This is a genomic window from Microbulbifer magnicolonia (assembly GCF_035117725.1).
In the GTDB taxonomy this organism is placed as follows: domain Bacteria; phylum Pseudomonadota; class Gammaproteobacteria; order Pseudomonadales; family Cellvibrionaceae; genus Microbulbifer; species Microbulbifer magnicolonia.
Genome location: NZ_JAYEFD010000001.1, coordinates 1,033,644 through 1,091,314, shown reverse-complemented (window position 1 = coordinate 1,091,314; position 57,671 = coordinate 1,033,644). Strand labels below are relative to the sequence as shown.

Here is a 57,671-nt window from a genome sequence, read left to right as displayed (position 1 = left end):
TAATCTCGGAAATCTCAAGATGAATGATTCCGCCAACTACCGTGTGGAAAGGGATCTGCTGGGCGAACGGCGGGTACCCGCGGGTGTTTATTACGGCGTACAAACACTGCGCGCTTTGGAGAATTTCCGCATCAGCGGAATTGTCCTGAATCACTTTCCGAACCTGGTGGTCACTCTGGCGATGGTGAAAAAGGCCTGCGCACTGGCCAATGGGGATCTTCTCAAGTTGGACCCGCTGCAGGTTAAAGCCATTGTCGCCGCCTGTGATGAAATCATGGCCGGCAAACTGCACGACCAGTTCTGCGTCGATATGTTGCAGGGAGGGGCCGGTACCTCCACCAATATGAATGCCAACGAGGTTATCGCCAATCGCGCCCTTGAACTGCTTGGCCGAAAACGCGGCGAGTACAAATTCCTGCATCCCAATATCCACGTCAATATGTCCCAATCTACCAACGACGTATACCCGACGGCTCTGCGCCTGGCGATGATCTTCGAATTGCGGGCGCTCGGCGGGGCCACGCAACAACTGCAGGTCGCCCTGGCAGGCAAGGGCAGGGAGTTCCGCTCGATACTGAAAATGGGCCGGACGCAGCTGCAGGATGCCGTGCCCATGTCGCTGGGGCAGGAATTTAATGCCTTTGCCACTACTGTCGGAGAGGAACTGCCGCGGTTGAGGGACATGGCCGCGCTATTGAGTGAGATCAACCTCGGCGGTACGGCGATAGGTACCGGGCTGAATGCCGAGTGCGAGTACCGCTATCTTGCGGTGGCTCACTTGCGCGAGATTGCCGGGGAACCGCTGTCAGAGGCGGCCGACCTGGTGGAGGCCACATCCGATATGGGGGCTTTCGTGTTTCTTTCGGGCCTGCTGAAGCGCACAGCCATCAAGTTGTCGAAGATCTGCAACGACTTGCGCCTGCTGTCCTCTGGCCCGCAGTGCGGCCTCAACGAGATCAACCTGCCGCAGAATCAGCCGGGTTCCTCCATTATGCCCGGCAAGGTCAACCCGGTGATTCCAGAGGTGGTCAATCAGGTGGCTTTCAGCGTGATCGGCAACGACATCGCGGTGACCATGGCTGCTGAGGCCGGCCAGCTGCAGCTGAACGCCATGGAGCCACTCATCGGCTACAAGCTACTCGAATCCATCCGTCACCTGGCGGCGGCGATGGACACCCTGCGGTCCGACTGTGTGGTCGAGATTACGGCGAACGCAGATGTGTGTGGCGATAATCTGGAGCGCAGCGTCGGACTGGTGACGGCGCTCAATCCCTATCTGGGCTACGGCAAGACCTCGGCCATAGCCCGGCGGGCACTGCAGACCGGGCGCAGCGTGAAGGAGCTGGTGTTGGAAGAAAAGCTGATGACTGCGGACCAGCTGGAATCCCTGCCCGATCCGGAAACCGTGCTGGGACCGCAGATTCGCGAGTGAGGTCGCACTCGAGACTATAGTGTTGTCGCAACGGCTCGATAGATCTTGCGCTCTCCCCTGGCTCGCCCCTAAAATGTGATCACAAATTTATAAGGCGCGATTTTGGGCGCCGATAGAGTGATCGCCGCACATGGCGAGCATCGGAGACAGGAGAGGTCAGCCCTTATCGGGGTGGCGCGCCGCATCCCGCGGTGGCGCGGATCTCAGCTAGATAGCCAGGAGTGAAAGATGAACAAGAGCGAACTGCAACAACACGACCGCGAGCACCTGCTGCATCCCTTTACCGATTTCTGTGACCTGGGCAAGCAGGGCACCCGGGTGATCACCAGTGCCGAGGGTGCCTACATCACCGATATCGACGGTCACAAAATGCTCGACGGCATGTCCGGTCTTTGGTGCTGCAACCTGGGTTACAGCCGCAAGGAAATCAGCGACGCCATCTACAAGCAGCTGAACACGCTGCCGTTCTACAACAGCTTTTTCCAGTGCACGACCATCCCCTCCATCGAGCTGGCGGACGCCCTGGCGGAGGTGACACCGGCGCACATGAACAATGTGTTCTTTACCGGTTCCGGTTCCGAGGCGAACGATACCAACCTGCGCCTGATCCGCCGCTACTGGGATCTGAATGAGCGGCCCGAGAAGCGCATCGTCATCTCGCGCAAGAATGGCTATCACGGCTCCACCATCGCCGGCGCCAGCCTCGGCGGCATGAGCGGCATGCACAAGCAGTTTCAGGCGCTGGACTATATCGAGCACATCCAGCAGCCCTACTGGTTCGGCGAGGGCGGTGACATGTCTCCCGAGGAGTTCGGTGTCTACGCCGCGCGCTGTCTGGACGAAAAGATCCAGGAGCTGGGCCCGGAGAAGGTGGCGGCGTTTATCGCCGAGCCGATCCAGGGCGCCGGTGGCGTGATCATTCCGCCGGAGACCTACTGGCCGGAAGTGAAAAAGGTACTGGACCAGTACGAAGATATCCTGCTGGTGATGGACGAGGTGATCTTCGGATTCGGCCGCACCGGCGAGTGGTTCGGCGCCGATTATTACGGCATGCAGCCGGACCTGATGACCTTCGCCAAGGCGGTGACCAACGGCTACTTCCCGCTCGGCGGCACCATGATCAGTGACCGGGTGGCGGATGTCGTCAAGGCCAGGGGGGGCGAATTCACCCACGGTTACACCTACTCCGCGCACCCGGCGGCCTGTATGGCCGGTCTGGCGACCATCAATATCCTGCGCAACGAGAAGATCATCGAAAACGTGCGCGACAACACCGCCCCCTACCTGGCCAAGCGCTGGGCGGAGCTGGCGGAGCACCCGATCGTCGGCGAGGCGCGCAGCCTGGGCCTCGTGGGCGCGCTGGAACTGGTGAAGGATAAGGGCAGCCGCGCGCGCTTCGACGACAAGTGCTCGGCCGGCGGTATCTGCCGCGACATGAGCATCCGGAACGGCCTGGTGATGCGCGCCACCGGTGACACCATGATCATCGCACCGCCGCTGATCATCACCAATGCGCAGGTGGACGAGCTGGTGGAAAAAGCCCGTCGCGCGCTGGACGACACCGCCAAGGCATTGGCGTAATATCACCGGTGTCCGATCCAAGCTTTTGCAGGAGCGGCCCACGGCCGCGATCGGCGGTCAGGGGCAACCCAGTGACCTGATTGAGGCCATTGGCCGCTCCTGCAAGTTGATAAAAAATTACCAGGCAATATATGTCTCTAGAAAATGAATTTATTCCAGCACCGGAACTGCTGGAAGAGTCGCGGAAGTTCCTGGACGAACACCCCGATCTCAAGTGGATCGAAGGTTTTATGTTCGATATCAACGGGGTTCCCCGCGGCAAATGGCTTCCGGCCGAGGCGGCGGAAAAGCTGCTCAGGGGCAGCCTGCAGATGCCGCGCAGCGCCGTGAGCCTCGATATCTGGGGGCGGGATATTGAAGACAGTCCCCTGGTATTTGCCAGTGGCGACAGTGACGGTATCTGCATGCCGGTATCGCCGATTTGCCTGGCCCCCTGGCACCGGGAGCTGACGGGTCAGCTGCACATGCAGTTGTACGAGGCCGACGGTTCGCCGCTCTATGCCGATCCCCGCACGCAGCTGCAGAACGTTGTGGCGCGGCTCAAGGATCTCGGCTACACGGCGGTTTGCGCCACGGAGCTGGAGTTCTATCTGTTGCGCGAAGAGGTGGATCACCTGGCGCGGCCGGTTCCGGTGAGCGACAACGATTCCGAGTTGGTGCCGTCCACCGATGTATACGATTTGTCCGAACTGGACGCCCAGCGGCACTTCTTTGCCGATGTGCGCGCCGCCTGTGAAGCACAGGGCATACCGGCGGATTCGGTGCTGTCCGAGTGCGCGCCGGGGCAGTTCGAGATCAACCTCCTGCACAGTGCCGACCCGGTCAAGGTTGCCGACCAGACCCTGCTGTTCAAACGACTGCTCAAGGGCGTGGCCCGCAGCCATGGCCTGCGTGTCAGCACCATGGCCAAGCCCTTCGGCAACCAGTCCGGCAACGGCATGCACGTGCATCTGAGCCTGATCGACGACAGCGGCAGGAACGTCTTCGACGACGGCACGGAAGAGGGTTCCGAACTGTTGCGCTACGCCGCTGCCGGCATGCTGGCCACCGCCAACGACGCGATGGCGTTCTTTGCACCGCACAGCAATTCCTACCGCCGCTTCCAGGAGAGTTCGCACGCGCCGCTCAACCTGTGCTGGGGTTACGACAACCGCACCACCACGCTGCGGGTGCCCGCCAGCGATCCGGAGGCGCGTCGCATAGAGCACCGCATCGCCGGGGCGGACGTGAATCCCTACCTGGTGCTGGCGGCAATACTTGCCGGTGTATGCCACGGTATCGAAAACAAGCTGGAGCCATCGGCGCCGGTGGAGGGTGACGCCTACCAGGTGGACAGCGAGCAGCTGACCAATACCTGGGGCGCCGCGCTCAAGCGTTTCGAACAGAGCCCGCTGTGGCAAAAGTATCTGGATCCGCGCTTTGTCGATCTGTTCCTGCTGCTGAAGCGCCAGGAACTGGCGGAGATCGGCGCGCGAGTTACCGACGTGGAATACCAGAGCTATCTGCATCGGGTGTGAGTCGCATGTCCGGGTGCAGCGGCGTCTCCTGCTTTTGTACAACTGGACGACTTTGGCGACGGGATGAGATGGCTTGAGCGATCCTTTGCTATACCTATTGCTAAGCGCACAACGCGCTTGAAACTCTCCTCCTGAAAGTGTGTTCGAGAAAACTGGCCCGCCTTTTGGCGGGCATTTTTTTTATCTGTCGCCGATATGTCGGAAATTCTTTCCCCAATTCCGCTCCCTAATTGGTACGCCTTGCTGCATCTCGAAAAAGCCAACCTATACTGGAGAGTAACCGCTACTGCGGCGAAGGAGCTTTTCAGCGTTACAAGGAGTTTCCCCATGAGATTGAAGTCCCTCCTCATCCCCATGGCAGTGGCGGGCTACGCCGTCTTCGCCGCTCAGCCAGCTCTGGCTGGCCCCTCTGGTTATCCGGTGCAGCAGCCATCTCCCGGAATCTACACTGCCGGAACGGTCCTGGTGCGGATTGGTGCTTCCTATGTTGAGCCGGACGACGACGTTTTTGTCGGTAGTCAGACATTCGTGACGGACGATCCGGACACCGATCCCGTGGAGGAGGTGCCGGTTGACGTCTTCACCAGTATTGACCTGGACGACGATACCACCTGGTATATCAGCGGTGTCTGGCTGCCGATCGAGCACTTCGGGCTGGAACTCTACTTCAATGCCGACGCCAATCTGGACGCGACACTCAATTCAACCGCCCGCACCACCGGTGGTCAGTTTATCGGCGACTTCTCCGAGGGTATCGGCGACTTCGATACCTTCACCACCAGCGTTTTCGTCAACTGGTACCCGCTGAACCCGACTTGCCTGATACAGCCTTACGTCGGTGTGGGCTTCAGTTATGTGGATATCGAGCAGGATTTTCTGCGGCCGGTATTCCGCGATGAGGTCGGCGATAATTTTGGACTGCTGGATTTCGGCAGTGATTTCACCTGGACAGCCCAGATCGGCGTTGACTTTAACTTCGGTCGCGACAACGGCTGGCAGGTCAATGTCTCGGCCATGTATGTAGATGCCCAGCCGGACATCTTCATCGGTTATGACACAGAGACGCTGGTCCCCGGATTTGTCGATGAAGTAATCCTGCCGGTGCGCGTGCGCGACGAAATGGACCTGGATCCCTGGATGTTCAATCTGGGCGTGGGTTACCGGTTCAGCTTTTAATCCAATATCTTCGTAACTCGAGGCAGGTGGGTGGCTGCGACTGCTCACCTGCCTCTTGCATTCCGGTTGTCGCCGCGCCGAGTGGCGTGCGGTGCCAAAGGTGGACAGATTCCGCCTGGCAGTCACTTCTGCGCCAGTGTATTCTTCGCTTTCACCGGCTGGTACTAGAACAATGCACATGGGGAAGTTATGACCGCCTTGGGGAATTTTGCCGACGGTCCACCGGTCGCGAGTACGCGGCCACTGAAAATTTGCCTGCTGGGCTATCGCAGTCACCCTTACTGCGGAGGGCAGGGGGTCTACCTTCACTACCTGAGCAAAGCGCTGGTGGAAGCCGGCCACTCGGTGGATGTCATTTCCGGACAGCCCTATCCAGAGCTGGATCCCCGGGTAACGCTGATCAAGATGCCGGGGCTGAACCTGTTCGAAGAGGAGAATCCGACGCGTGCGCTGAAATTGCGCCACCTGCTGTCCTGGACGGACTTCTTCGAGTGGTGGGCGAAACTTACCGGTGGTTTTGCCGAACCCTATACCTTTGGTCGCCGCGTGGCGAAGTACCTACGCAAGCGCGGCCGTCATTACGACATAGTGCACGACAACCAGTCCCTGTGTTACGGCCTGCTCGCAATCGAAAGGAGCGGCCTGCCGGTCGTCGCCACCATCCATCATCCCATTACCCGCGATCGCCAGCTGGCCCTGGATGCGGCACCGGACTGGCGCTTCCGGCTGCTAGTGCGCCGCTGGTACAGTTTCCTGCGCATGCAGATGAAGGTGGCGCGGAGACTGCGGCATGTCGTCACGGTTTCGCGCCAGTCAGAGTCAGACATCGCCGAGCAGTTCGGGGTGGACCGCCAGCAGATCCAACTGATCTACAACGGCATAGATACAGATATTTTCAGACCCCAGCCCGATATCGAGCGCAGGCCTCTGCGCATCATGACCACCGCCTCGGCCGACCAGCCGCTGAAGGGGCTGCGATTCCTGCTGCACGCGATGGCCGATTTGCGCGGACAGTTCCCGGATCTCGAGTTGCTGGTTGTCGGGCGCCTGCAACAGGGGGGCGCCACCGAGCAACTCCTGGGCGAACTGCAGCTACAGGATTGCGTGCAATTTGTGTCCGGCATCTCCAATCAGCAGCTGGTCGACTACTACGCGAGTGCCGGCGTCGTCGTGTGTCCGTCCCTTTACGAGGGGTTCGGATTGCCGGCCGGCGAAGCCATGGCCTGTGGCGTGCCGGTGATTTCCAGCGATGGCGGCGCGCTGCCGGAAGTGGTCGGCGATGCCGGCATTATCGTTCCTGCCGGCGACAGCCAGGCCCTGGCACGGGCGCTGCGCGATCTCCTCGTCGACGACAAGCAGCGTGCGGAACTGGGCGAGCGGGGCAGGGAGCGCATCGCGCGACAATTTTCCTGGCAGTTGGCCGCGGCGCACTTGGTGGATTACTACCGCGAAGTGATCGGTGCGCCCAAGCGCAACCCTGTGCCGCGGCTTGCAGTGCCGGCACCCGACGCCAGCGGCGCGGAGGCGGCCTGATGATCACGGTCGACCCGCAAAAATTGCAGCTCCGGCCGGGGCAGCGCGTGCTGGACCTGGGATGCGGTGAGGGGCGTCACGCCATTCACCTGCTGGTTTCCGAGCCGGTGGATGTTGTCGCTATCGATTTGAACATTGCCGATGTGCGCACCGCCTGCGAGCGCGCCCAGCCGTTTGTCGATCAGCAACAGTCGCCGGGGCGCCTACTGCTCGGCGTGGCAAATGGCAAGCAACTGCCGTTTGCCAGTGACACCTTTGATGTAGTGATCTGTTCGGAGGTGCTGGAGCATATCGAGGACTACCCGGCGGTGCTGGCGGAAATCGACCGGGTGCTGAAACCCGGCGGCACCTTTGCCGCGAGCGTGCCGGCGTTTTTACCTGAATGGATCTGCTGGCGACTCAGCGACGCGTACCATCAGGTGGAGGGCGGCCATATCCGGATTTTCCGTCAGCGTGAACTCCGGCAGAGCATTGAAAGGCTTGGTCATCGATGTTTTGCCCGGCACAAGGCGCACGCGCTCCATGCACCCTATTGGTGGTTAAAGTGCCTGCTGTGGCACAAGCCCGACTCGCGCCTGCTCGCTGCCTACCATCGCATGTTGGTGTGGGATCTGATGCAGAAGCCGTTGTTGACACGGGTTCTGGAAAAGCTGCTGAATCCGGTTCTGGGGAAAAGCCTGGTGCTCTATTTTGTTAAACCCGTGCAGGTGGACGGGCGCTTGGCAGAGGCAGTCGCTTCTGAGCCGGTTCCGGAAGCGGTGGAGGTGCGCCCTTGAGCGAGTTGGCCATTTCCTCTCCGTCCGCAGTTGCGCTTTTTCCGCGCGGCTTCGTGCGCGACAGCGCGGATTATATTCTCTCCCAGCAGTTGGCCGACGGTGCCATCCCCTGGTTTACCGGCGGTTACGCAGATCCTTGGGATCATGTGGAAGCGGCGATGGGGCTCAGCATCGCGGGCGAGTTTGCCGCGGCGGAAAGGGCTTATCGCTGGCTGGCGGCCAACCAGTTAGCCGACGGTAGCTGGTGGGCGGCGTACAAGGATGGGGAGGTGCACAACCGGGAGCGGCGCGAGAGCAATTTCGTTGCCTATATCGCCACGGGTATCTGGCATCACTTCCTGATCTCCGCCGATGAAGGTTTCCTGCGCCGTTACTGGTCGACCGTCGAGCGGGCGGTGGAGTTCGTGCTGGGTTTGCAGACGGAGCACGGCGAAATTCACTGGGCGGTCGACAGTGATGGCCAGCCGAAAGAGGATGCACTGATTACCGGCTGTTCGTCGATCTACAAGAGCCTGGAGTGCGCCATCAATATCGCCCACACGCTCGGGCATTCCCGGCCGCATTGGATGGCGGGCAGGGCAGCGCTGGGCACTGCGCTGCGCGAGAAACCGCAGCGTTTCGATCGCACCTGGGAGAGCAAAGCCCGCTTTTCCATGGACTGGTTTTACCCGGTGCTGACCGGAGTGTTTGCCGGCGCAGCGGCGCGATCGCGGCTGCAGAAGAAGTGGGATGAATTTGTTGTCGCTGGACTCGGCTGCCGCTGCGTCAATGACGAGCCCTGGGTTACGGTGGCAGAATCCTGTGAGCTGACCATGGCACTGGTGGCGGCCGGCGAGCACAGCCGCGCGGCGAAACTGTACCGCGGATTGCACCGCTGGCAGGATGCGGATGGCGGTTACTGGACGGGTTACGTGTACCGCGATCAAGCGATCTGGCCCGAGGAGAAAACCACCTGGACGGTTGGGGCCATGCTGCTGGCGGCGGACGCACTCGCCGGGCTGACGCCGGCGAGCAAGCTATTCACCGCAGTGAGACTGTTGTCAGACGCGGCGGAGAACGCCGAGCGTATCGACCGTCTCCACCAGCTCGAATTGAGCGGAAGCCAGGGCTAGTTTATAGATATCGTATGGCGCCTGGCCGCCGTCGGCAGGATCCGGGAAAATATCGTGAATGGCCAGATAGCCACCGGGCACAATGTGGCGGGACCAGCTGCGGTAGTCGGTCAAGGCCGCTTCGAGTGAGTGGCCGCCGTCGATAAACACCAGCCCCAGGGGCGTATTCCAGCAGCGTGCTGCCACTGCTGAGGGTGCTACAACAGGTACCACCCACTCCTCCAGCTGGGCAGCGCGAATATTCGCGCGGAAATCGCGGAAGCTGTCCATCAGCTCGGCATTTTCGTCGAAGAGCTCCGGGTCGTGGTACTCCTCACCGGGTTGATGTTCTTCCGAGCCGCGGTGATGATCGACGGCGAACAAAACGTTGTCTGTCAGTTTACAGGCCGAGGCGAGATAGACGGTGGACTTGCCGCAATAGCTGCCAATTTCGAGGCAGGGGCCGAGGCCGCCGGCCTCGGCGGCTAAATGGTAGAGCGCTTCTCCTTCATGGGCTGCGAGAAATCCCTTGATGGCGCGAACGTCGATAGGCAGTTTGATAGACATGGGTTACCGCTCGTTGTATTTCTTTGGCCAAACACTAAACCGCCGCTTTTACAAAAGCAATTGCGAATTGCTTTGTCGGGCGTATGGCGATTGGAACGGATTCTAGAAAATGCGCAGGGATCACCGGCCCTATTGGTTGAAGCATTGGCAGTTGCGCTTGCGCAGGTGGCGTGCGCGCACGTTTTTATTGCCGCAGTTTGATGCGGTAGGCGTCGATCCGGAAATCATGGATCCGGGCTCGGTGTTTGTATTTGGCAGGAACATCTGTCTGGGCAATTACCCGCATCTGATCTCGACACCGGATAAATGTATTCGCTTCACCACCCTCGGCCACAAGGGCGGAGATGCCTTTATCAAGATCGGTGATTATGTGCTGATTTCGCCCGGTGTGCGGATATCCGCGGCAGAGTCCATTGCCATCGGCGATGCTTGCATGATCGCCGCCAATGTCTATATATCGGACTCCGACTGGCACGGCCTCTATAACCGCACGCGCCCGTTCCGCTGTACCGCACCGGTACGGCTGGGCAACAATGTCTGGGTCGGGGATAGCGCCATTATCGGCAAGGGCGTAAGCATCGGTGATAATTCCGTCATTGGTGCCGGCAGCGTGGTGACAAAAGATGTGCCCGCGAATACCGTGGTGGCCGGGAATCCCGCCCGCGAAATCAAGCAGCTAAACCCTCGTCGGCGAATGATTACGCGCGAGGCCCTGTTCGCCGACGCCTTTCGCCAGGCGCACAATATGGATGAGCTGGATAAGATGTTGCTGGATGGCAATTCACTGCGGGGTTGGTTGCGCTCGCTGCTGTTTCCACGCCGGGCGATTGAAGATTTCAGCGGTAACTGACTTTTTGCGGTAGCAGTAAGAAAATAACGAAATGAAAAAACACAAAAGTATCGTTTTGATAGGCATGCCGGGTGCTGGCAAGAGTACCTTGGGGGTGTTGCTGGCCAAGGAGCTGGCACTGGATTTTGTCGATACTGACGTGCTGATCCAGTTGCGCGAAGGCAAGACACTGCAGGAAATCATGAACGAGAGCGATTATCTGAACCTGCGCCGCATCGAGGGGGAGGTAATCGCCGATGCCGATTTGCCCAATCACGTTATCGCCACCGGCGGTAGTGCGGTGTACAGCGAAGAGGGGATGGCAAACCTGCGGCGTTTCGGTCCGGTGGTCTTCCTGAACTGCTCGGCGGATGAGTTGCGCCGGCGCATTCACAACTACGAGAGCCGCGGCATCGCCAAGGCGCCGGGGCAGTCTTTCGAGGAATTGTTTGCCGAGCGCCAGGCGCTGTACCGCAAGTATGCGGATATCACGGTGGGCTGCGACGGCAGGGATTTGCAGCAGGTTCTGGATCAGGTGATAGAAGAGCTAAACCCGGTGAATTAAAAGTCCACCGGGAGGGCTTGTGTCTAAAGGTCGAGCTTTTAAGCGGGTTCATTGGCGGCCCTGCTATCGATAGTCGTTCGTTCAACAGCCTCATCGGCAAATGTCTCTCGAACGGCTCCCGATAGCAGGGCCTTCGTACCTGGCTCATATACTTATTTCGAGTCCAGAAGTTAGAGCGGCAGCTGCGTGGTGTACTTGACCTGCTTCAGCGCAAAGGTGGAGTTGACCGAGGCCACATTCGGCAGATGCACCAGTGAGCGCTTCAGCAGCTGCTCGTAGTGCTCGACGCTGTCTACTACTACCCGCAACACATAGTCTTTGTCGCCACTGGTGGAGTAGCACTCGACCACTTCCTGGACGTCCTGCACCGCCGACTCGAAGTTGTTGAGGGAATCCTCGTCATGGTTGTGTATAGTGACGTAGCAGTATACTGTGACTCCCAGGTCGAGTTTGCGAGGGTCGAGCAGGGTGACGCGCCCACGGATAATGCCCTCCGCTTCCAGGCGTTTGATCCGGCGCCAGCAGGGGGTGTGGGACAGACCCACTTTGTCTCCGAGTTCCGCCATGGAATAATCGGCGTTCTCCTGCAGCGCTCGCAGAATCTTGCGGTCAAAATCATCCAGGTCTGTCGAACGCTTCATATAAACTCCTATCCTACAAAAAAATATCTGTTCGAGATGTTTATCATAATTTTACGCGTAAATGCGTAAATAAAGCAATGCTATATTGCGCTTTACGCACTAGTATGGCCTGACCAGTCCGTCTTGGACCCGAAGCTTTTTTGTGAAATGCCGCCAGCTCGCTGTGCCGGATCCGGCATTTCCTGAGCCGCCGGCGGCAGATGCCCGTTAGGCCGAAAGAATAATGACCAATAACTCGGATTCAGTTTTGAACTGATCAGACAACCGGAAGTAGGCGTATGAGTGAGAAAGTTAACAGTCCGCGGGACGCGGCCCAATTCCAGGAAAAAGACCAGGAAAAGGGTCAGGCAAAGCGGATCTCCCTGGATGATCGCTTCACCACCGTCAAAGGCCGCGTGTTGCTTTCCGGGATCCAGGCCCTGGTGCGCCTGCCCATCGACCAGATGCGCATGGACCGGTCCCGCGGCCTCGATACTGCCACCTTTATCTCCGGTTATCGCGGCTCGCCGCTCGGCGGTTACGATCAGCAACTGGCCCGCGCGAAGAAGCTGTTGGATCAGCACAATATTCGCTTCCAGCCGGGTGTAAATGAGGAACTGGCCGCGACTGCCGTCTGGGGGTCGCAGCAGGTGGGTCTGTTTGAGGGTGCCGAAGTCGACGGCGTCTGCGGTATCTGGTACGGCAAGACCCCGGGTGTGGACCGCTCCTGCGACGCCTTCCGCCATGCCAATGCGGCCGGCTCTTCCCCCAAAGGCGGGGCCCTGATCGTGGCCGGCGACGACCACGGTTGCAAGTCATCCTCCTATCCCGGCCAGTCCGAATTTGCCTTCGTCGATATGCATATCCCGGTGCTGAACCCCGCTACCGTGCAGGAAGTGCTGGATTACGGTCACTACGGTTTCGAACTTTCCCGGTTCAGCGGCTGCTGGGTGGCGATGATTACCCTGGCGGAGAATATGGACAGCTCCGCCACCGTCGAAGTGGATCCCGGGCGGGTGCAGTTTGTCTATCCGGAGATAGAGCGCCCCGAGGGCGGTCTGAATATCCGCAAGCAGGACAACCCGCTGGAGCAGGAAGAGCGCCTGTGGCGCTACAAGCGCCCGGCGGCGCTCGCCTTCGCGCGCGCCAACAACCTGAACAAGGTAGTGCTGGAAAATCCCAGCGCGACCCTCGGCATCGTCACCACCGGCAAGGCGCACCTCGACCTGATGCAGGCGTTCGAGGATATGGGCATCGACGAGCAGACGGCGAAAGAGCTCGGCATCCGCATCCTGAAGGTGGGTATGACCTATCCGCTGGATGTGCCCGGTATCCAGGAATTCGCCCGCGGCCTGGAGACGCTGCTGGTCCTGGAGGAAAAGCGCAGCCTGATGGAAGTGCAGCTGAAAGAAGAGCTGTACAACGTGCATCAGAAGGACCCCCACTTCCCGCGGATTCTCGGCAAGGTGGACGAGCACGATCGCCCGTTGATGCCGATGTACGGCGAGCTGTCACCGGCTATCGTCACCCAGGTCCTGGGCAGGGTGCTGGGCGATACAAAACTGGGTGAGCGGGCCAGGCACCGTCTGATGCGCCTCAATGCACTGGCGGAGCGCATCTCGCAGCAGGCGGGTTCCAGCGTATCGCGCCTGCCGATGTTCTGCGCCGGCTGCCCGCACAACCGATCCACCAAGGTGCCGGAGGGCAGCCGTGCGCTGGCCGGTATCGGCTGCCACTATATGGCGCAGTGGTTGGACCGCGAGACCTACACCTTTACCCAGATGGGCGCCGAGGGCGTGAACTGGGTCGGGCAGGCGCCCTTTACCCGTGAGAAGCACGTATTCGTCAACCTGGGCGACGGCACCTACTTCCATTCCGGTGTTCTCGCCATTCGCGCATCCGTTGCCGCGAAGGTGAACATCACCTACAAGATCCTGTTCAACGATGCCGTCGCCATGACCGGCGGCCAGCCCCACGACGGTGAACTGGCGCCGGACATGATCTGCCGCCAGGTGCTGGCGGAGGGCGTGAAGAAAGTCGTACTGGTGATGGACAACCCGGACAAGTACCGGGGCGCATTGACCTTCCCCAGCGAGGTGGAAATCCGCCACCGCGATCACCTGAGCGCAGTGATGAAGGAGTTGCGCGAGACCGAGGGCTGCACTGTCATCATCTACGACCAGACCTGCGCCACCGAACTGCGCCGCAAGCGCAAGCGCGGCCTGCTGCCGAAAGCGGAGGGCCGCCCGTTTATCAACGAGCGGGTGTGCGAAGGCTGTGGCGACTGCGTGCAGCAGTCCAGCTGTATCGCGGTGGAAAAAGTCGAGACCGCATTTGGCGACAAGCGCCGCATCAACCAGACCGGCTGTAACCAGGACATGTCCTGCGTCAACGGTTTCTGCCCATCCTTCGTCACGGTCAAGGGCGGCAAGCTGGCCAAGCGCGCCGGGGTCGGGGACGTGTTGCGCACCGAGGCGGACAAGCTGCCGGCGCCGCAACTGCCGTCGCTGAGCGAGCCCTACAACCTGCTGGTCACCGGCGTCGGTGGCACCGGCGTGGTCACCATCGGCGCGCTGCTGGCCATGGCCGCGCATATCGAGGGCCGGGCCAGCAGTACGCTGGACCAGACTGGTCTCGCGCAAAAGGGCGGGGCGGTCTACTCCCACGTGCGCTTCGCCGCAGAGCCGGAGGCACTGCAGGCGGTGCGCATCTCCGACGGTCGCGCCGACGGCCTGATGGCCTGCGACCTGATCGCCGCGGGCAACCTCCAGGCCTGCCTGGCGAAACTGGATGAAACCCACAGCCGCGCAGTGGTCAACACCCACCTGAGCCCGACCGCCGCCTCCGTACTGGGGCGCGAAGATGTGCACTCGCCGCAGGCGGTGCTGGACACCCTGAGCGGCGCGGTGAAGGAGCTGGAAGCGGTAGAGGCGCACAAGCTGACCAGCGCCGCCCTGGGCGATACCCTGGCCGCAAATATTTTTATGCTGGGTTTCGCCTGGCAGAAGGGCCTGATACCGCTGGGACAGGATGCGCTGCTGCAGGCCATCGAACTGAACGGCGTCGCCGTGGAGGGCAACCTGCAGGGCTTCGCCGCCGGCCGCCTGGCTGCCGCGGACCGCGCCGCGCTGGATGCACTGCTGGCGCAGGACAAGCAGGAAGTCGCACCGCCGCGCGGGCTGGAAGATATTGTCGCGCACCGGATAGAGCACCTGACCGGCTACCAGAATGCGGCGCTGGCACAGCGCTACCGCGCGCTGGTCGACAAGGTGAAGGCGGCGGAAATCCTCAAGGTACCGGGCAGCGAGGCGCTGGCGGAAGTGGTCGCCCGTTATTACGCGAAGTTGCTCGCCTATAAGGACGAGTACGAAGTGGCCCGCCTGTATACCGACGGCCGCTTTATCCAGGCGCTGCAGGAAAACTTCTCCGGCGACTTCGAACTGGAATTCAATATGGCGCCGCCTTTGATCGCGCCGTTCGACAAGGCGCTCGGCCGGCCGCGCAAGCTCAAGTTTGGAGGCTGGATGTACAAGGCCTTCGGCCTGCTGGCAAAACTGAAAGGCCTGCGCGGCACGCCGCTGGATATTTTCGGCTACACCGCAGAGCGCAAGATGGAGCGCGCCCTGATCGGCGAGTACGAACAACTGGTCGACAGGGTGATTGGCGAGCTGAATGCAGAGAACCACGCTGCCGCCATCGAGCTGCTCAGCTATCCGGATATGATTCGCGGCTACGGCCTTGTAAAGGATGCGAGTCTGGAGCGGGCGCAGAAACAGCGCGACGCGGCGCTGCTGCGTTTCGAAAACCCGGCTGCTGACCTGAATGGCGCAACGCCGGTGGAGGTCTTCGATCCGGCCAAGGCGCAGCAGGTGGGCTGAGCCTCCTCCATCATGTAGGGGCGGCCCATGGCCGCGATCGATCTAGCGGTAAATACCAGACATCGATCGCGGCCATGGGCCGCTCCTACAGATCCTCCTTATTTTGTGATCGCGAATTTACCAGGACATCTGTGCGCGAAATGCCAGCTGCTTGGTCTCGTCCCCGGTAAATTCGTCGTCGCCCAGCACCACGTTGACCATAAATCGCACCTTGGCCCTGTGATAGTAATTCACGCCGAGGATCACACTGTCGGCTTCCAGACTGCGAATGTCCTTGTTCTCGATAGTGTCGTAGCGCGCCGTCAGTTCCCAGGCGCCCCAGCCACTGCGGGGTTTGGCGGATTTGAATACGCCCTTTTTCATGTCGTAAGGCTTGTGTTCGCCGGTGATCATCCAGCTGCCCATGATGTACCAGCTCTGCACATCCTGGTCGCCGATAAAGCAGCCGAAATCCGGATCGCATGTGAATGTTGGTGGGGCGTCAAAGAAATCTTCGAAGACTTCTTCCGAAATAAAGTAGTCTCCGTCATTGTCACCGCGCAGATACTCTGCCTGCAGATACAGGGGGCCGTAGGTGCCGGCGAATTCGAGCCCGACAGCCCGCACCGATCCCCCCTGGCCGCCCACGAAGAACTCCGGTTCGTCAAAGTCACCAAATAAAAATTCCCGGTCACCCGGGGTCAATGCGATCAGCTGGGTGGGTCCGCGGCGGCCGGCATAATCGGCTGTGGATTCGAGCGGATTGGAGTTGCGGTTGGCGTCTTCATAGCTGAGTGAGATGCCAAAGTGCAGGGTGCTGATGTCGTCGTCGATCGGCGCCCAGGTGAAGCGCCCGGCGGCACCCACGCCCTCATTGCGGGGCGTGTCGGCATTGCGCAGGTTATAGGCCATGGCGCCGAGGGTGTAGCAGTCCCAGTGGTTTTGCCAGCCCAGCCCCTGCTGGAACTGACGGCCGTCATAGAAGCCCGTCGCGCTGGAGAAGGGGCGCTCCATCATGGTGATCTCATTGGAACTGGTGAGTTCTTCCATGGAGCGGTAGGGTTTGAACTGACCGATCCTGACGTAGCCGGCATAGAATTCGTGCTCGATATACACATCGCGGAATCCGGCGAGGGTATTGCCGGCGGCGAAATCCTGTTCAAGCTTGTACGTCCAGCTGTAGGCCTGGCCCGAGAGGGTAATGCGCGCGCGGCGGAATTCGGTGGTGCTGACGGGGTCTTCGATATCCGGATCGAAGAGGTAGGTGTCGAAATGGATGCGGCCACCAAGTTCGGCGGAAAAATTTCCGTCATCCGAAGTGATTTCCAGTCCGCCTTTGGTTTCTGCCTGGTCGGCGAATACCGGGTTGATTAATGCTGCGCCCGCCAGGGCGAAAATAGAGCCGTAGCGGTTCATTGGGTACCTCCCTGTACTTTACCTCTGCATCGATGTGACTGAACGATGCCTTTCGAGTTTAGCAAGTGCAGGTGACGCGGCCGCTAACAAGCAGTGATTTCAATTAAAAATTAATAACGGGCTGCGGAGGGAGGCGCCACAGTGATCGTTACAGGCGTTGCAGCTGATAACCCTCCTTCTTTAACAGTTCGATGACGCTTTCGTTACCGATCAGGTGCCCGGCGCCAACGATCACAAACAGTGATTTATAGGCGGGTGCGCTGTCTGCGATCTTGTCTGCCATGGCGCGATTGCGCCGGAAGAACAGTGTTTCATAGAGTGGGGCGAATTCCGGGTACTCTGCCAGGTTGTCCGCGATGATGAGCCGGTAAAGTGTATCTATGTCGCCGGCCTTCCAGGCGCTGGTTATGCGTGGCACAAAGGTTTCAATATCCTTTAATTGCGCCAGCGTCTGCTGCAGAAGCAGCCCCGGATTCTCCAGTTCGTTGAGCAGTTGCAACTGCTGTAGTACCCCCTCGAGCTCCACGATGGGTTTGCCCTGCCGCTTGGCTTTTTTCAGGAAGTGTCGATCGATGCCGAGACCCGGATCCAGGCCCTGGGCCCGCATTTCCACCATGCTCATGGTAATCATGGCGATGGCGGGACGCTGGCGAATAAACAATGATTCCGGCAGTTGGCGTTGCTCGAGCCAGGACTGCAGCTGCTTGAAAACCGCTGGTGAGAGGTCGTCGCGAAGACTGCGGTCACCCGGATACAGAGACTCCATCATGATCCGCTGTTGCAGCGCCATATCGCCCTCGGCGGCAAGGATATCTGCCTCTACCACCAGTGCATCGCTTGCGGCGTAGGCGCGTTCGATAGATGCACGCAAGGGATAGAAGTCCGGAGTGGCCAGGTGCACCGAACCGAGGAGGTAGACGGTTTGCCCCGCCTTGTCCGCTCTCCAGAATATCCCGCGGTCGGTTTCCGCCGCGCTGGTAATGCCGGCGATCACCAGCAAGAAGACGCAAAGTGTCCGCAAGAGGTTGGGATTTGCCATCACTATTTCCTGTGTCGGGCTTCTAGTCAGGATACTAGCACGCCCCAGTAGCCGCCAGATGCCGCCATTCTGCGACCTCCTGTTAGATTCAGGTGCTGCCGGCTCCGCAGTGGCGGGCACTGCCGGTGCGCCTCGTTTCATCGGCGCAAATGACAGGAAAGGCCGGTGCCTTACCTCGGGTGGCGACGAAGATTTTTGGGGGCCGGGGGCCAGCGCTCGAGGGCGAACTTGGGGCGTCGGCGAAATAGAATTCTGTGCGGAATGTACTGTGCATCTGTGCGCCGGCGCTTCACAATAGGTTGTTTTTACTTGGTTCTCGGTGGCAGTTGTGAGAATTGTACAGATTTTGTCCGACTTGGAGTCTGGTGTCGCGGCCAAGGCTGCACTGGACTTTGCCCATGAACTGGTCCGGCTCGGGCATGAGTCCATCGTGATATCCAGCGGTGGCGAACTGGTGTCGCGACTCACGCTTCGCGGCAGCCGGCATATCCAGATGCCGCTGCACAAAGAATCCCTCTGGTCTCTGCGTCACGTTGGGCGGCTGCGCCGCCTGTTGGCAGAGTTACAGGCGGATGTGGTGCATGTGAGTTCGCGGATGCCGGCCAGGATTACCCTGCGCGCGTGGCGCGGCATGCCCGAAGACCGCAGGCCGCGGCTCGTCACCGCTGTGGATGGAATTCATTCGCGAAGTATTTTCAATGCGGCTATGGCCTCCGGTGAGCGGGTGGTGGCCACCTCACAGCGGGTGGCGGATTGCCTGCAGGAAAATCTCCGTAAGGAATTGCGCGTGCCGCCGCGGGTGATTTACCGCGGCGTGAACACCAGGGAATTCGATCGCGATGCGCCGATATCCGGGCAGTGGCAGTTGCGTCTGCTCAACAGTTACCCGCAGCTGGAGGGCAAGCACTGGTTGCTGATACCGGCCTCCCTCTCACCGGAAAATGGTCAGCATACCTTCCTGCAGATACTGGCGGCTGTGGCCCGGCGGCAGGAGGACGTCTTCGGGCTTGTGGTCGGATCCGCGGAACCGGGGCGGGAAAAATATGCGCGCGCGCTGGAACGGCAGGCCCTGGAACTGGGTTTGAGCGACAAGGTGCTGTTTCTCGGCGAGCGCCGTGATATGCGTGAACTCTACGCCAGCGCGCAGATCACCTACCACCTGTCCGGGCGGGCCGACACCTGCGGCATGATCGCGACCGAGGCGCTGGCAATGAACTGTCCTGTCATCGCTTATGGGGATGGCGGCTCTGCCGAGATTCTGCAGCGCTGCTTCCCGCAGGGGTTAGTCGAACGCGACAACCTGGATGCGCTGGTGGAGACCAGCCTGAAACTGCTCGAATGCCCGCAGACGATCCATTTCAGCGGTTTCAGCCATGAAGACACGGCTGCGCAGACACTGGCCCTGTACCGGGAGCTGTGCGGCTCCGGCTGAATAATGCCGTCAGTCGACTAGCTTTGAATAGACCTGCCAGGTGGCCTGCGCCATGTGCGCCAGGGTGAGCTCATTTGACGCCCGTTCAAAGGCCCGCGCGAAGTCTCGTCGCAATTTCTTCTTGTCCTGCAGGGCGCCGCGCAGCGTCGCTACCAGATGCGGGACCTCCAGGTTATCCAGCAGGTATGCCGCTGGAATATATTCCTCGGCGTTGCCGACGCGGCCGGCGATTACCGGGCAGCCATGCAGCAGCGCCTCCGCAAGAAGGTAGGGCTGACTTTCATTGTGCAAAGGGATCAGCAGGAGATCCGCGGCGCGCATACATGAGCCGATCTTGTCGCAATTGCCGGTAAACCGCGCGCGATCGCCGAGAGACAAATTGTTAGCAAGCTGTACCAGCCTCGCCTTGTCCGGCCCGTCCCCCAGAATAGTCATCTGCACCTGGGGCAATTCCAGCAAAGCCTCCAGTAACGGCACCACGCTATTCAGCTTTAAGAGGCGGACCGCTACCAGTATGCAGGCAGCGGATACCGAGTCGATGTCCACGGGAGCGGACTCCTGAGTGGAGATGTCGGCGCCGTTGGGGATGATATTCCAGGTGAGGCGGGAGTTCGCGACGACGGTGCGGCTGACCGCGATGCGTGCGGCAAAGGCGCTGGCCAGCTTGTCCCGAGGGTGGCGGACATTGTGGCGGGTTATGACCTGCTGCGCTTCGGTATATTTCTGCACTGCGGCCAGTAGCTGTGCGGACTTGCTGCCGTGCCCGTGGGCTATCTGGTATTCGCCCGCGCGGATGTGGTTCGCGAGTCGCCATACAAGCGTTGGGTGATGCCGGCTGCGATCGGTGTTCAGCGGAACAAAATGCACACGTTCATCGAGTGTGTTCTGGTAGCGCGGGTGCGCAATTACCGAGACTTTCGCCTCCGTATTGTGCGCCTGCCAGCGGGACAGGTCCGCTACATGTTTTTCCATGTCGCCGTGTTCGCGACTGGCAATCAAGTGGCAGATACTGCGAATGCCGGTATGGCAATTGTATTGCGGATTGCGCGAGACAGCCGCAGCCTGCGCTGCGGATTGCGGTCTTCCCTGCGGCGTTGTGTCATTGCCACCTTGAAACGCCGAACGGTTAGCGTCCATAGATCCCCCGTATTCTTATTGGAGGTATTCTGTGGGGCGCCTGTTACAGGAATTTGATTGGCATGTGACTATTTTGCGACACCATTTGTTTAGAAAATGCTCAACTGGCAGGGACAAAAGCCCAGCCGCCTATATGTTCGATCCCGAATGGTTTCGCTCTCGAATAGAAAGTAAGCGCATGGTCGGTTGGCGGGATCCGCTGGAGCCTAGAAATTGAAGTGCCCGTTCAGTGAGGCAAAATCGAAGCCCGGATTCGGTGTGTTGGTATAGGCATTGGAGAAGTGGCTGTAGCGCAGCGAGAGGGTGTAGCCGCTGCGAAATCGATAGCCTCCGGCAAAATGCAGGGCGAAATTGGGTTTTGTGGTGAGCTGGATCTCGCCAAAGCGCTTATTGGTCAGGTAAGCGGCGCCGACGCCAAACTCGCCAAAAATACCCTGCGCATCCTTATGCGGATACCAGCGCAGCACCGGTTTCAATTCAAAAATGTTCTGGCGCTGCTGCTCGCCGCGATAATCCATCCGCATGTGCGAATAACTGCCCTGGGCCCACCACTGCCAGCGACCGGGGCCGCCCTCGAACTCCGAAAAGAGGTAGGCGTAGTTGAGGCCGATCATATCCGCATCGGCAATGGACTTTTGCTGGATCAGTGCATCCCCGAGGCCCTTGCCGGCACTGACGATAAACTCCTGCTCTGCGCGGGCGCCGGGCGTGACAAAAATGCTACAGAGAAGCAGTGCCGAGGACACAATGCTGGCGGTGGCAACAAAACTGCGCATGGCTTATCGCTGAATCCGGAGTTGAAACAGTGGATAAGCCTAGCGGGATATCTGCTGATGACAAGCGTGTTTTGGGCGACGCACTTGTGGAACCAGCCCGCAGTTCTCAAAAAAGTCCGCTGCGGGGCACTGTTACGGTGTGCCCGACTGCAGCAGCGGGAGATTGGTGAGAACGGCGGGCTAGCGCCACTGGCGCCTCAGCTGACGCAGCGCATCCGAGTGCAGCTGGCGCGCGCGCTCCTGGCTGAGACCGAGCTGCTCACCGATCACGCGGAAGGAGCAGTCGCGATCCGACAGCAGGCCGTAGCGCAGGTTCAGCACCGTTCGCTGTCGCGCCGGCAGGCGCGCCACTGCCTCCCGCAGCCGCTGGGCGAGTTCCTGATTCGTGACCAGTTCGTCGGTGTTGTAGAGCTCGTCGGCCGGCGCGTAATCCAGCCGTGTGCTGCTCTGATCATCGGCGACCGGGTCGTCCAGCGAACCGGTGGGGCCGGGCAGTTTGAGCAGGCTCTGGATGCGCTCCAGATCGAGGCCCGTGTACTTGGCCAGGTTCTCGTCGGAAGCCGGCAAACCGTCCGCGCGGACATCGCCGATGGCCCGGTAGATGGCCCGCAGGTCGTCCTGCACATTGGCGGGCTGGCGCACCAGATCCTCGTTGCGGCGCAGCGCCAGCTGGATTTCCTGCTGTATCCACCAGTAGGCGTAGGTGGAGAAGCGGTAGCCCATCTGCGGTTTGAAGCGCTCTATGGCCTTCATCAAGCCGACATTGCCTTCCTGAATCAGGTCGATGAATGGCACCGAGGGATTGCGGAAGCGTTTGGCAATGGCAATCACCAGGCGCAGGTTGCACTGGATCAGTTTCTTGCGCTGGGCCTGAAAGCGCCGCAACAGGCTCTGCATGGAGCTGCGGTCGCGCCGCGACAGTTTCTCCGAAGCCAGCAGCGCCTCGGCGCGGGCAATGATCAGGCCGTGGTCGTAGGCCCCGGTACTGCCGCGCTGTTCCACGCCCTCGCTGCGCAACTCCACCAGCTCCACGCCGCGCTTCTGCAGCAGGGCGATCAGCTTGTCCTCCAGGTCTCGCAACAGGCAGGTAGTGGTGTTTTCCTCTTCGGGAGTCAGCAGTTCCAGCCGATACAGATGCTTGAGGTAGCTCTGCATGGGCGTGGTGCTGCTGTCCGCCATCGATTCTTCCGCTGCCGGGATTTCATCCGGGGCGGATTCCGCGTCGCTGGCGGCGGCGCGCTCGACGGCATCTTCAGCGGCGGATTCGCCGGAGAGGGGTTCGTCTGTGTCCTTCAGCCATGCTTCATCCCTTGAGTAAAAATTTTCTCGGGACAAGTGAGTAAACCTTCTGTTGGCTGTATGACCCGCCGGCACTCCGCCCTTTCGGGCGGCGATCGCCTGGCGTCTGGTTCCTTCTTGAATATAGATGAATGTGGAAAAGCGCGCCGCCCTATGTCTGACTGAAGAGTTTTTGTTGTTCTCTCCTCTTCCCTGCCGATCATGGCACCCTTCTTCAAGGCGTGCGTCAGGGTGCGCGTCAGGCCCGGATGTCATAGGTGAAATCGATATTCTCGGCCATGCGCAGGGCGCCCATTGCGGCGCTGAATGGGTTCAGGCCCAGCCGTCGGTGACTCAGCGTGAAATTGTCCCGCGCCCGCAGCTCGCGTCCACCGGTGGCGACGTGGGCGGGAAGCTTGAGTTGGACCCTGTGTCCGGGCAGGGCACCGCCACTGTAGATTGCCAGTGAATATCGGGCGCCGCTGAATCGACCGCAATACGGTTGGTTTCCGCTTCGACGGCGGCTCCTGCTGAAGTTGAGGGCAGAGGCTATTTGACGCGCTTGACGCGCATGGTACGGCCACCATCGGTCGGCTTCATCAGAAAGGAGCCGAACAGCGCGCGCTCGACGATTACCGCATCGCCGCTCTTCCAGTTGAAGCGCCCGCTGTCGTTCTGCCGCCACACCTGGCCGTTTTCCAGGGTGATCAGCAGCTTGTCGTGGGCGATCTCCCGGATCTCGGCAATCGTGCCCTCGATGGACTCGGGGGCCTCCTCGGCGATGCGCTGCTGTTCCTGGCCAAAATTCTGCTCGGCGCGCTGCTCCAGGGAATTGCTCAGCGCGTCGTAGCAGGCCAGGCGCTCGGCATCCGCCGCGATACTCGCGCAGCCCTTCAGCTGCTTGCTTACGGAGTCTGCGCTGGCGCTCGCCGCGAGCAGCACAAGTGCGGGAAAAATCAGTATACTTCGCATATTGTCAGGTTCTTTGGTTAAGCCAGGTTGTCCGGGCAATTCTGCCCGAGAGGTCGGAAATCGACAAACGAAAACGTGCGGCTCCTCACGTTTTTGCCGGGAGCGGCGTGGAACAATAGCCTGCGCCAATAATCATAAATCCACACTATCCAGGGGTCGGAAAATGAAGAAACTCATTATTCCCGCTATCGCAATTGCCGCTATCGGTGGCTACTTCTATTACCAGAATTTGGAACCCGCGACCGCCGAGGCAGCCATCGCCGCAGAGGTCGAGTCCGCGGTGGAAAAAGCCGGTGAGGCGATGGAGGAAGCCGCAGACAAGGCCGTTGTCGCCAGCAATGAAATGATGGAAGTCGAGGGCGATGTGTTTGCCGATGCCCCGGAGCACATGATGGAGGCCGCCGACGAGGCGGCGGAGTCCATGGAAACCGTGGCTGAAGAAGCCGGGGACATGGCTGAAGAGGTGATGGACGAAATGGCGGAAGAGGAGGTCGATCACGCGGAAGAGTAGCCCGCTGGTCACTCAGCTCCTGTAGCGAAAATACCCGGGCAGCGCCCGGGTATTTTTTTGCCTGAAAGCCGGGACATTACTTCCCGTCAAGCGCCCTGCGCATTGAACTGCTTGCCGCTCAAAGTGCGGCTGTCATCGCCCATCAGGTACAGGTAAGTAGGCATGATTGCCTCCGGCGCGGTGACCGTTTTCGGGTCCTCGGCCGGGTAGGCGGCGGCGCGCATACTGGTGCGGGTAGCGCCGGGATTAATGCTGTTGACGCGGATATTGGAGACGCCGTCCAGCTCGTCCGCCAGTACCTGCATCAACCCTTCGATGGCGAATTTGGACACCGAGTAGGCGCCCCAGTAGGCCCGCCCCTTGAGACCCACGCCGGAGCCGGTAAAGATGATCGAGCCGGCTTCCGATTTTTCCAGCAGCGGCAGCAGTGTCTTGGTGAGGCCGAATGCGGCGTTGACGTTTACCTGCATCACCTGCTGCCAGGTGCCGAAGTGGTAGTTGGCGATGGGAGTGCGCTGGCCGAGCAGGCTGGCATTGTGCAGCAGGCCGTCGAGTCGGCCGAATTCCTGTTCCACGGCTTCGGCGAAGTGCTCGAAAGTTTCGATGCGTGCCTCATTCAGGTCCATGGGGAAAATTGCCGGCTGCGGGCCGCCGGCCGCCTCAATTTCGTCGTAGACCATTTCCAGTTTCGGCGTGGTGCGGCCGAGCAGTATGACGGTGGCACCGTGGGCGGCAAAGGTCTTGGCCGCGGTCCTGCCGATACCGCCGCCAGCGCCGGTGACCAGAATGATCTTGTCCTTGAGCAGGTCCTGGGGCGCTTTGTAATCGCCGATAAATTCAGACATGGCTTTTCCTGATTTCGTATCGTCGGGCGGGAACTTCGCAGTGTGCGCGTCCCGTCAGTTTGCGCTTCTCGATGCTGCGCTGCGCAATCAGAGGTAGCGCTGTTGCAGCAGCGGCCAGATTTCGTCCGCGGAATGCACCAGGTGGTCAGCCCCCCAATCGGCCGGATCATCACCGTCATCGATATAGCCATAGCTGCAGGCGATGGTCGGCATGCCCGCGTCGCGGCCGGCGATGATGTCCCGCTCGTGGTCGCCCACGTAAATCGCCTCCGCGGGTGCACAACCGATCTGGCTGCAGGCCAGCAGTACGGGCTCCGGGTCCGGTTTGCGGTTGGTGACGTGATCGGGGCAGATTACCGCGGCCGGTGCGGGCAGGTGACTGAATGCCCGCAGCAGCGGAGTCGTGTAGGCTACCGGCTTATTGGTGACGATACCCCAGGCAATTTCGTTTTCCGCGAGGTTCTCCAGTAACGCTTGGATACCGGGAAAGAGTACGGTTTTTTCCGCAAGGTGCGCCAGGTACAAGTCCAGTAACCGTTGCCGCAGCCCGTCAAAGGCCGGGTGCCCTTCGTCCTTGCCAAAGCCGAGCGTGACCAGTGCGCGCGCGCCGTTGGAAACCACCGAGCGAATGGTATCGTCGGGCAGTGGTGGCAACTGCTCCTGGTGGCGCAGCTGGTTCAGCACCACAATAAAATCCGGAGCGGTATCGAACAGGGTGCCGTCCAGGTCAAATAAAACTGCTTTCATTCTGATTCCGGTCGCTATTCCGGTTTGCTGGCATATACCAGGTAGTTCACGTCCACGTCCCGGGGGTTCAGCTTGTAGCTTCGGGTCAGCGGGTTATAGGTCATGCCGGTGATATCGCGGATTTCCAGCTCCGCTTCGCGCAGCCAGGCCCCCATTTCCGAGGGGCGGATAAACTTGGCGTATTCATGGGTGCCCTTGGGCAGCAGTCGCAGTACATACTCGGCGCCGACCACCGCCAACAGCCAGCCCTTGGCCGTGCGGTTGATGGTTGAGAAAAACAGCTGGCCGCCGGGCTTGACCAGGTCTGCGCAGGCGCGAATCACCGAGGCCGGGTCGGGTACATGCTCTAGCATCTCCAGACAGGTGACGATGTCGAAGCTGGCCGGCTGCTCGCGGGCGAGCTCCTCCACCGGTATGCGGCGGTAATCCACTTTGACGCCACTTTCGAGCGCGTGCAGTTTGGCGACGTTCAGGGGCGCCTCGCCCATGTCGATGCCGGTCACCTCGGCGCCGCGCTGCGCCATGGCTTCGGTCAGAATGCCGCCGCCACAGCCCACATCGAGCAACTTCTTGCCGGCAACCGGCGCGCGCTGATCGATATAGTTGGCGCGCAGCGGATTGATTTCGTGCAGCGGCTTGAACTCGCCCTCGCGGTCCCACCAGCGGCTGGCGAGTTGTTCAAACTTGGCGATTTCCGCCGGATCTACGTTGGTCATCTGGGTTCCTTGGTTCCCTGTAAGGCGATTCCGGGCGGCGCTGCTGCCGGTGGCCCTTTGCGGGACACGCCGTGAATACATCCCTGTAGGCTTGTTGGCGAGGTCCCTCTCGCCAACAGTCCCGCAAAGGGCCACCGGCAGCAGCGCCTTCGCGTCAAATTTCGGTATTCTTTTCGAGTCCCGAGTCCCGAGTCCCGAGTCCCGAGTCCCGATCAGGCAAGGCCGGCGATTCTAGCACGCCACATCTGTGCCCGCTGAATCACCTCCGCCTCGTTCAGTGTCTGCAACTGACGATTTCTCAACAGCTGCTTGCCCGCCACCCATACATCGCTGACATTGTGCCCGCTGCCGGTGTAAATCAGTTGCGAGATGGGGTCGTGCAGCGGCTGCTGCTCGAGCCCGCTGAGATCCACCGCAGCCAGGTCGGCACTCTTGCCCGCTTCGAGGCTGCCGACAACATCCTCCAGTCCCAGCGCGCGGGCGCCGTTGATGGTGGCCATGGCCAGCGCCTGGTGCGCCGGCAGGGCAGTCGCGTCGCCACTCACGGCCTTGGCCAGCAGGGCGGCGGTACTGGCTTCCGCGAACAGGTCGAGGCTGTTGTTACTGGCGGCGCCGTCGGTACCGAGCGCGACGTTGACCCCGGCATTCAGCAGCTTCGCGGCGGGGCAGAAGCCGGAGGCGAGCTTTAGATTGGATTTGGGGCAGTGGGCCACATGGGCACCGCTCTGCAGCAGCATCTCGATATCCAGGTCGTTAACGGCCGTCATGTGCACGCACAGGGTTTGCGGTCCGAGCAGATCCAGGCGCTGCAGTCGCGCGATCGGCCGCTCGCCGGTTTCCGTCAGGGCGCGCTCCACTTCACCCGCGGTTTCGTGCAGGTGCATCTGCACCGGAATCTGCGCTTCGGCGGCGTAGACGGCGACCTTCTCCAGGGTGCTGTCGCCGACCGTGTAAGGCGCGTGGGGGGCGAAGACCACGTCGATGCGCTCGTGGGCGCGATAGTCGTCGCGCAGGGCCAGGCCTTTTTGCAGCGCGTCCTCCCCATCGCGGCTCCAGGGGGTGGGGAAGTCGATGATCGGAAAGGCGATCTGTGCCCGCATGCCCGTCTCCCTCGCCACCAGCGCGGTGGCTTCCGGGAAGAAGTACTGGTCGGAGAAGGTGGTGGTGCCGCTTCTGATCATCTCCGCCACCGCCAGGCGGCTGCCGTCGGCGGCAAATTCAGGGTTCACCCACTTCTTCTCGGTGGGCCAGATATGCTTTTCGAGCCATTCCATCAGGGGGCGGTCGTCGGCGTAGCCGCGCAGCAGTGTCATGGCGGCGTGGTTGTGGGCGTTGATCAGCCCCGGGATCAGCGCGTGGCGGTCGAGGTGGATCTCCTGTCGGGCGTGAAATCGCGCCGCGGCCTCGGCGGCAGGCACCAGCGCGACGATCCGGCCCTGGCTAATCGCGATTGCACAATTTTCATACACTTTTTGCGCGGGCACGACCGGGATTATCCAGCGCGCGTGTATCAGTGTGTCGACGGTTTGGGGCATGGAGGCGGCTTCGGCGGTGTTTGCGGAGCGGTAGACTTTAGCGGTGCAGCACCCCGCCGGCAACCGCCGTGAGGCACGATCCCCTGGCGCCAAACTGTGGTAGAATCGCCCGCTTATCCGGGCACCGTACTAACGCCCGCGCTATAAAAAGGAACGCCGTAAGCCATGGGCGAATTAGCCAAAGAAATCTCTCCGATCAATATCGAAGAAGAACTCAAGCAGTCCTATCTCGACTATGCGATGAGCGTGATCGTGGGCCGCGCGCTGCCGGATGTGCGCGATGGCCTGAAGCCGGTGCACCGGCGCGTGCTCTTCGCCATGAACGAACTGAAAAACGACTGGAACAAGCCGTACAAAAAATCGGCACGTGTCGTTGGCGACGTCATCGGTAAATATCACCCGCACGGCGATACCGCGGTCTACGACACCATCGTGCGCATGGCCCAGCCCTTTTCCCTGCGCTACATGCTGGTGGACGGCCAGGGCAACTTCGGCTCCATCGACGGCGACAGCCCGGCGGCCATGCGGTATACCGAAATCCGCATGGACAAGCTGGCCCACGAGCTGCTGTCCGACCTGGACAAGGAAACCGTCAACTTTGTCGACAATTACGACGGCTCCGAGCAGATGCCGGAAGTGCTGCCGTCGCGGGTGCCGAACCTGCTGGTGAACGGCTCCTCCGGTATCGCCGTGGGCATGGCCACCAATATCCCGCCGCACAATATGAGCGAAGTGGTGCGGGCCTGCCTGGCGCTGATCGACAACCCTGAGCTGTCCGTCGACGACCTGATGGAATACATCCCGGGGCCGGACTTCCCCACCGGGGCCACCATCAACGGCCGCGCCGGCATATTGCTGGCCTACCGCACCGGCCGCGGGCGCATCTATGTGCGCGCCAAGGCGGAAGTTTTGCGGGACGACAAGACCAACCGCGAAACCATCATCATTCACGAGATCCCCTATCAGCTGAACAAGGCGCGCCTGATCGAGCGCATCGCCGAGCTGGTGAAAGAGAAGAAGATCGAGGGTATCTCCGAGCTGCGTGACGAGTCCGACAAGGACGGCCTGCGCGTGGTGATCGAACTGAAGCGCGGTGAGCTGGGCGACGTCGTCCTGAACAACCTCTACTCCCAGACCCAGCTGGAGAGCGTGTTCGGCATCAATATGGTGGCGCTGGTGGACGGCCAGCCCAAGGTGCTGAACCTGAAGCAGCTGCTCGAGTACTTTATCCGCCACCGCCAGGAAGTGGTGACCCGCCGCACCGTCTACCTGCTGCGCAAGGCGCGCGAGCGGGGACACCTCCTCGAAGGTCTGGCGATCGCGATCTCCAATATCGACCCGGTGATCGAGCTGATCAAATCCTCCGCCACCCCGGCCGATGCCCGCGAGGCGCTGCTGGCCAAGGGCTGGCCGGTGGGCGAGGTGCAGCAGTTCCTTGAGCGCGCCGGTGCCGACGCCTGCCGGCCGGACGACCTGCCGAAGGAGTTCGGCCTGCGCGACGGCGCTTACTATCTTTCCCCGGCCCAAGCCCAGGCCATTCTGGAATTGCGCCTGCACCGCCTGACCGGCATGGAGCACGACAAGCTGCTCGCCGAATACAGCGAGCGCCTGGAGCAGATCGCCGAGTACCTGCATATCCTCGGCAGCTTCGAGCGCCTGATGACCGTGATCCGCGAAGAGCTTGAGCAACTCGACAAGGAGTTCGGCGACGAGCGCCGCACCGATATCGTCGCCTCGCGCCTGGACCTGACCGTCGAGGACCTGATCACCCCGGAAGACAAGGTGGTGACCATCTCCCACGGCGGCTACGCCAAGAGCCAGCCGCTGGCGGACTACCAGGCCCAGCGCCGCGGCGGCATGGGCAAGTCCGCGACCCAGGTGAAGGACGAGGACTTCGTCGAGCACCTGCTGATTGCCAACTCCCACGACACCATCCTGTGCTTCTCCAACAAGGGCAAGGTGTACTGGCTGAAAGTCTATGAAGTACCCACCGCCGGCCGCGCCTCCCGCGGGCGGCCGATGGTGAACATGCTGCCGCTCGAGGAAGACGAGCGCATCAGCAGCATGCTGCCGGTGTCCGAGTACGACGAAGACCACTTTATCTTCTTCGCCACCGCCAACGGCACCGTGAAGAAGACCCCGCTGACCGCCTTTGCGCGCCCGCGCAGCGTCGGCCTCAAGGCCATAGAGCTGGATGAGGACGACCGCCTGGTGGCCACCGCCATCACCGATGGCGGCCGCGACGTGCTGCTGCTCACCAGCGCCGGCAAGGCGGCGCGCTTCGCCGAGGAAAACGTGCGCTCGATGGGCCGCGTGTCCCGCGGTGTGCGCGGTATCCGCATGGCGAAAGATGTGTCTGTGATCGCCATGGTGATTCCGGAAGAAGGCGGCTCGGTGATGATGGTGACCGAAAACGGCTACGGCAAGCGCACCGCCACCGCCGATTTCCCCACCAAGGGCCGCGGCACCCAGGGCGTGATCGCGATCGCCGAGAGCGAGCGCAACGGCGCCCTGGTCGGCGCCTGCCAGGTGCACCCGGGCGAGGAGATCATGCTGATCTCCGACCAGGGCACCCTGGTGCGTACCCGCGTTGATGAGGTTTCCATCCTCGGCCGCAACACCCAGGGGGTGCGGGTCATTCGCCTGAAGGCTGGCGAACAGCTGGTCGGCCTGGCTCGAATCCAGGAGAGCGAGGAAGAGGATCAGGAAGAGGGTGGGGAAGAGTGATCCCCGCTTCTGCTGACAGAAAAGGCTGCGACTATCGCGGCCTTTTTTGACTACGCTCCCCTAAAAATCGGCGCTGCGGATGATGTGCCTTTCCTGCTTTTGGGGTTTTTGCGTCGAATCGTCTAGTTGAATCTGTAACTAATTTTTGCTGCTCTTCATGGAAGTTGATTTATGAGGAAGTTTAATTTCTGTGCCGGTCCCGCCGCGCTGCCGGAACCGGTTCTGCTGCAGGCGCAACAGGAGCTGCTCGACTGGGGTGGTCGCGGCTGCTCGGTGATGGAAGTCAGCCACCGTTCGCCGGAATTTATGGCGGTGGCCGAGCGCGCCGAGCAGGACCTGCGCGACCTGCTGTCGATTCCCGATAACTACAAGGTGCTTTTCCTGCAGGGTGGCGCCACGGCGCAGTTCAGTGCCGTGCCCTGGAATCTGTTCGGCGCCGCCGGCAGTCGGGAATCGTGGGTGGCTGACTATATTCACACGGGCCAGTGGGCGGAGAAGGCGATTAAAGAAGCGCGCCGCTACGGCCGGGTCAACATAGTAGCCTCCAGTGAGGACCGCAATTTCACCTACGCGCCGGGGCCGGACAGCTGGCAGCAGAGTGAGAATGCGGCCTATTTCCACTACACGACCAATGAAACCATCGGCGGGGTGGAGTTCGATTATGTGCCGGAAGTCAGCTGCCCGCTGGTGGCGGATATGTCGTCGAATATCCTGTCGCAGCCGATACCGGTGGAAAAGTTCGGCATGATCTATGCCGGTGCACAGAAGAATATCGGCCCCTCCGGCATCGCGGTGGGGATAGTGCGCGACGATCTGCTGGAGCGCGCGCTGCCGGATATTCCGCGCAGCCTCAGCTGGAAGATCGCCGCGGACGCCGGCTCCATGGACAATACGCCGCCGACTTTCGCCTGGTACTTGTCCGGCCTGGTGTTCCAGTGGCTGAAGGCCCAGGGCGGGGTCGAGGCCATGGCAGCGTCGGCCGCGCAAAAGTCCGCGCTGCTGTATGAATTTATCGACGCCAGTGACTTTTTTTCCTGCCCGGTGGAAAAATCCAGCCGTTCGCGCATGAACGTGCCCTTCGTGCTGGCGGACGAGCGGCTGGACAAGGATTTTCTGCGGCAGGCGGAAGAAGTTGGTTTGCTGAACCTGAAAGGACACCGCTCGGTGGGCGGCATGCGCGCGTCACTCTACAACGCGGTGCCACTGGAGGCGGTCGAGGCGCTGGTGGCCTTTATGGCCGACTTCGAAAAGCGCCGCGGCTGAGTGTTTTCGGTTGAGTTCAGTGGCGGCCCCGCTCCCGGTGGACGTCCGGTAAACAACCTGATCGGCAACCGTTTCCCGGACGTCCCCCGGCAGCGGTACCTTCGCATTTAGCGACGGAGCTCTTTCCCGGACTCCAGATCTTTGGCCCCGAGTAACTAGGAAAAATTTAGGCGAACGGATGACAGAGGAAATTGTGAACAGCGACCAGCGTTTGCTGAAGCTGCGCGACCGCATCGACGAGATAGACGGCAATATCGCCCGTTTGATCAGCGAGCGGGCCGAGTGCGCGCTGCAAGTGGCGGAGGTGAAAAAGGCCACCGGCGAGGATGCGCTCTATTACCGGCCCGAGCGCGAGGCGCAGGTGCTGCGCCGGGCCATGGAGCGCAATCAGGGGCCGCTGACCGATGAGGAAATGGCGCGCCTGTTTCGCGAGATCATGTCTGCCTGTCTGGCCCTGGAAGAGCCGGTCAAGGTGGCCTATCTCGGGCCGGAGGGCACTTTCACCCAGCAGGCTGCGCTCAAGCATTTTGGCCACTCGGCGCAGAGCCGCCCGCTGGCGGCGATCGACGAGGTGTTCCGCGAGGTGGAGGCCGGTGCGGTCAACTACGGCGTGGTGCCGGTGGAAAATTCCACCGAGGGCGTGATCAATCACACCCTCGACAATTTCATGACGTCCAACCTGAAGATCTGCGGTGAGGTGGAGCTGCGCATCCACCACCATCTGATGATCTCCGATATCACGCGCCCGGATGCCATCACCCGCATCTATTCGCACGCGCAGAGCCTGGCGCAGTGCCGCAAATGGCTGGACTCCCACTACCCGAATGTGGAGCGGGTCGCGGTGGCGAGCAATGCCGAGGCCGCCAAGCGCGTGAAAGGGGAGTGGAATGCCGCCGCCATCGCCGGCGATATGGCCGCGGAACTCTATGGCCTCAAGGTGTTGGCGGAGAAAATCGAGGACCGCCCGGACAACTCCACCCGCTTCCTGATTATCGGCTCGCAGGCGGTGCCCGCGAGCGGCGACGACAAGACCTCGCTGATGGTGTCCATGCGCAACGAGCCGGGTGCACTGCACGACCTGCTGGAGCCTTTCCGCCGCCACAGTGTCGATCTGACGCGGGTGGAGACGCGCCCGTCCCAGTCGGGCGCCTGGACCTATGTGTTTTTTATCGATTTCAAGGGCCACCGCGATACGCCGGCAATTGCCACGGCGCTGCAGGAAGTCGGCGCCTGTGCCTCGGATCTCAAGGTGCTCGGTTCCTATCCCCGCGGAGTCCTCTGATGTTCGGAACGACGGGGATGGGACCGGAGCGACCGCTCATCGGCCGCCTGGTGGTCGTCGGTATCGGCCTGATCGGCGGCAGCCTGGCCCTGGCCCTGAAGGCGGCCGGCGCCTGCCGCGAGGTGATCGGCGTCGCGCGCCGCGCCCGCACCTGTGAACAGGCAGTGGAACTCGGCATTGTCGATCGCGCGGTGACAGCGCTCGGCGATGTGCTGCCGCAACTGGAAGCCGGCGACGTAGTGTTCGTTGCGGTGCCGACGCTGGCGGTGGAGCAGGTGTTTGCCGAACTGCGCGATGGGCTGCCCGCCGGCGTGACGGTGACCGACGGCGCCAGCGTCAAGGGCAGCGTGATCGCAGCGGCGGAAAAAGTCTGGGGGCGTGTTCCCGATTTCCTGGTGCCGGGGCACCCGATTGCCGGTTCGGAGAAAAGCGGCGTGACCGCGGCGCGGGACGACCTCTATATCGCCCACCGCATTATCCTGACGCCGCTGGAAAATACCGATGCCGGGCACTTGCAGCGTGTCGTGCAGATGTGGCAGGCGACCGGGGCCGAGGTGCTGGACATGCCGGTGGGCGAGCACGACGAGGTGCTCGCGGCCACCAGTCACCTGCCGCACGTGATCGCCTTTGGCTTGGTGGACACCCTGGCGCACGATGCGGAAAACGAAAACATCTTCCGCTACGCTGCCGGCGGCTTCCGCGACTTCACCCGCATCGCCTCCAGCGACCCGGTGATGTGGCGGGATATCATGCTGGCAAACCGGGATGCGATCCTGAACGCCATTGATCTCTATACCGCCAATCTGGCATCGCTGCGCGGTGCCATTGCCGCCGGCGACGGCGAGCAGCTGATGGGCGTATTTACCCGGGCCAAGGCGGCGCGGGACCACTTTACAAAAATGTTGGCCAAGAAAGCGTATACAGAGCCTATGCAAACACAGGAAGTTACTTTTATCGCGCAACCGGGCGGATCCGTCAGCGGCAGGCTGCGGGTGCCCGGTGACAAATCCATGTCCCACCGCTCCATCATGCTGGGCTCGCTCGCCGAGGGCGTTACCGAAGTGGAGGGCTTCCTGGAAGGGGAGGATGCGCTCGCCACGCTGCAGGCATTCCGCGATATGGGGGTGGTCATCGAGGGGCCGGTGGACGGCCGTGTGGTCATTCACGGCGTCGGCCTGCACGGCCTGCAGGCGCCGCCGGGACCGCTGTACCTGGGTAATTCCGGCACCTCCATGCGCCTGTTGGCCGGGCTCCTGGCCGGGCAGGACTTTGATGTGACCCTGACCGGGGATGAATCCCTGTCGAAGCGCCCGATGAACCGCGTGGCCGATCCGCTCCGCGACATGGGAGCAGATATCGAGACCGGTCCCGACGGTCGCCCGCCGCTGGTGCTGAAGGGCGGGCGCAAATTGCACGGCATCGACTACCAGCTGCCGATGGCCAGCGCCCAGGTGAAATCCTGCGTGCTGCTCGCCGGTCTCTATGCCGAGGGCGAGACCAGTACCACGGAACCCGCGCCGACCCGCGACCACACCGAGCGGATGCTCACGGGCTTCGGTTACGACGTGCAGCGCAGCGGCGTCCGGCACGAAGGCGCTCGCGCCACGGTGCGGGGCGGCGGCAAGCTGACCGCGAGCAGGATCGATGTACCGGCCGATATCTCGTCGGCGACCTTCTTTATGGTTGCCGCCGCCATCGCGCCCGGTTCGGACGTGCTGCTGGAACATGTGGGTATCAACCCGACCCGCGACGGGGTGATCAATATCCTACGCGCCATGGGGGCCGACATCGAGCTGCTGAATCGACGCTCCGTCGGCGGCGAGCCTGTAGCGGATATCCGCGTGCGCTACGCGCCAATGCAGGGCATCCAGATTCCCGAGGACCAGGTGCCATTGGCGATCGATGAATTCCCGGCGCTGTTCGTCGCCGCCGCCTGCGCCGAGGGCGAAACGGTGCTGACCGGTGCCGAGGAGCTGCGCGTCAAGGAGAGCGACCGCATCCAGGCCATGGCGGACGGCCTGCGTATCCTCGGCGTCAACGCCGAGCCGACCCCGGACGGCATAGTCATTCAGGGTGCAGGCGAGGGCGCGGCTTTCGGCGGCGGCACCGTCGACAGCCTCGGCGATCACCGCATTGCCATGTCTTTCGCCGTGGCATCCCTGCGCGCCCGCGATACAATTCGCATCCTGCACTGCGCCAATGTGGCGACGTCTTTCCCCAATTTCGCCGAGTTGGCGACTAAGGCGGGCCTGAAACTGCAGGTGGCGTAGCTCATCGGTGCACCCACAGAGCATGAAGTGAGCGCAGAACTTGATGCGAAGGGCCTGATGTTGGGGGCGGTTTACGGGACCTTTCACGGCCATGGATGGCCGTGGAGAGCGTACAGGGATGTATTCACAGCGTGTCACGTAAACCGCCCCCGGCAGCAGGGCCGCCACCGAATCTGTTTGCCCGCACCTGATTCTGAGCGCCAAATTGCGAGCCTGATCGCGGCCAGAGGCCGCTCCTAATCCTACAGAAATAGAGAATTGCGCAAATCAAACTATGAGCGACACTGAAAACCTGCCGCCGGTCATCACCATCGACGGCCCCAGCGGCTCCGGCAAGGGCACCATCGCCAGGCTGGTGGCCGAAAAGCTGAAATTCTCGCTGCTGGATTCCGGCGCACTCTACCGGCTGACCGCGCTGGCGGCGCTGAACCGCGCGGCGGATCTGACCGACGAGGCAACCCTGACCGAAATCGCCGCCAACCTGGATATCCGCTTCGAACTGCGCGACGGCGAAGTGGCAGCGCTGCTGGAGGGGCGGGATGTCAGCCGGGACATCCGCATGGAGCGGGTCAGCATGGCGGCCTCCAAGGTGGCTGCCATGCCTGGCGTGCGCGCGGCGCTGCTGCAGCGCCAGCGGGACTTCCGCCAGGTGCCCGGGCTGGTGGCCGATGGGCGCGATATGGGCACTACTGTGTTCCCTGACGCGCCGGTCAAGATATTCCTGACCGCCAGCGCCGAGGAGCGCGCCAGGCGGCGCGCGGATCAGTTGCGGGAGAAGGGGGTTTCTGTTAGCCTCCGCGACCTGCTGGAGGACATCCGCGCCCGTGACGCGCGGGACATGAATCGCGCCGCGTCCCCCCTGGCTCCCGCTGAAGATGCGGTTGAGCTGGACAGTACCGGGGTGGATATAGACGGTGTCCTGCAGATCGTGCTGCAGCTGGTGCGCGACCGGATCCGTGTTCGGGGCGGTTGAAGCAGCGGAGCAGCCTGACAAAAAGCTTTTTAAAACGACAGCGGCCGGGATCAGCCAGAATCGCCCGGCCGCTGTCGTAATCCGACCCGCGTGCTGGCAGCGCGGTGGGGCTGCGGCTGGCGGTTGACTAAAATACATAGTTACCAACGGCTGGGCCTATCTATATAGGTAATGTAATGAGCGAGAGCTTTGCTGAACTATTTGAAGAGAGCCTGAAAAGCGTAGAAATGGCACCGGGTTCCATCGTGACCGGTGTTGTAATCGACGTGGACAAAGACTGGGTTACCGTACACGCGGGCCTGAAGTCTGAAGGCGTTATCCCTGCTTCTCAATTCGCCAACGACAGAGGTGAAGTGAGCCTGCAGGTGGGCGACGAAGTACAGGTTGCCCTGGAAGCGGTAGAAGACGGTTTCGGTGAAACCCGTCTGTCCCGTGAAAAAGCCAAGCGCGCTGAAGCCTGGAAGATCCTCGACGCAGCCCACGCTGCCGACGAGGTGGTTAAAGGTGTTATCAGTGGCAAGGTTAAAGGTGGCTTCACTGTCGACGTTGCCAACATCCGCGCATTCCTGCCCGGCTCTCTGGTAGACGTACGTCCGGTTCGCGACACCGCGCACCTGGAAGGCAAAGAACTCGAATTCAAGGTCATCAAGCTGGATGCCAAGCGCAACAACGTTGTGGTTTCCCGCCGCGCCGTGATGGAAGCCGCGACTTCCGAAGAGCGCGACGCGCTGCTGGCCAGCCTGCAGGAAGGCATGAGCGTGAAGGGCGTGGTGAAGAACCTGACCGACTACGGTGCCTTCGTAGACCTGGGCGGTATCGACGGTCTGCTGCACATCACCGACATGGCCTGGAAGCGTATCAAGCACCCGAGCGAGATCGTCAACGTTGGTGACGAGATCGACGTAAAAGTCCTGAAGTTCGACCGCGAGCGCAGCCGTGTATCCCTGGGCCTGAAGCAACTGGGCGAAGATCCGTGGGTATCCATCAAGCAGCGCTACCCGGAAAACAGCCGCGTGAAGGCGGTTGTGACCAACCTGACCGACTACGGCTGCTTCGCCGAGCTGGAAGAGGGCGTCGAGGGTCTGGTGCACGTTTCCGAAATGGACTGGACCAACAAGAACATCCACCCGTCCAAAGTTGTCAACGTTGGCGACGAGGTAGAGGTGATGATTCTGGATATCGACGAAGAGCGTCGCCGTATCTCCCTGGGTATCAAGCAGTGCCAGGAAAACCCGTGGGATGCCTTCGCGCGTAAATTCGCCAAAGGCGACAAGATCTCCGGCAAGATCAAGTCCATCACCGATTTCGGTATCTTCATCGGTCTGGACGGCAGTATCGATGGTCTGGTGCACCTGTCCGACATCTCCTGGAACGAAGCCGGCGAAGAAGCCGTGCGCAAGTTCAAGAAAGGTGACGAAATCGAGACCGTTATCCTGGGTATCGACTCCGACCGCGAGCGTATCTCCCTGGGTATCAAGCAGCTGGAATCCGATCCGTTCACTGACTACGTGGCCACCAACGACCGCGGTACCATCGTGACCGGTACCATCAAGGAAGTTGACGCCAAGCAGGCCGTGATCACCCTGGCGGACGAAGTAGAAGGCGTACTGCGCGCTTCTGAAATCAGCCGCGACAAGGTGGAAGACGCCCGCAACGTACTGAAAGAAGGCGAAGAGGTCGAGGCCAAGATCACCAGCGTGGATCGCAAGAACCGCGTGATCAGCCTGTCCATCAAAGCCAAGGATCAGGACGACGAGAAGCAGGCGATCAAGGATCACACCAAGAAGCAGGCTGAGCAGGTTCAGCCGGCGACTATCGGTGACCTGATCAAGGCGCAGATGAACAACAAAGAGTAATAGCTCTGAGTTGTTAAAAGCCCTGAATTGATTGTTTAGGGTAATCCGAAAGCCGGACCGGGGTTGCCCAGTCCGGCTTTCTATTAGATGATTGCCCCTCTAATCTAGAATAATCAATGACTTACAGAAGGTTGCGGGGCGCATGACCAAATCCGAACTGATCGAAAGGATTGCGTTGAGGTTGGATCAGCTGCCGGTTAAGGATGTCGAGCTGGCAGTCAAGGTGATGTTGGACACTATGTCGGATGTGCTATCCCAGGGGGAGCGCATCGAGATACGTGGTTTTGGCAGTTTTTCGCTACACTATCGCGCACCGCGGACCGGCCGCAATCCCAAGACGGGAGATGCGGTGGCACTCTCGGGCAAGTATGTGCCCCATTTCAAGCCGGGCAAAGAGCTGCGCGACAGGGTCAATCGCAGCATGCGCGACGAGACTGTGACCGAGTATGATTGATGTGTCCGATGCCGATTGAGTCGCCGAAGGGGCTCGGGAAGATGGTGCGGGTTTACCTGGACCGATACCCCAGCGGATCGTTGGCTTAATCACTCCTGCGGAACGTGGAGGTTCCCTTGTCATTTTTGCGCTGGCTGATGCGTTTGTTCTACGGGCTGCTCGCCCTGCTGTGTATCGCCATCGGTGTCTATTTCGCGGTAGACAATCCGGATTCCATTTCCCCCAGTTTTGCCGGTTATGCCCTGCCGTCGGGTAGTGTGGGCTTCTGGCTGATAGGTTTTTTGCTGTTCGGGCTGCTGTTGGGCTTTGTGGTCAGCCTGTTGCCGTTCTATGCGGAACGTCGCCGCGCCCGCGGGCTTGAACGACAGTTGCAGCGATTGGAGCGGGAACTCCAAACGGTGCGCAGACAGGTGTCCGGAGAGTGACCGACTTAACGTTTTTCTTTTTTCTGCTCGCCGCCATCGCCATAGGCTGGTTGCTGGGGCGCAAAAGCACCAGAAAGAAGGCGAATTCTGCTGAGCAGCAGCAGGCACTGGTGCGTTCCTATGCGCAGGGGCTCAACTACCTGTTGAGCGAGCGCCACGACGACGCCATCGACAAATTCATCGACGCGCTCGAAGTCAGCAGCGCGACTTTCGATACCCATCTGGCCCTGGGCAATCTGCTGCGCAAGCGCGGTGAGCACGACCAGGCTATCCGTGTGCATCAGAACCTGTTGGCCCGCCCGAGTCTGACGCGCGTCAGTCAGCAGAAGGCGCAGCTCGAACTGGCACGTGACTACATTGCCGCTGGCTGGCTGGACAGGGCAGAGCGGCTGTTACAGGAGCTGGTGGAAACTTCCTCCGAACTGCGCAACACCAGCCTCGAGCACCTCGTGGAGGTGTACCGCGACGAGCGGGAGTGGGCGAAGGCCATTCACGCGGTGAACCTTTTGCACGGCCGCCGGTACAAGCGCTTGTCGCCGGAATGGGCGCCGATACAGGCACATTTCTGCTGCGAGCTGGCGGAAGAGGCAATAAAGGGCAAGGATTACCTCAGCGCACGCAAGCATATCGACGCGGCGCTCGGTTACGATCGCAACTCCGTGCGCGCCAACCTGCTGTGGGCGAGGCTGGAGCACCTGCTCAGCCGCCCGCGTGAGGCGATCAAGGTATTGCAGCGGATTCCTAAGCAGAATCCGGACTATATCCCCGAGATTCTCGAGTTATTGATTACCTGCTATGAGGCCATAGGTGATGAAAAGGGGCTGGATCGCTACCTGGAATCCCTGTTGCGCGAGCACCCATCGAACAGTGTGTTGATAGCGCTGACCGAACGCATTCACCACCAGCAGAGCGAGGCGGCCGCTGCGGCTTTTATGGGCAAGCAGCTGGCGTTGCGCCCTTCACTGCGTGGCCTGGGGCATTTCCTCGACCTGCATATCGACAGCACTCAGGGCCGGGCGCGGGAAAATCTGTCGCTGCTGAAAACCCTGATCGACCAGCTGATCGCGAGCCGCCCCCACTATCGCTGCAGTAATTGCGGCTTTTCCGGCAATCAGCTCCACTGGCTGTGCCCAAGCTGCAAACACTGGGACTCGGTGCGCTCCGTGAAAGGCGTCGAGGGCGAGTGATCGGTACATTTTCGAATAGGTAGGGTGCGCGGTGCGCACCAGTGAGAGGTATTTCCTTTGCAGACCCAGGTTTCTTCCCCAGTCGTCGTCGCGCTGGATTACGACAATGCTGAGGCCGCGCTGGCGATGGCCGACCGGCTGGACCCCGCCCTCTGCCGGGTCAAGGTGGGCAAGGAGCTGTTCACCGTCGCCGGACCCGAGCTCGTAAAAAAGCTCATATCGCGCGATTTCCAGGTCTTTCTCGATCTCAAGTTCCACGATATTCCCCATACGGTCGCCTCTGCAGTCAGGGCGGCCGCGGAACTCGGCGTGTGGATGGTGAACGTCCATGCGAGCGGCGGCGCGCGCATGATGGAGGCGGCGGTTGAAGCACTGAGACCGTTTGGCGACCGCAAACCACTGCTGATCGGCGTCACCGTACTGACCAGCACCGCGCCGGAGGAGCTCTCCGCGGTCGGCGTATCCCGTCCGCTGGAAGAGCAGGTTGCGGCTCTCGCAGCGCTGGCGCAAGACTGCGGCCTGGATGGTGTAGTCTGCTCGGCGCGCGAAGCGCAGGTGTTGCGCCAGCAATGCGGAGCGAACTTCGCCTTGGTCACTCCCGGCATTCGCCCGGCCGGCGCAGCTGCCGACGATCAACGGCGTATTGTGACCCCGGCGCAGGCACTGGCGTGGGGGGCGGACTACCTGGTAATCGGCCGACCGATTACCGCTGCGGCGGATCCGATGCAGGCTCTGCAGCAGATACTGGCGGAAATAGGTGGGCAATAGCGGTTATTTGGCCGGCTGTAATGGTGTGTAATCAGATCGCGGCCAAAGGCGTGGCGTGAAATGGTAAAGTGGCGCGGCTTGGGGGAGTAACGGTAGTCCCAACGTGATAAATGGAACTTGTTCACTGGGAGTCAATTATGAAACTTATTCGCACACCACTTTCTATCTTTTTCGCCGCGTTGCTGATGATTTGCACCTCGTCGATGACTTTTGCCGACGATATGCAGGGGGATTCCGCACAAGTGGCGGTGGCCGCGGTCAACCTGAACAGCGCCTCCGCCGAAGAACTGGCGGAGAAGCTCGTCGGTATTGGCGCGGCCCGCGCCGAGTTGATCGTAAAGTACCGCGAGGACAACGGTCCCTTTACCTCGATTGAGCAGTTGCTGGAAATCAAGGGCGTGGGAGCCGCCACCCTGGAGAAGAATCGAGACAGGATTCAGCTCTGATGTAAATAATCCGTGCACAGTCGACAGTAATGCAGTTGGCTGTCGGCTAGTGTCGCGGGACAAGAACAATGCTGGGTAAAACAACAGATGGCGCGTTGGGTTGTAATTGGCGGCACTGGCTATATCGGCGAGGCCCTGTGTCGTCGCCTGAGCGCGAGCGGGCAGCAGGTGCTGTCCGTGTCTCGTGCGCCCAGCGGTCCGGCGGGGTGTGAACACCTCTCCCTGTCGCTGTCGCCCGACAGTAATTTCTCCTCTCTATTTCAGTCCGGCGACCGGGTGGTCTACGCCGCGGGAATGGCTGGCCGGTCCGACTGCGAACGCCAGCCGGATCTCGCCCGCTGGCTCAACAGCGACTGCCCCCTGCAACTGCTTCGCTGCGCAAGTGTCGCGGGAGCGGAATCCTTCCTCTATCTGTCCAGTGTCAAAGCACTTCGCCCACCACAGGGCAGAGTTGCCGATGAAAATTCCGGCACGCCGGCGTCCGACACCTACGGTCACAGCAAATGGCTCGGAGAGCGGCAATTGCTGGCGGAATCCACGAACTGTCGTGTCAACCTGATTCGTCCCGCCTCCGTTTATGGCAATAGTGGTGGGCTGGCCGAGAGTGGCGGCAAAGCGGGCCGGTGGCGGGGGCGATTGCGGCTGCTGGGGCGGCTGCTACCCATGCTGCCGGCGACCGGTCGGCGCAGCTTTGTCAGCCTGCCGGACCTGGTGCAGGCGATCGTACTGTTGGCTCAGGCGGAGCAGTTTGACCGCCAGGTCTTTATTGCCGCGGAACCCGATTACTACGACCTGGCGAATATTGTTTCCGCGCTGACCGGGGTGCGCGCTCGGGGAAGCCGGAGGCTGACGCGCTTGCTGCTGGCCCCGTTGCGGCTGTGGCGTCGGCCGTCGCTGGTCCGCACTCTGCTTGAGTTGGAGCAGAGCGAACTCTATAGTGCCGCCCGGCTGCGCCGGGCGCTGCCGTGGCGCGCAGAGCGGCGCTACTGTGAGTTCTTGCGGGAGGTATCGTGACGGAATTGTGGGGGGGGTGGCTGACCCCGATTTTGCTGGCGGCGGCAATCAGCTACGGCTTGACTAATGTGTTGCTGTCCAATTTGCGTGAATTCGCCCTGGACGTCCCGAATCATCGTTCCATGCATGACATGCCAGTGCCTCGCACAGGGGGCTGGGCGCTGGTGGCAGGCTGTGTGGTGGCGCTGGCAGTGAGCCCCGTTTCTGTGCCGTCGCCGTTGTTCGCCGGCTTCGCGTTGCTGTTGGGGATTTCCGTAATCGACGATCTGCGGCACGTCTCCGCGCGGGTGCGTTTTTCCGTCCACCTGCTGGCGGTGGCATTGGTGCTGGCGGCGCTACCGCATGCTATCGCATGGTGGTGGTACCCATTGCTGTTGCTCGGCGGTGTATGGATGATCAATCTGTACAATTTTATGGACGGTATGGATGGCCTGGCCGGAAGTATGGCGGCGATCGGGTTTGCGTCGCTGGGGCTGCTCTGTGTTTTGCGCGGGCAGAGTGACCTGGCGGGGATCTGCGCACTGTTTGTTGTCTGTGCGCTGATTTTCCTGCGCTACAACTGGCCGTCGGCCCGGATTTTTCTTGGGGATGCCGGCTCTACTTCTCTGGGACTGGCGGCGGTGGCGGTCAGTCTCTACGGTTGGCAGCGGGGCGCTTTCGGGCTGTTGGTGCCGCTAGTGGTTTTCGCTCCATTCTGGCTGGACGCCACTTGGACGCTGTTGCGCCGTGCGCTGGCGGGCAAGCGCTGGTGGGAAGCGCATCGCGAGCACTTCTATCAGCGCAGTGCGCTGCGCATCGGGGTTCAAAAGACTTTGTACTGGCAGCTGGGATTTATGTCGAGTGCGTCTATACTGGCGCACGCGCTGGCGGCGCTCGGCTGGGCATAGACTGATGGCACTCACCGGATGGGGCGGGGTAGAATCAGCCGGGGGTGAAGGGGCAAATTGGGGGAATATGTGAAACGCATCTGGCGGACCGCACAAAAACATCATAAACCGGTACTGATGCTGATTTTCGACCTGTTGATGTTGAGCTTCGCGTTTCTGATGGCGATGGCGATCCGGGTCAATGGCCTGTCTCGGGCTTTTGAGACCGAAATGCTGGTCTGCCTCGCACTGACCCTGGGTTCCAGCAGTTTTATCTTCCTGCGACTCGGTCTTTATCGCACCGTTATTCGCTATATGGGGCAGCAGGCCATAGTGGCGGTGCTGCAGGGCGTCACGGCGTCGGCGGTGGTCCTTGCGGTCTCTTCCTACCTGACCTATGCCGGTGTGCCGCGATCGGTGCCGGTCATCTACTGGTGTTTTGCCCTCATCGCTGTCGGCGGGTCCCGCTGGCTGGTGCGCATCTACTATCAGATGGCGCTGGAAATCCATAAGACCCGCGTTGCCATCTACGGTGCCGGCACCGCCGGCCTGCAGATGTACAAGGCTCTCGTGCACGGCGAAGTCTACAAACCCGTGGCCTTTTTCGACGATAACGCCTCCAAACAGAATACCCTGATCGACGGCGTGCTCGTGTATAACCCGAGCAATATTCTCAACGTCGTTGCCGAGCGGGATATTTCTGAAGTCCTGCTGGCCATGCCCGGTGTGCCCAAGCGCCGTCGCCGCGAAATTACCCGCGGGCTGCGCGAGAGCGGCCTGGTCGTCAAGGTGATTCCCGGCGTGGAAGAGCTGGTCGACGGGGCGGGGCGCGTGGCCGACGTTTCGCAGATCTACGAAAACATTCTGGGGCGCGCGCCGGTGGAGCCGGAGAAAGCCCTGATTGCCAGCTCCATCAGCGGCAAAGTGGTGCTGGTCACCGGTGCCGGGGGCTCGATCGGTTCGGAGCTGTGCCGGCAGATTGCCCAGTGGGGGCCTGCGCACCTGGTGCTGGTTGAATCCTCGGAGTTCGCCCTCTATCAGATCGAGCGCGAACTCTATCAACAGCAACAGGATGAGGGGCAGCAGCTCCAGGTGACCTCCCTGCTCGGCGATGTGCGCGATCGCGCGCGGATGGCCGAGATCATTTCAAGCTTCTCCGTCAATACGATTTACCATGCCGCGGCCTACAAGCACGTGCCATTGGTCGAACAGAATGTAGTGCTCGGTGCCGACAACAATGTGCTCGGTACCCTGTCGGTGCTGGAGGCGGCCGAGGCCTTCGGCGTGGAACAGTTTGTGCTCATCTCCACGGACAAGGCCGTACGGCCAACCAATGTAATGGGGGCTACCAAGCGCTTCGCGGAGCTGGTTTGCCAGGACTTTGGGCGTCGCTTCAGTAAGACCCGCGTGTGTATGGTCCGCTTCGGCAACGTGCTCGGATCGTCCGGCTCGGTGATCCCGCTCTTTACCGATCAGATCAATGCCGGTGGGCCGGTGACGGTCACTCACCCGAAAGTCACGCGCTACTTTATGACCATCCCCGAGGCCGCGCAGCTGGTCTTGCAGGCGGGAAGCATGGGGCGCAACGGTGAGGTGTTCGTGCTGGATATGGGGGAGCCGGTGCGCATATACGATCTGGCCAGGCGCCTGATCCAGATCATGGGGCACTCGGTTCGGGACGAAGAAAATCCGGAAGGGGATATTGAAGTCCAGATTACCGGCTTACGCCCGGGGGAAAAGCTCTACGAAGAGCTATTGCTGGGCGACAACGTTTCCGGTACCGCCCATCCGATGATTATGCGGGCGGAAGAGGAGCGCCTCGGCAGTGAAAAGCTGCAGACGTTGATCGGTGAGCTGCGGCTGGCCTGCAGCAGGCACGACTGCGAACAGGTGCATCGAATTTTGCTGGAGGCAGTGAAAGGCTATTCTCCGAAACAGAGCCTGGTAGATGCGGTCTGGATACGGCAGCGCGATAACCAGCCGGCGCCAAGTGTGGGGCAGGTCGAGCGTTTGCCATTGCCGACTGATGCTGGGCGCCGTTAGGTTGCTAGCTATCTGACCAAAGGCCTCGCGAAAGCGGGGCTTTTTTGTGCCTGGAAGTCGGGCCTGGACCCAAAATGAAAAAAGCCTCTAGCTTGCGCTAGGGGCTTTTGTGTTTGGCTCCTCCAGGCGGCAATCGTAGATTGACGGCGTTCGGCTGCGCGCGGCGCATGCGCCGCAATCGCTTGCCTCAGTCCGGCCACCCATCATAGATGGGCGGCGTTCGGCTGCACGCGACGTGTCCGTCGCAAGCGTTTGCCTCACCCAACTGGGCTACGCCCAGCAGTCTCCGCCAAATACGAAAAAAGCCTCTAGCTTGCGCTAGAGGCTTTTTTCGTATTTGGCTCCGCCTGCTGGGCTCGAACCAGCGACCCATTGATTAACAGTCAATTGCTCTACCAACTGAGCTAAGGCGGAATATCTTGTCGGCAGTGCCGTTCAGATGGCGCGTATCTTATAGAGGGCCCCTGTGCAGGTCAACCCCTTTTTTGCACTTTAACTGATTGATTTGTCAGGGAATTATTTTTAGGGGTCGGCTGCATAAAAAGTCGGCTATTCGTTCGGTTTGGCGCCGGATGTATCCGGTCGGAGCGGCATTTGTGGGGACGGGGGCGAGGCTCTACAATCCGAGGCTGCTTTTCTGACGGTTTTGGCGGTGAAGATATGGAGTCGCGCCCTTTCCAGGTGGTGTGCAAGTACAGTCCGGCGGGTGACCAGCCGGCCGCAATTGAGCGGTTGGTCGAGGGGATTGAGGATGGCCTCAGTCACCAGACGCTGCTGGGTGTGACTGGTTCCGGCAAGACCTTCACCATGGCCAATATTGTCGAGCGACTGCAGCGCCCGGCAATCGTGATGGCGCACAACAAGACTCTGGCCGCCCAGCTGTACGGGGAATTCAGGGAGTTTTTCCCCAAGAACGCGGTGGAGTACTTTGTCTCCTACTACGACTACTACCAGCCCGAAGCCTATGTGCCCTCCTCGGATACCTTTATCGAAAAGGATGCCTCGGTCAACGAGCATATCGAGCAGATGCGCCTGTCGGCGACCAAGGCGCTGATCGAGCGCCGGGACGTGATCGTGGTGGCGACCGTCTCGGCCATCTACGGTCTGGGCGATCCCGACAAATATCTGAAGATGGTGCTGCACCTGGATCGCGGCGATCTCGTCGATCAGCGCACTATCCTGCGGCGCCTGGCGGAGCTGCAGTACACCCGCAACGACACCGATTTCCGCCGCGCCACCTATCGGGTGCGCGGCGACATTATCGATATCTATCCAGCGGACTCGGACATGGAGGCGGTGCGGCTGTCCCTGTTCGATGAGGAAATAGAAGAGATCACCCTGTTCGATCCGCTGACCGGCGAACAGCTGCAGAAGGTGCCCCGGATCACCATCTTCCCCAAATCCCATTACGTCACGCCCCGGGAAACGGTTGTCAGTGCCATCGACCAGATCAAGGAGGAGTTGCGCGTGCGCCTGGAGCAGCTGCGTGACAACGGCAAGCTGCTGGAGGCGCAGCGGCTTGAGCAGCGCACCAAATACGACCTGGAAATGATGCAGGAACTGGGCTACTGCAATGGCGTGGAAAACTACTCGCGCTATTTGTCCGGCCGCGACGCCGGCCAGCCGCCGCCCACACTGTTCGATTACCTGCCGCACGATGCACTGCTGTTTATCGACGAGAGCCACGTGACAGTGCCGCAGATCGGCGGCATGTACCGCGGCGACCGGTCGCGCAAGGAGACGCTGGTGGAGTACGGCTTCCGCCTGCCGTCCGCGCTGGACAACCGGCCGCTCAAGTTCGAGGAGTGGGAGCACCTGGCGCCGCAGACCGTCTTTGTGTCCGCGACGCCGGGGCCCTACGAGGCTGAGCATGCCGGGCAGGTGGTGGAGCAGCTGGTTCGGCCCACCGGCCTGGTGGATCCGGAGGTGGAGATACGTCCGGCTTCCACCCAGGTGGATGACGCCCTGTCGGAGATTCGCCGCTGTGCGGACGCCGACCAGCGGGTGCTGATCACGGTGCTGACCAAGCGCATGGCCGAGGATCTGACCGAGTACCTGAGCGAGAACGGCGTGCGTGTGCGCTACCTGCACTCGGATATCGACACCGTAGAGCGGGTGGAGATCATTCGCGACCTGCGCATCGGCAAGTTCGATGTGCTGGTGGGGATCAATCTGCTGCGCGAGGGTCTGGATATGCCCGAGGTGGCGCTGGTCGCCATATTCGATGCGGACAAGGAGGGCTTCCTGCGCTCCGACCGCTCCCTGATCCAGACGATCGGCCGCGCTGCGCGGAACCTGGAGGGGCGGGCGATCCTCTATGCCGACAGGATCACTGATTCGATGAGGCGGGCGCTCGACGAGACCCAGCGCCGCCGCGAAAAGCAGATGGCCTTCAATGCCGAGCACGGTATTACGCCGCGGGGTATCCGCAAGAGTGTCGCCGATATTATGGAGGGGGCCATCGCTCCCGGCGTGCCGGGCAGGGGGCGCCGCAAGGTGGCCGAAGGGAAGGGCGCCTACAGGGTTGAGGAAAAGCCGCTGTCGGACAAGCAACGCTGGGCGCGCATCGAGGAGCTCGAGGAGCAGATGTACAGCCACGCCAAGAACCTCGAGTTCGAGGCTGCGGCCAAGCTCCGCGACGAGATCACGAGGCTGAAGGAAGAGCAGTAGGGTGCGCCGTGCGCACCTTCGAACCCCGGCGGTGCGCACGGCGCACCCTACGGCATTCCCTGTCGGGGGTCCGAAAATTGTCGGCCGAAATGCCACTAAGTTGTTGAAAACACTGAAAACCGGTGCTAAAGTTCGCGCTCTTCGCAGGGTGGGGTTCCCCGCCGCAGAAATGCGAAAGCGTTGCAGACCCGTAGCTCAGTTGGTTAGAGCGCTGCCTTGACATGGCAGAGGTCAGCGGTTCAAGTCCGCTCGGGTCTACCATCTTCTAAAGTGCCCTGCGCACTTGGGCGAGATGCCCCAGCTCATCAAGTTGATTCATGCGGTCTTTGGTAGGGATCGCCACTGATAGATAAGGAAGTACAATGCCTGTTGTCACTCTCCCCGACGGTTCCCGTCGAGAATTCTCCCAGCCTGTTTCCGTATACGACGTCGCCAATGATATCGGTCCCGGCCTGGCCAAAGCTGCGCTTGCCGGTGTGGTCGACGGCAAAGAAGTCGACACCAGTTTTGTGATCGACCGCGACGCGGAACTGGCCATTATTACCGACCGCCAGCCGGAAGGGCTGGAGGTTATCCGTCACTCCACCGCGCACCTGCTGGCCCAGGCGGTCAAGCAGCTCTACCCCTCGGCGCAGGTCACCATCGGTCCGGTGATCGAGGACGGCTTCTATTACGACTTCGCCTACGAGCGCCAGTTTACTCCGGAAGACCTGGAGAAAATCGAGCAGCGCATGGAAGAGCTGGCCAGTGAGGATTTCCCGGTCAGCCGCCGCCTGATGCCGCGCGACGAGGCGGTGAAGTACTTCCGCGACATGGGCGAGGAGTACAAGGCGGAGATCATCGCCAGCATTCCCACCAACGAAGATATCTCCCTGTACCGCCAGGGCGACTTCGAAGACCTGTGCCGCGGCCCGCACGTGCCGTCTACCGGCAAGCTGAAGGCGTTCAAGCTGACCAAGGTGGCCGGCGCCTACTGGCGCGGCGATGCCAGCAACGAGATGCTGACCCGCGTCTACGGCACCGCCTGGGCCAACAAGAAAGAGCTCAAGGCCTACCTGCACCGCATCGAAGAGGCGGAGAAGCGCGATCACCGCAAGCTGGCAAAGAAATACGATCTCTTCCATATCCAGGAAGAGGCGCCGGGCATGGTGTTCTGGCACCCGAACGGCTGGACCATCTACAGCACCATCGAGCAGTACATGCGCCGCCGCCAGCGCGAGTACGGCTACAAGGAAATCAAGACCCCACAGCTGGTGGACTTCAGTCTGTGGCGCAAGTCGGGCCACGCGGACAAGTTCGGCGACGACATGTTCACCCTCACCAGTGAGGAGCGCCAGTTCGCGATCAAGCCGATGAACTGTCCCTGCCACGTGCAGGTGTTCAATCAGGGCCTGCGCAGCTACCGCGATCTGCCGCTGCGCCTGGCGGAGTTCGGCTCCTGCCACCGCAGCGAACCGTCCGGCTCCCTGCACGGCCTGATGCGCGTGCGCGGCTTCGTGCAGGACGACGGCCACATCTTCTGTGCCGAGAGCCAGATCCAGTCGGAAGTGTCCGATTTCATGGAGCTGCTGCACTCGGTGTACAAGGACTTCGGCTTTGACGACGTGATCTACCGCCTGTCCACCCGCCCGGAGCAGCGCGTGGGTTCCGACGAGAGCTGGGACAAGGCCGAGAAGGCCCTGGCCGATGCGCTCGACGCCGCCGGCCTGCCGTGGGAAGAGCTGCCGGGTGAGGGCGCCTTCTACGGGCCCAAGATCGAGTTCTCCCTGAAGGATTGCCTCGGCCGCGTCTGGCAGTGCGGCACCATTCAGGTGGACTTCTCCATGCCGGGCCGCCTGGATGCCCAGTATGTGGCGGAAGACGGCTCGCGCCAGACCCCGGTGATGCTGCACCGCGCGGCGCTGGGCTCCTTCGAGCGCTTTATCGGCATCCTGATCGAGCACTACGAGGGCGCCTTCCCGACCTGGCTGGCACCCCAGCAGGTCGCGATCCTGAATATCACTGACCGCCAGGCCGATTACTGTCGCGATCTGGAGGCCCGTCTTGGCGCCCTGCAGTACCGCGCCGCGGCCGACTTGAGAAACGAGAAGATCGGCTTTAAAATCCGCGAGCACACGCTTCAGCGTGTTCCTTATCTGCTGGTGATCGGCGATAAGGAAGTGGAAAGCCAGACGGTTGCCGTGCGGACACGCAGCGGTGAGGATCTCGGAACCATGACTTTCGAGTCATTCCTGGACATCCTCAAGCAGGACGTGGATCGCCGCGGCCGTTTGTCTATTTCTGAAAATTAACGGAGACGATAGTTATTAAACGAGAGAGCAAGGGAGGGTCCAAAAAGGCCCGCATCAATGATCAGATCGAGGCGTCGGAAGTTCGCCTCATTGGCGCCGACGGTGAACAGGTGGGCATTGTCTCCCTGGATGACGCACTGGAAGCCGCGCAGAAGGCCAGTCTGGATCTCGTTGAAATTGCCGCGGACTCCGATCCGATAGTCTGTAAAATCATGGACTACGGAAAGCATGTTTTTGAGGCCAAAAAGGCCAAAGGTCTTGCGAAGAAGAAGCAGAAGCAGCAACAGATCAAGGAAATGAAGTTCCGTCCCGGTACTGACATCGGGGACTACCAGATCAAGCTGCGCAACCTGGTCAGGTTCCTGGAAGCCGGAGACAAGGCCAAGGTATCCCTGCGATTCCGCGGCCGCGAGATGGCGCACCAGGAACTGGGTCTGGAAATGATGCAGCGCATCGAGAAAGACCTGGAAGAACTGGGCACAGTGGAGCAGCGGCCGAAGCTGGAAGGCCGCCAGATGATCATGGTGATTGCTCCCACCAAGAAGAAAAAGTGAGGTCCTGAGGCGCTCTTATCTAAAAGAGTCTCAGGTCTCCTTTGGAGAAGTGGTTGGGCGACGGCTGCCTCCCCACTCTCAAAACGCCGCCGGATTCCGGCGGTTATTTAAAGAACGTCTGTTCGCAGACATTTGTTTACTTTGGAGTACAAAATGCCGAAAGCAAAAACGCACAGTGGCGCCGCCAAGCGCTTCAAGAAGACGGCTTCGGGCTACAAGCACAAGCACGCCAACAAGAGCCACATCCTCACCAAGATGACCACCAAGCGTAAGCGTCAGCTGCGCGGCACTCAGATTATGAACAAATCTGATGCCGGTCTGGTCGATCGCATGCTGCGCGCCAAGTAATTGGCTCCAATCGCTAAGGTTTAAGAGGATAGAGTTATGGCCCGTGTTAAACGTGGTGTAGAGGCGCGTCGTCGTCACAAGAAAATTCTGAAGCAGGCTAAAGGTTACTACGGTGCGCGTTCGCGCGTATTCCGCGTAGCCAAGCAGGCGGTGATCAAGGCCGGCCAGTACGCTTACCGCGACCGTCGCGTCAAGAAGCGTAACTTCCGCGCCCTGTGGATCACTCGTATCAACGCCCAGTCCCGCGCCGAAGGCATGAGCTACAGCCGCCTGATCGCCGGTCTGAAAAAGGCGGACATCGCTCTGGATCGCCGTGTTCTGGCCGATCTGGCGGTATACGACAAAGCCGCTTTTGCTGCCGTAGTTGAAAAAGCCAAGGCAGCCCTGGCAGCGTAAGCTGTCACTTCAGTTGTAAAACTGAACACAAAATAGGGAAGGGCTGTTTGGCCCTTCCCTATTTTTTTATGGGGTTTCCGCTATTTTTTACCGATAGCGAAGCTAAGGGCGGCGGCCCGTCCGGCGACTGGTTGCCGGTAACATGACGCAGAAATAATTAGAGTTAATTTGGAACGGGAATAGTTCGATGCAAGACTTGCAGTCCCTCACCGATCAGGCGCTGGAACTGGTGGAGCAGGCCGATGGCCTGGCGGCACTGGACCAGGTGCGCGTGGATTACCTGGGCAAAAAGGGCCAGCTCACCGCGCTGCTGAAAGGCCTGGGCAAGCTGTCGGCGGAGGAGCGCCCGGCTGCCGGAGCCAAGATCAACGAAGCCAAGCAGCAGGTGCAGGAAAAGATCAACGCCCGCCGCAATGCCCTGGAGCAGGCGGCAATCAGCGCCAGGCTCGCCCAAGAGACCATCGACGTGACCCTGCCGGGCCGCGGCGAAGAGCAGGGCAACGCGCACCCGGTGACCCGCACCATGCGCCGCATCGAAGAACTGTTCCTGCGCCTCGGCTTCTCCGTGGAAGAGGGCCCGGAAATCGAGGATGACTACCACAACTTCGAGGCGCTCAATATTCCCGCGCACCACCCGGCGCGCGCGATGCACGACACCTTCTATATCGACCCGTCCACGGTACTGCGCACCCACACCTCGCCGGTGCAGATCCGCACCATGGAAAAGGCCGCGCCGCCGATCCGCATCATCTGCCCCGGCCGCGTCTACCGCTGTGACTCCGACGTGACCCACTCGCCCATGTTCCACCAGGTGGAAGGGCTGGTAGTGGACAAGGGTGTCAGCTTCGCGCACCTGAAGGGCTGCGTGGACCAGTTCCTGAAAGCCTTCTTCGAGGCCGACGTGCCGGTGCGTTTCCGCCCGTCCTATTTCCCGTTCACCGAGCCCTCCGCCGAAGTAGACATCCAGTGCACCGCCTGCGGCGGCGAGGGCTGCCGCGTCTGCTCAGGTACCGGCTGGCTGGAAGTGATGGGCTGCGGCATGGTGCACCCGAACGTATTCGCGTCCTGCAATATCGACAGCGAAACCTATTCCGGCTTCGCCTTCGGCATGGGTGTGGAGCGCCTGGCGATGCTGCGCTACGGCGTCAACGACCTGCGCCTGTTTTTCGACAACGACCTGCGCTTCCTCAAGCAATTTTGATGCTCCCCCCTCCCGCAAGCGGGAAAGGGGCTGGGGGAGAGAGGACCCCCCTGGGAACGCCGAGCTCCAGCTCGGCAAGCGGGCCGCAGGCCCGCCCTTGTAGGAGCGGCGGGGCGGCCATCCGCCGTTGGCCGCGAAATGCCGAGCTGGGGCTCGGCGCTCCCGGCAAACGCAGCCACCGGCGGATGGCCGCCCCGCCGCTCCTACAAAGCGAAAAACAGACAGCGCAAAACAGAATTCAGAAAGAGACAGCACTATGAAATTCAGCAACTCCTGGCTGCGGGAATGGGTTAACCCGCAACTGACCGCACAGGAACTGGCCGACCAGATCACCATGGCCGGCCTGGAAGTGGATGGCGTTGAAAAAGTCGCGGGCGAATTCTCCGGCGTGGTGGTGGGCGAGATCGTCGCCTGTGAACAGCACCCGGACGCGGACAAGCTGCGCGTGTGCAAGGTCGCCGGCCACCCGGACGGCGAAATGCAGGTGGTCTGCGGCGCGCCCAACGCCCGTGTCGGTATCAAGATTCCGTTCGCGCTGGTGGGCGCAATGCTGCCGGGCGATTTCAAGATCAAGAAGGCCAAGCTGCGCGGCGTCGAGAGCTTCGGCATGCTCTGCGCCCAGACCGAACTGGAACTGGGTGAGGACAGCGACGGCATCTGGGAGCTGCCGGAAGACGCCCGCACCGGCCAGGACCTACGCGAATACCTGCAGCTGGACGACGAGACCATCGAGGTGGACCTGACCCCGAACCGCTCCGACTGCCTCGGTATCGCCGGTATCGCCCGCGAAGTGGGCGTGCTGAACCGCTGCCCGGTGAGCGGCCCGGAAATCGCCCCGGTCGCACAGCAGATCGATGACAGCCTGCCGGTCTCCCTGATGGCCGGCGACGCCTGCCCGCGCTATGTGGGCCGCGTGATTCGCAATATCGATATCAAGGCCACTACGCCGCTGTGGATGCAGGAGCGCCTGCGCCGCAGCGGCCTGCGCTCCATCGACCCGGTGGTGGACGTCACCAACTATGTGCTGCTCGAACTGGGCCAGCCGATGCACGCCTTCGACCTGCAGAAACTCAGCGGCGGCATCAAGGTGCGCCTCGCTGAAAAGGGCGAGGAGCTGACGCTGCTGGACGGCCAGGAAGTAAAACTGCAGGCCGGCACCCTGCTGATTACCGACGAGCAGAAGCCGCTGGCCATGGCCGGCATCATGGGTGGCCTGGACTCCGCGGTGAGCGAGAGCACCCGCGATATCTTCCTCGAGAGCGCCTTCTTCCACCCGCTGGCCATCGCCGGCAAGGCGCGCTCCTACGGCCTGCACACCGACTCCTCGCACCGCTTCGAGCGCGGCGTCGACTACCGCCTGCAGGAGAAGGCGGTCGAGCGCGCGACCCAGCTGCTGCTCGATATCGTCGGCGGCGAGCCGGGCCCGGTACACCTGCGCGAACTGAGCGAGGTCATGCCCGCCGAGCGCCATATCACCCTGCGCCGCGCGCGGGTGGCGCAGGGCCTGGGCGTCGCCCTGGCCGATGACGAGATCGTCGATATCCTGACCCGCCTGGGCCTGGAGAAGATCGAACAGAACGCCGAAGGCTGGACCTTCCTGGTGCCGAGCTTCCGCTTCGATATCGCCATCGAAGCCGATCTGCTCGAGGAGCTGGCGCGGGTTTACGGCTACAACCGCATTCCCAGCGTCAGCTTCAGCGCGGCGCTGGACATAGTGCCGCAGCCGGAGCGCGATATCGCCCAGAGCGCGCTGGAGCAGACCCTGCTGGCGCGCGGCTACAACGAGGCCATCACCTACAGCTTTATCGACAGCGACGCCGCCGCGCTCTTCGATCCCAAGGCCGAGCCGGTGGCGCTGCAGAACCCGATCAGCGCCGAGCTGGCGGTCATGCGCACCTCGCTGATTCCCGGCCTGTGCAAGGCGCTGCAGTACAACCTGAACCGCCAGCAGAACCGCGTGCGCCTGTTCGAATCCGGCCTGCGCTTCGTGCCCGCCGCTAACTCCGGCGGCGAGCTGAAGCAGGAGCCGATGCTGGCCGGCCTGGTCTACGGCAACCGCTTCAGCGAGAACTGGACCGGCGGCAAGGACGGGGTGGATTTCTACGACATCAAGGCCGATGTGGAGGCCCTGCTGGCCCACTGTGGTCTTGAGAGTTGGGGCCTTGAGGGCTTGGGTGCCGAGGGCGGGTTCCGCTTCGAAGCCGGCGAGCATTCGGCCCTGCACCCGGGCCAGTGCGCCCGTATCTACCGGGGTGAGCGCGAGGTTGGCGTCGTCGGTGCCCTGCACCCGCAGCTGCAGCAGAAGCTGGACCTGCCCAAGGCCGCCTATGTGTTCGAGCTGAGCCTCGAGGCCCTCGGCCAGGCCCGCCTGCCGGCCTTCCGCCCGCTGTCCCGGTTCCCGGAGGTGCGTCGCGACCTGGCCCTGCTGATCGATGCCGACGTGCCCGCCGCCAGCCTGGTGGAGACCGCCGTTGAAGCAGCCGGCGAAACTTTGACGGACCTCAAGATTTTTGACGTCTATCAGGGCAAAGGTATTGATTTACATAGAAAAAGTGTCGCGATGGGGTTGACGTTTCAGCATCCGTCGCGCACCCTTAACGACGACGAAATCAATGCCGCGGTAGATGCGGTGGTCGGTACATTAAAACAAAAATACAACGCCAGCCTGCGCTAGTAGAGCCCGACGCTCTCGGGTGCAGGTTGTCTGGCACCCCGAGAGCGTCTGCTACCGGGCTGAAGCCGCCGCGGTTTGGGCCGCTTCCGATCTGGAGTCGACGCCTCTGAATCTGTTGGTAGGAACCAATGACAGAGGCACTGACCAAGGCCGGGCTCGCCGAAAAGCTGTACGAAGAGCTGGGCTTTAATAAACGCGAAGCCAAAGAGATCGTCGAATTCTTTTTCGAGGAAATCCGCAACGCGCTGGAAAATAACGAGCAGGTAAAGCTGTCCGGTTTCGGCAATTTCGACCTGCGTGACAAAAGCCAGCGCCCGGGCCGCAACCCCAAGACCGGCGAGGAAATCCCGATTTCCGCGCGCAGGGTAGTGACCTTCAAACCGGGACAGAAACTCAAGGCACGAGTAGAAGAAGATGCTGGAAGCGAGTCACAATAGCGAATTACCGGTGATCCCGGGTAAGCGTTATTTCACCATTGGCGAAGTCAGCGAACTGTGCGCGGTCAAACCCCACGTCCTGCGCTACTGGGAACAGGAGTTCCCGCAGCTGAGCCCGGTCAAGCGCCGCGGCAACCGCCGTTACTACCAACACCAGGACGTCATCCTGATTCGCCAGATCCGCGCTCTGCTGTATGAAGAGGGCTACACCATCGGTGGCGCCCGCCTGCAGATGGAGAACGGCGGCGACAAGGCCGAGACAGTGCAGGTGCAGCAGATAATCCCGCAGGTGATCGCCGAGCTGGAGAGTGTGCTGACCCTACTGAAGGCCTGATTTTCCACCAGAACCCAGGGCGCAAATCCGGGCTTGCAATCCCCCGCCACTAATGTATGATTTGCGCCTCATCGCGATGCGATGCCCCTTATAAATCAATCACTTACGTTGAATTGAGTGCTTGATTTTCCTCTGTCGGAGTGTAGCGCAGCCTGGTAGCGCACCACACTGGGGGTGTGGTGGTCGTCGGTTCAAATCCGGCCACTCCGACCATTATTCGATCAAAAAGCCCGCCTTTGAGCGGGCTTTTTTGTGTCCCGAATTTGTGTCCACGTGAAAGCGGCTAGAAGAAGAATCCCAGCTAACCAGTGTGGAGCTATCGGTCAGATTCGGAGGGCATCTGGTGGGGAGCATAATTCGCTTTCCGGATGAACCTTGTCGCAGTTATCAGCACCGTCTCCAATTAAAGAGTCTTTCCTAGCAGGGAACCTTGTCCTTTCGCGCTGCTACTGAGTCTCAATTCCTGTTAAGGGTCATGATACGTCCTCAATGAGACATAGGGTGAGACAGGCCTGTTCTCACATCTCATGAGGTGTACATTCTGATATTCTGAACGCTCTAGATAGGGCTAGTCTGATTGGCCATTGAATAGATTGCATACTCTTGGACTAAAGCAGGCAAGCTGTAAGTGTCCTGATGAGCTTCAAAGCGTGGGGGTAGGGGGGAAATCGATCATACGCAGGGTCGAGTTATGCTCACCAATTTTTGGGCCAAATTCCGCTTTTGAGGTTCGGCTGTTGCAGGAATTGGACAAGGCCCGCATAGCTAAGCTCTTCACTAATTAACCGATGTGTTGTGGTGGTTTATGATTTCGCCCGTATCAGTTAGCTCGATAGGCGCTAATTGGGGGTGCCTAATATCCTGCAAATGAGTTTTGCGCTAAGTGACTGAAAGCAGTACAGTTTCTACTGTTTAACAAGAATAAATCTGCGAGCTGCTGATCTAGTTGCTCAAAGGGCAATACTCAATAAGTAACTGATGGCGCTTCATAAAGCTGCTCGGATATAGGGAAATAGGAATGAATCACGTTGGCGCGAGATGGTGGAAGTTTGACTTTCATACGCATAGCCCTGCCTCCTTCGACTACGGCAAGGGTGATGAGGGATTGAGATCTAGCCAGTCGCCTAGAGACTGGTTGCTAGATTATATAAATGCAGGCATCGAATGTGTCGCACTGACTGATCACAATACAGGTGAGTGGGTTGATGGGGTCAAGGATGCTGCGGAAAGTCTAAGAAATGAGG

Annotated in this window: 48 protein-coding genes and 3 tRNA genes (1 of these 51 only partly in view); 38 read left to right on the top strand and 13 right to left on the bottom strand. The window is 61.0% G+C overall.

The window, feature by feature from the left end; genetic code table 11:
• Positions 1-19: 19 nt before the first annotated feature.
• From RRF64_RS04800 to RRF64_RS04770, 7 genes are all read left to right on the top strand, one after another.
• A complete protein-coding gene (locus RRF64_RS04800; RefSeq protein WP_323844681.1) occupies positions 20-1,432 on the top strand; it encodes an aspartate ammonia-lyase in 1,413 nt (470 codons plus the stop codon).
• A 228-nt stretch (positions 1,433-1,660) separates the two neighbouring features.
• A complete protein-coding gene (locus tag RRF64_RS04795; RefSeq protein WP_323844680.1) occupies positions 1,661-3,013 on the top strand; it encodes an aspartate aminotransferase family protein in 1,353 nt (450 codons plus the stop codon).
• Positions 3,014-3,144: 131 nt separating this feature from the next.
• The gene (locus RRF64_RS04790) at positions 3,145-4,530 is read left to right on the top strand and encodes a glutamine synthetase family protein (protein ID WP_323844679.1); all 1,386 of its coding nucleotides are present in this window, start codon (positions 3,145-3,147) and stop codon (positions 4,528-4,530) included.
• A 327-nt stretch (positions 4,531-4,857) separates the two neighbouring features.
• Entirely contained in the window at positions 4,858-5,706 is an 849-nt protein-coding gene (locus tag RRF64_RS04785) for an OmpW/AlkL family protein (protein ID WP_323844678.1), read from the top strand.
• Between the two features lie 189 nt (positions 5,707-5,895).
• Positions 5,896-7,239, top strand: coding sequence for a glycosyltransferase family 4 protein (locus RRF64_RS04780; protein WP_323844677.1), 1,344 nt, complete (start codon positions 5,896-5,898; stop codon positions 7,237-7,239).
• Positions 7,239-8,015, top strand: coding sequence for a class I SAM-dependent methyltransferase (locus tag RRF64_RS04775; RefSeq protein ID WP_323844676.1), 777 nt, complete (start codon positions 7,239-7,241; stop codon positions 8,013-8,015). The genes RRF64_RS04780 and RRF64_RS04775 overlap by 1 nt, the downstream gene beginning before the upstream one ends.
• Positions 8,012-9,127 (top strand): prenyltransferase/squalene oxidase repeat-containing protein, encoded by a 1,116-nt coding sequence (locus tag RRF64_RS04770; RefSeq protein ID WP_323844675.1) that lies wholly within the window; start codon positions 8,012-8,014, stop codon positions 9,125-9,127. Before RRF64_RS04775 ends, RRF64_RS04770 begins: the two co-directional genes overlap by 4 nt.
• On the opposite strand, the gene RRF64_RS04765 is transcribed toward RRF64_RS04770, so the two are convergent.
• A complete protein-coding gene (locus RRF64_RS04765; RefSeq protein WP_323844674.1) occupies positions 9,056-9,673 on the bottom strand; it encodes a class I SAM-dependent methyltransferase in 618 nt (205 codons plus the stop codon). The two genes, RRF64_RS04770 and RRF64_RS04765, sit on opposite strands and share 72 nt — an antisense overlap.
• 109 nt (positions 9,674-9,782) lie before the next feature.
• Here RRF64_RS04765 and RRF64_RS04760 point away from each other — a divergent pair, with 109 nt between their 5' ends.
• The gene (locus RRF64_RS04760; protein WP_323844673.1) at positions 9,783-10,523 is read left to right on the top strand and encodes an acyltransferase; all 741 of its coding nucleotides are present in this window, start codon (positions 9,783-9,785) and stop codon (positions 10,521-10,523) included.
• Between the two features lie 31 nt (positions 10,524-10,554).
• Positions 10,555-11,067 carry a shikimate kinase gene (locus RRF64_RS04755; protein WP_323844672.1) on the top strand — a complete coding sequence of 171 codons (513 nt, stop codon included), beginning with the start codon at positions 10,555-10,557 and terminating at the stop codon, positions 11,065-11,067.
• A 170-nt stretch (positions 11,068-11,237) separates the two neighbouring features.
• Here RRF64_RS04755 and RRF64_RS04750 read toward each other — a convergent pair whose 3' ends face one another.
• Positions 11,238-11,708 (bottom strand): Lrp/AsnC family transcriptional regulator, encoded by a 471-nt coding sequence (locus RRF64_RS04750; protein ID WP_010131435.1) that lies wholly within the window; start codon positions 11,706-11,708, stop codon positions 11,238-11,240.
• A 278-nt stretch (positions 11,709-11,986) separates the two neighbouring features.
• Between RRF64_RS04750 and RRF64_RS04745 the strand changes: the two genes are divergently transcribed.
• Positions 11,987-15,565, top strand: a complete 3,579-nt coding sequence (locus RRF64_RS04745; protein ID WP_323844671.1) for an indolepyruvate ferredoxin oxidoreductase family protein — start codon at positions 11,987-11,989, stop codon at positions 15,563-15,565.
• A gap of 117 nt (positions 15,566-15,682) precedes the next feature.
• Here RRF64_RS04745 and RRF64_RS04740 read toward each other — a convergent pair whose 3' ends face one another.
• Both RRF64_RS04740 and RRF64_RS04735 read right to left on the bottom strand, forming a co-directional pair.
• A complete protein-coding gene (locus RRF64_RS04740) occupies positions 15,683-16,960 on the bottom strand; it encodes an OprO/OprP family phosphate-selective porin (protein WP_323844670.1) in 1,278 nt (425 codons plus the stop codon).
• A 148-nt stretch (positions 16,961-17,108) separates the two neighbouring features.
• Positions 17,109-17,999, bottom strand: a complete 891-nt coding sequence (locus RRF64_RS04735) for a TraB/GumN family protein (RefSeq protein ID WP_323844669.1) — start codon at positions 17,997-17,999, stop codon at positions 17,109-17,111.
• A 328-nt stretch (positions 18,000-18,327) separates the two neighbouring features.
• Between RRF64_RS04735 and RRF64_RS04730 the strand changes: the two genes are divergently transcribed.
• Entirely contained in the window at positions 18,328-19,431 is a 1,104-nt protein-coding gene (locus tag RRF64_RS04730) for a glycosyltransferase (RefSeq protein ID WP_323844668.1), read from the top strand.
• A gap of 9 nt (positions 19,432-19,440) precedes the next feature.
• Here RRF64_RS04730 and RRF64_RS04725 read toward each other — a convergent pair whose 3' ends face one another.
• From RRF64_RS04725 to RRF64_RS04710, 4 genes are all read right to left on the bottom strand, one after another.
• On the bottom strand, positions 19,441-20,403 hold the full coding sequence (locus RRF64_RS04725) for a glycosyltransferase (protein WP_323844667.1): 963 nt from the start codon (positions 20,401-20,403) through the stop codon (positions 19,441-19,443).
• A gap of 371 nt (positions 20,404-20,774) precedes the next feature.
• The gene (locus RRF64_RS04720; protein WP_323844666.1) at positions 20,775-21,344 is read right to left on the bottom strand and encodes an acyloxyacyl hydrolase; all 570 of its coding nucleotides are present in this window, start codon (positions 21,342-21,344) and stop codon (positions 20,775-20,777) included.
• 180 nt (positions 21,345-21,524) lie between these two features.
• Positions 21,525-22,679: a sigma-70 family RNA polymerase sigma factor gene (locus RRF64_RS04715; RefSeq protein ID WP_323844665.1), complete on the bottom strand. Its 1,155-nt coding sequence runs from the start codon at positions 22,677-22,679 to the stop codon at positions 21,525-21,527.
• 492 nt (positions 22,680-23,171) lie between these two features.
• Entirely contained in the window at positions 23,172-23,594 is a 423-nt protein-coding gene (locus tag RRF64_RS04710; protein WP_323844664.1) for a hypothetical protein, read from the bottom strand.
• A gap of 163 nt (positions 23,595-23,757) precedes the next feature.
• Between RRF64_RS04710 and RRF64_RS04705 the strand changes: the two genes are divergently transcribed.
• The gene (locus tag RRF64_RS04705; protein ID WP_323844663.1) at positions 23,758-24,105 is read left to right on the top strand and encodes a hypothetical protein; all 348 of its coding nucleotides are present in this window, start codon (positions 23,758-23,760) and stop codon (positions 24,103-24,105) included.
• A gap of 86 nt (positions 24,106-24,191) precedes the next feature.
• Here the strand turns inward: RRF64_RS04705 and RRF64_RS04700 are convergent, their stop codons facing one another.
• The 4 genes from RRF64_RS04700 to RRF64_RS04685 all read right to left on the bottom strand — a co-directional run bounded on the left by RRF64_RS04700 (position 24,192) and on the right by RRF64_RS04685 (position 27,948).
• Complete coding sequence (locus RRF64_RS04700) at positions 24,192-24,950, bottom strand: YciK family oxidoreductase (protein WP_479691291.1); 759 nt, start codon at positions 24,948-24,950, stop codon at positions 24,192-24,194.
• Positions 24,951-25,037: 87 nt separating this feature from the next.
• Positions 25,038-25,697 carry an HAD family hydrolase gene (locus tag RRF64_RS04695; RefSeq protein WP_323844662.1) on the bottom strand — a complete coding sequence of 220 codons (660 nt, stop codon included), beginning with the start codon at positions 25,695-25,697 and terminating at the stop codon, positions 25,038-25,040.
• A 14-nt stretch (positions 25,698-25,711) separates the two neighbouring features.
• Positions 25,712-26,413, bottom strand: a complete 702-nt coding sequence (gene ubiG, locus RRF64_RS04690; RefSeq protein WP_323844661.1) for a bifunctional 2-polyprenyl-6-hydroxyphenol methylase/3-demethylubiquinol 3-O-methyltransferase UbiG — start codon at positions 26,411-26,413, stop codon at positions 25,712-25,714.
• Between the two features lie 212 nt (positions 26,414-26,625).
• Positions 26,626-27,948 (bottom strand): TRZ/ATZ family hydrolase, encoded by a 1,323-nt coding sequence (locus tag RRF64_RS04685; protein WP_323844660.1) that lies wholly within the window; start codon positions 27,946-27,948, stop codon positions 26,626-26,628.
• Between the two features lie 165 nt (positions 27,949-28,113).
• Between RRF64_RS04685 and gyrA the strand changes: the two genes are divergently transcribed.
• The 14 genes from gyrA to RRF64_RS04615 all read left to right on the top strand — a co-directional run bounded on the left by gyrA (position 28,114) and on the right by RRF64_RS04615 (position 45,522).
• Positions 28,114-30,675, top strand: a complete 2,562-nt coding sequence (gyrA, locus tag RRF64_RS04680) for a DNA gyrase subunit A (protein WP_323844659.1) — start codon at positions 28,114-28,116, stop codon at positions 30,673-30,675.
• 171 nt (positions 30,676-30,846) lie between these two features.
• Positions 30,847-31,938 carry a 3-phosphoserine/phosphohydroxythreonine transaminase gene (serC, locus tag RRF64_RS04675; RefSeq protein WP_323844658.1) on the top strand — a complete coding sequence of 364 codons (1,092 nt, stop codon included), beginning with the start codon at positions 30,847-30,849 and terminating at the stop codon, positions 31,936-31,938.
• A gap of 178 nt (positions 31,939-32,116) precedes the next feature.
• Positions 32,117-33,220 (top strand): prephenate dehydratase, encoded by a 1,104-nt coding sequence (gene pheA / locus RRF64_RS04670; protein WP_323844657.1) that lies wholly within the window; start codon positions 32,117-32,119, stop codon positions 33,218-33,220.
• Positions 33,221-33,237: 17 nt separating this feature from the next.
• The gene (locus RRF64_RS04665) at positions 33,238-35,490 is read left to right on the top strand and encodes a bifunctional prephenate dehydrogenase/3-phosphoshikimate 1-carboxyvinyltransferase (RefSeq protein ID WP_323844656.1); all 2,253 of its coding nucleotides are present in this window, start codon (positions 33,238-33,240) and stop codon (positions 35,488-35,490) included.
• Positions 35,491-35,764: 274 nt separating this feature from the next.
• The gene (cmk, locus tag RRF64_RS04660) at positions 35,765-36,463 is read left to right on the top strand and encodes a (d)CMP kinase (protein ID WP_323844655.1); all 699 of its coding nucleotides are present in this window, start codon (positions 35,765-35,767) and stop codon (positions 36,461-36,463) included.
• Between the two features lie 176 nt (positions 36,464-36,639).
• On the top strand, positions 36,640-38,319 hold the full coding sequence (rpsA, locus tag RRF64_RS04655; RefSeq protein WP_323844654.1) for a 30S ribosomal protein S1: 1,680 nt from the start codon (positions 36,640-36,642) through the stop codon (positions 38,317-38,319).
• A 142-nt stretch (positions 38,320-38,461) separates the two neighbouring features.
• Positions 38,462-38,773, top strand: a complete 312-nt coding sequence (gene ihfB / locus RRF64_RS04650) for an integration host factor subunit beta (protein ID WP_323844653.1) — start codon at positions 38,462-38,464, stop codon at positions 38,771-38,773.
• A 116-nt stretch (positions 38,774-38,889) separates the two neighbouring features.
• Complete coding sequence (locus tag RRF64_RS04645; protein WP_323844652.1) at positions 38,890-39,198, top strand: lipopolysaccharide assembly protein LapA domain-containing protein; 309 nt, start codon at positions 38,890-38,892, stop codon at positions 39,196-39,198.
• The gene (lapB, locus tag RRF64_RS04640; RefSeq protein ID WP_323844651.1) at positions 39,195-40,385 is read left to right on the top strand and encodes a lipopolysaccharide assembly protein LapB; all 1,191 of its coding nucleotides are present in this window, start codon (positions 39,195-39,197) and stop codon (positions 40,383-40,385) included. Before RRF64_RS04645 ends, lapB begins: the two co-directional genes overlap by 4 nt.
• 57 nt (positions 40,386-40,442) lie before the next feature.
• Positions 40,443-41,153, top strand: a complete 711-nt coding sequence (gene pyrF / locus RRF64_RS04635) for an orotidine-5'-phosphate decarboxylase (protein WP_323844650.1) — start codon at positions 40,443-40,445, stop codon at positions 41,151-41,153.
• 137 nt (positions 41,154-41,290) lie between these two features.
• A complete protein-coding gene (locus RRF64_RS04630) occupies positions 41,291-41,599 on the top strand; it encodes a ComEA family DNA-binding protein (protein ID WP_323844649.1) in 309 nt (102 codons plus the stop codon).
• Between the two features lie 87 nt (positions 41,600-41,686).
• Positions 41,687-42,613, top strand: coding sequence for an NAD-dependent epimerase/dehydratase family protein (locus RRF64_RS04625; protein WP_323844648.1), 927 nt, complete (start codon positions 41,687-41,689; stop codon positions 42,611-42,613).
• The gene (locus RRF64_RS04620; RefSeq protein ID WP_323844647.1) at positions 42,610-43,500 is read left to right on the top strand and encodes an MraY family glycosyltransferase; all 891 of its coding nucleotides are present in this window, start codon (positions 42,610-42,612) and stop codon (positions 43,498-43,500) included. Before RRF64_RS04625 ends, RRF64_RS04620 begins: the two co-directional genes overlap by 4 nt.
• Positions 43,501-43,569: 69 nt before the next feature.
• A complete protein-coding gene (locus tag RRF64_RS04615; protein WP_323844646.1) occupies positions 43,570-45,522 on the top strand; it encodes a polysaccharide biosynthesis protein in 1,953 nt (650 codons plus the stop codon).
• A gap of 338 nt (positions 45,523-45,860) precedes the next feature.
• Here the strand turns inward: RRF64_RS04615 and RRF64_RS04610 are convergent.
• Positions 45,861-45,936: transfer RNA gene (locus RRF64_RS04610), tRNA-Asn, on the bottom strand.
• 246 nt (positions 45,937-46,182) lie between these two features.
• Here RRF64_RS04610 and uvrB point away from each other — a divergent pair.
• From uvrB to RRF64_RS04550, 12 genes are all read left to right on the top strand, one after another.
• The gene (gene uvrB / locus RRF64_RS04605; protein WP_323844645.1) at positions 46,183-48,192 is read left to right on the top strand and encodes an excinuclease ABC subunit UvrB; all 2,010 of its coding nucleotides are present in this window, start codon (positions 46,183-46,185) and stop codon (positions 48,190-48,192) included.
• Positions 48,193-48,376: 184 nt separating this feature from the next.
• Positions 48,377-48,453 (top strand) — tRNA-Val (locus RRF64_RS04600).
• 101 nt (positions 48,454-48,554) lie between these two features.
• Entirely contained in the window at positions 48,555-50,483 is a 1,929-nt protein-coding gene (thrS, locus tag RRF64_RS04595; RefSeq protein WP_323844644.1) for a threonine--tRNA ligase, read from the top strand.
• Positions 50,484-50,491: 8 nt separating this feature from the next.
• Positions 50,492-51,037: a translation initiation factor IF-3 gene (gene infC / locus RRF64_RS04590; protein ID WP_479691294.1), complete on the top strand. Its 546-nt coding sequence runs from the start codon at positions 50,492-50,494 to the stop codon at positions 51,035-51,037.
• 153 nt (positions 51,038-51,190) lie between these two features.
• Positions 51,191-51,385 carry a 50S ribosomal protein L35 gene (gene rpmI / locus RRF64_RS04585; protein ID WP_323844643.1) on the top strand — a complete coding sequence of 65 codons (195 nt, stop codon included), beginning with the start codon at positions 51,191-51,193 and terminating at the stop codon, positions 51,383-51,385.
• A 36-nt stretch (positions 51,386-51,421) separates the two neighbouring features.
• The gene (gene rplT, locus RRF64_RS04580) at positions 51,422-51,781 is read left to right on the top strand and encodes a 50S ribosomal protein L20 (RefSeq protein ID WP_323844642.1); all 360 of its coding nucleotides are present in this window, start codon (positions 51,422-51,424) and stop codon (positions 51,779-51,781) included.
• A 187-nt stretch (positions 51,782-51,968) separates the two neighbouring features.
• A complete protein-coding gene (gene pheS / locus RRF64_RS04575; protein WP_323844641.1) occupies positions 51,969-52,982 on the top strand; it encodes a phenylalanine--tRNA ligase subunit alpha in 1,014 nt (337 codons plus the stop codon).
• Between the two features lie 256 nt (positions 52,983-53,238).
• Positions 53,239-55,656, top strand: coding sequence for a phenylalanine--tRNA ligase subunit beta (pheT, locus tag RRF64_RS04570; RefSeq protein ID WP_323844640.1), 2,418 nt, complete (start codon positions 53,239-53,241; stop codon positions 55,654-55,656).
• A 128-nt stretch (positions 55,657-55,784) separates the two neighbouring features.
• Positions 55,785-56,093, top strand: coding sequence for an integration host factor subunit alpha (ihfA, locus tag RRF64_RS04565; protein WP_073271291.1), 309 nt, complete (start codon positions 55,785-55,787; stop codon positions 56,091-56,093).
• The gene (locus RRF64_RS04560) at positions 56,071-56,427 is read left to right on the top strand and encodes a MerR family transcriptional regulator (protein ID WP_323844639.1); all 357 of its coding nucleotides are present in this window, start codon (positions 56,071-56,073) and stop codon (positions 56,425-56,427) included. The genes ihfA and RRF64_RS04560 overlap by 23 nt, the downstream gene beginning before the upstream one ends.
• A 136-nt stretch (positions 56,428-56,563) precedes the next feature.
• A tRNA-Pro gene (locus RRF64_RS04555) sits at positions 56,564-56,640 on the top strand.
• A gap of 805 nt (positions 56,641-57,445) precedes the next feature.
• Positions 57,446-57,671: the beginning of a TrlF family AAA-like ATPase gene (locus tag RRF64_RS04550; protein WP_323844638.1), read on the top strand. It continues 2,525 nt past the right edge of the window; the window shows 226 of its 2,751 coding nt (coding positions 1-226); the start codon lies at positions 57,446-57,448; its stop codon lies off the right edge, out of view.

Excerpts from the sequence above, each read along its gene's own strand:
- RRF64_RS04760 (WP_323844673.1), top strand. The coding sequence starts at position 9,783 with ATGCGCAGGGATCACCGGCCCTATTGGTTGAAGCATTGGCAGTTGCGC.
- RRF64_RS04745 (WP_323844671.1), top strand. The coding sequence starts at position 11,987 with ATGAGTGAGAAAGTTAACAGTCCGCGGGACGCGGCCCAATTCCAGGAA.
- RRF64_RS04685 (WP_323844660.1), bottom strand. The coding sequence starts at position 27,948 with ATGCCCCAAACCGTCGACACACTGATACACGCGCGCTGGATAATCCCG.
- RRF64_RS04720 (WP_323844666.1), bottom strand. The coding sequence starts at position 21,344 with ATGCGCAGTTTTGTTGCCACCGCCAGCATTGTGTCCTCGGCACTGCTT.
- RRF64_RS04790 (WP_323844679.1), top strand. The coding sequence starts at position 3,145 with ATGTCTCTAGAAAATGAATTTATTCCAGCACCGGAACTGCTGGAAGAG.
- RRF64_RS04625 (WP_323844648.1), top strand. The coding sequence starts at position 41,687 with ATGGCGCGTTGGGTTGTAATTGGCGGCACTGGCTATATCGGCGAGGCC.
- RRF64_RS04700 (WP_479691291.1), bottom strand. The coding sequence starts at position 24,950 with ATGTCTGAATTTATCGGCGATTACAAAGCGCCCCAGGACCTGCTCAAG.
- RRF64_RS04785 (WP_323844678.1), top strand. The coding sequence starts at position 4,858 with ATGAGATTGAAGTCCCTCCTCATCCCCATGGCAGTGGCGGGCTACGCC.
- pheA (WP_323844657.1), top strand. The coding sequence starts at position 32,117 with ATGACAGAGGAAATTGTGAACAGCGACCAGCGTTTGCTGAAGCTGCGC.
- RRF64_RS04795 (WP_323844680.1), top strand. The coding sequence starts at position 1,661 with ATGAACAAGAGCGAACTGCAACAACACGACCGCGAGCACCTGCTGCAT.
- rpsA (WP_323844654.1), top strand. The coding sequence starts at position 36,640 with ATGAGCGAGAGCTTTGCTGAACTATTTGAAGAGAGCCTGAAAAGCGTA.
- rplT (WP_323844642.1), top strand. The coding sequence starts at position 51,422 with ATGGCCCGTGTTAAACGTGGTGTAGAGGCGCGTCGTCGTCACAAGAAA.
- ubiG (WP_323844661.1), bottom strand. The coding sequence starts at position 26,413 with ATGACCAACGTAGATCCGGCGGAAATCGCCAAGTTTGAACAACTCGCC.
- RRF64_RS04735 (WP_323844669.1), bottom strand. The coding sequence starts at position 17,999 with ATGGCAAATCCCAACCTCTTGCGGACACTTTGCGTCTTCTTGCTGGTG.
- RRF64_RS04695 (WP_323844662.1), bottom strand. The coding sequence starts at position 25,697 with ATGAAAGCAGTTTTATTTGACCTGGACGGCACCCTGTTCGATACCGCT.
- RRF64_RS04755 (WP_323844672.1), top strand. The coding sequence starts at position 10,555 with ATGAAAAAACACAAAAGTATCGTTTTGATAGGCATGCCGGGTGCTGGC.
- pheS (WP_323844641.1), top strand. The coding sequence starts at position 51,969 with ATGCAAGACTTGCAGTCCCTCACCGATCAGGCGCTGGAACTGGTGGAG.
- RRF64_RS04750 (WP_010131435.1), bottom strand. The coding sequence starts at position 11,708 with ATGAAGCGTTCGACAGACCTGGATGATTTTGACCGCAAGATTCTGCGA.
- gyrA (WP_323844659.1), top strand. The coding sequence starts at position 28,114 with ATGGGCGAATTAGCCAAAGAAATCTCTCCGATCAATATCGAAGAAGAA.
- rpmI (WP_323844643.1), top strand. The coding sequence starts at position 51,191 with ATGCCGAAAGCAAAAACGCACAGTGGCGCCGCCAAGCGCTTCAAGAAG.
- RRF64_RS04630 (WP_323844649.1), top strand. The coding sequence starts at position 41,291 with ATGAAACTTATTCGCACACCACTTTCTATCTTTTTCGCCGCGTTGCTG.
- ihfB (WP_323844653.1), top strand. The coding sequence starts at position 38,462 with ATGACCAAATCCGAACTGATCGAAAGGATTGCGTTGAGGTTGGATCAG.
- RRF64_RS04780 (WP_323844677.1), top strand. The coding sequence starts at position 5,896 with ATGACCGCCTTGGGGAATTTTGCCGACGGTCCACCGGTCGCGAGTACG.
- RRF64_RS04705 (WP_323844663.1), top strand. The coding sequence starts at position 23,758 with ATGAAGAAACTCATTATTCCCGCTATCGCAATTGCCGCTATCGGTGGC.
- RRF64_RS04710 (WP_323844664.1), bottom strand. The coding sequence starts at position 23,594 with ATGCGAAGTATACTGATTTTTCCCGCACTTGTGCTGCTCGCGGCGAGC.
- cmk (WP_323844655.1), top strand. The coding sequence starts at position 35,765 with ATGAGCGACACTGAAAACCTGCCGCCGGTCATCACCATCGACGGCCCC.
- ihfA (WP_073271291.1), top strand. The coding sequence starts at position 55,785 with ATGACAGAGGCACTGACCAAGGCCGGGCTCGCCGAAAAGCTGTACGAA.
- RRF64_RS04800 (WP_323844681.1), top strand. The coding sequence starts at position 20 with ATGAATGATTCCGCCAACTACCGTGTGGAAAGGGATCTGCTGGGCGAA.
- RRF64_RS04725 (WP_323844667.1), bottom strand. The coding sequence starts at position 20,403 with ATGGAAAAACATGTAGCGGACCTGTCCCGCTGGCAGGCGCACAATACG.
- pheT (WP_323844640.1), top strand. The coding sequence starts at position 53,239 with ATGAAATTCAGCAACTCCTGGCTGCGGGAATGGGTTAACCCGCAACTG.
- uvrB (WP_323844645.1), top strand. The coding sequence starts at position 46,183 with ATGGAGTCGCGCCCTTTCCAGGTGGTGTGCAAGTACAGTCCGGCGGGT.
- RRF64_RS04775 (WP_323844676.1), top strand. The coding sequence starts at position 7,239 with ATGATCACGGTCGACCCGCAAAAATTGCAGCTCCGGCCGGGGCAGCGC.
- RRF64_RS04740 (WP_323844670.1), bottom strand. The coding sequence starts at position 16,960 with ATGAACCGCTACGGCTCTATTTTCGCCCTGGCGGGCGCAGCATTAATC.
- serC (WP_323844658.1), top strand. The coding sequence starts at position 30,847 with ATGAGGAAGTTTAATTTCTGTGCCGGTCCCGCCGCGCTGCCGGAACCG.
- RRF64_RS04665 (WP_323844656.1), top strand. The coding sequence starts at position 33,238 with ATGGGACCGGAGCGACCGCTCATCGGCCGCCTGGTGGTCGTCGGTATC.
- RRF64_RS04560 (WP_323844639.1), top strand. The coding sequence starts at position 56,071 with ATGCTGGAAGCGAGTCACAATAGCGAATTACCGGTGATCCCGGGTAAG.
- thrS (WP_323844644.1), top strand. The coding sequence starts at position 48,555 with ATGCCTGTTGTCACTCTCCCCGACGGTTCCCGTCGAGAATTCTCCCAG.
- RRF64_RS04765 (WP_323844674.1), bottom strand. The coding sequence starts at position 9,673 with ATGTCTATCAAACTGCCTATCGACGTTCGCGCCATCAAGGGATTTCTC.